The 49,505-nt window shown below is 39.2% G+C and carries 38 protein-coding genes; 13 read left to right on the forward strand and 25 right to left on the reverse strand.

The window, feature by feature from the left end; all coding sequences use genetic code 11:
- Positions 1 to 83 precede the first annotated feature (83 nt).
- The 4 genes from KCG35_RS15090 to KCG35_RS15105 form a co-directional block, all read right to left on the reverse strand.
- Positions 84 to 812 carry an archaeosortase/exosortase family protein gene (locus tag KCG35_RS15090; protein ID WP_215820619.1) on the reverse strand — a complete coding sequence of 243 codons (729 nt, stop codon included), beginning with the start codon at positions 810 to 812 and terminating at the stop codon, positions 84 to 86.
- An 80-nt stretch (positions 813 to 892) separates the two neighbouring features.
- A complete protein-coding gene (locus KCG35_RS15095; RefSeq protein ID WP_215820620.1) occupies positions 893 to 2,512 on the reverse strand; it encodes a sensor histidine kinase in 1,620 nt (539 codons plus the stop codon).
- Positions 2,503 to 3,228 carry a response regulator transcription factor gene (locus tag KCG35_RS15100; RefSeq protein WP_215820621.1) on the reverse strand — a complete coding sequence of 242 codons (726 nt, stop codon included), beginning with the start codon at positions 3,226 to 3,228 and terminating at the stop codon, positions 2,503 to 2,505. Before KCG35_RS15100 ends, KCG35_RS15095 begins: the two co-directional genes overlap by 10 nt.
- A gap of 98 nt (positions 3,229 to 3,326) precedes the next feature.
- Positions 3,327 to 4,082, reverse strand: coding sequence for a TIGR02117 family protein (locus KCG35_RS15105; RefSeq protein WP_215820622.1), 756 nt, complete (start codon positions 4,080 to 4,082; stop codon positions 3,327 to 3,329).
- A gap of 397 nt (positions 4,083 to 4,479) precedes the next feature.
- On the opposite strand from KCG35_RS15105, the gene KCG35_RS15110 reads away from it, so the two are divergent.
- Positions 4,480 to 4,869 (forward strand): hypothetical protein, encoded by a 390-nt coding sequence (locus KCG35_RS15110; RefSeq protein ID WP_215820623.1) that lies wholly within the window; start codon positions 4,480 to 4,482, stop codon positions 4,867 to 4,869.
- Between the two features lie 123 nt (positions 4,870 to 4,992).
- Here the strand turns inward: KCG35_RS15110 and KCG35_RS15115 are convergent, their stop codons facing one another.
- From KCG35_RS15115 to KCG35_RS15135, 5 genes are all read right to left on the reverse strand, one after another.
- A complete protein-coding gene (locus KCG35_RS15115; RefSeq protein ID WP_215820624.1) occupies positions 4,993 to 5,244 on the reverse strand; it encodes a FeoC-like transcriptional regulator in 252 nt (83 codons plus the stop codon).
- A gap of 23 nt (positions 5,245 to 5,267) precedes the next feature.
- On the reverse strand, positions 5,268 to 7,628 hold the full coding sequence (feoB, locus tag KCG35_RS15120) for a Fe(2+) transporter permease subunit FeoB (protein WP_215820625.1): 2,361 nt from the start codon (positions 7,626 to 7,628) through the stop codon (positions 5,268 to 5,270).
- Positions 7,625 to 7,864: a FeoA family protein gene (locus KCG35_RS15125; RefSeq protein WP_215820626.1), complete on the reverse strand. Its 240-nt coding sequence runs from the start codon at positions 7,862 to 7,864 to the stop codon at positions 7,625 to 7,627. Before KCG35_RS15125 ends, feoB begins: the two co-directional genes overlap by 4 nt.
- 368 nt (positions 7,865 to 8,232) lie before the next feature.
- Positions 8,233 to 9,159, reverse strand: a complete 927-nt coding sequence (locus tag KCG35_RS15130; RefSeq protein ID WP_215820627.1) for a hypothetical protein — start codon at positions 9,157 to 9,159, stop codon at positions 8,233 to 8,235.
- 190 nt (positions 9,160 to 9,349) lie between these two features.
- Complete coding sequence (locus tag KCG35_RS15135; protein WP_215820628.1) at positions 9,350 to 10,267, reverse strand: PEP-CTERM sorting domain-containing protein; 918 nt, start codon at positions 10,265 to 10,267, stop codon at positions 9,350 to 9,352.
- 364 nt (positions 10,268 to 10,631) lie between these two features.
- Here KCG35_RS15135 and KCG35_RS15140 point away from each other — a divergent pair, with 364 nt between their 5' ends.
- From KCG35_RS15140 to KCG35_RS15150, 3 genes are read left to right on the forward strand one after another with little or no spacing between them, the layout of a single operon-like run.
- Positions 10,632 to 12,074 carry a GMC family oxidoreductase N-terminal domain-containing protein gene (locus KCG35_RS15140; protein ID WP_215820629.1) on the forward strand — a complete coding sequence of 481 codons (1,443 nt, stop codon included), beginning with the start codon at positions 10,632 to 10,634 and terminating at the stop codon, positions 12,072 to 12,074.
- Complete coding sequence (locus tag KCG35_RS15145; RefSeq protein ID WP_215820630.1) at positions 12,031 to 12,483, forward strand: hypothetical protein; 453 nt, start codon at positions 12,031 to 12,033, stop codon at positions 12,481 to 12,483. The genes KCG35_RS15140 and KCG35_RS15145 overlap by 44 nt, the downstream gene beginning before the upstream one ends.
- Before the next feature lie 38 nt (positions 12,484 to 12,521).
- Positions 12,522 to 14,048: an aldehyde dehydrogenase family protein gene (locus tag KCG35_RS15150; RefSeq protein ID WP_215820631.1), complete on the forward strand. Its 1,527-nt coding sequence runs from the start codon at positions 12,522 to 12,524 to the stop codon at positions 14,046 to 14,048.
- Positions 14,049 to 14,133: 85 nt separating this feature from the next.
- Here KCG35_RS15150 and KCG35_RS15155 read toward each other — a convergent pair whose 3' ends face one another.
- The 4 genes from KCG35_RS15155 to upp form a co-directional block, all read right to left on the reverse strand.
- Positions 14,134 to 14,799: a nitroreductase family protein gene (locus KCG35_RS15155; protein WP_230409198.1), complete on the reverse strand. Its 666-nt coding sequence runs from the start codon at positions 14,797 to 14,799 to the stop codon at positions 14,134 to 14,136.
- Positions 14,800 to 15,400: 601 nt separating this feature from the next.
- The gene (aptA, locus tag KCG35_RS15160; protein WP_215820632.1) at positions 15,401 to 16,723 is read right to left on the reverse strand and encodes an omega-aminotransferase AptA; all 1,323 of its coding nucleotides are present in this window, start codon (positions 16,721 to 16,723) and stop codon (positions 15,401 to 15,403) included.
- Between the two features lie 246 nt (positions 16,724 to 16,969).
- Positions 16,970 to 17,344 carry a SecDF P1 head subdomain-containing protein gene (locus KCG35_RS15165; RefSeq protein WP_215820633.1) on the reverse strand — a complete coding sequence of 125 codons (375 nt, stop codon included), beginning with the start codon at positions 17,342 to 17,344 and terminating at the stop codon, positions 16,970 to 16,972.
- Positions 17,345 to 17,551: 207 nt separating this feature from the next.
- The gene (gene upp / locus KCG35_RS15170) at positions 17,552 to 18,178 is read right to left on the reverse strand and encodes a uracil phosphoribosyltransferase (RefSeq protein WP_215820634.1); all 627 of its coding nucleotides are present in this window, start codon (positions 18,176 to 18,178) and stop codon (positions 17,552 to 17,554) included.
- A 674-nt stretch (positions 18,179 to 18,852) separates the two neighbouring features.
- On the opposite strand from upp, the gene KCG35_RS15175 reads away from it, so the two are divergent.
- Both KCG35_RS15175 and KCG35_RS15180 read left to right on the forward strand, forming a co-directional pair.
- Positions 18,853 to 19,407: a hypoxanthine-guanine phosphoribosyltransferase gene (locus KCG35_RS15175; protein ID WP_215820635.1), complete on the forward strand. Its 555-nt coding sequence runs from the start codon at positions 18,853 to 18,855 to the stop codon at positions 19,405 to 19,407.
- Positions 19,408 to 19,648: 241 nt separating this feature from the next.
- Entirely contained in the window at positions 19,649 to 20,227 is a 579-nt protein-coding gene (locus tag KCG35_RS15180) for a thymidine kinase (protein WP_215820636.1), read from the forward strand.
- 136 nt (positions 20,228 to 20,363) lie between these two features.
- Here the strand turns inward: KCG35_RS15180 and KCG35_RS15185 are convergent, their stop codons facing one another.
- Both KCG35_RS15185 and KCG35_RS15190 read right to left on the reverse strand, forming a co-directional pair.
- Positions 20,364 to 21,458, reverse strand: a complete 1,095-nt coding sequence (locus KCG35_RS15185; protein ID WP_215820637.1) for a DUF3541 domain-containing protein — start codon at positions 21,456 to 21,458, stop codon at positions 20,364 to 20,366.
- Positions 21,459 to 21,462: 4 nt separating this feature from the next.
- Positions 21,463 to 22,617, reverse strand: coding sequence for a DUF3541 domain-containing protein (locus KCG35_RS15190; RefSeq protein ID WP_215820638.1), 1,155 nt, complete (start codon positions 22,615 to 22,617; stop codon positions 21,463 to 21,465).
- A 351-nt stretch (positions 22,618 to 22,968) separates the two neighbouring features.
- Here KCG35_RS15190 and KCG35_RS15195 point away from each other — a divergent pair, with 351 nt between their 5' ends.
- From KCG35_RS15195 to KCG35_RS15205, 3 genes are all read left to right on the forward strand, one after another.
- Positions 22,969 to 23,580 carry an ABC transporter ATP-binding protein gene (locus KCG35_RS15195; RefSeq protein WP_255561979.1) on the forward strand — a complete coding sequence of 204 codons (612 nt, stop codon included), beginning with the start codon at positions 22,969 to 22,971 and terminating at the stop codon, positions 23,578 to 23,580.
- The gene (locus KCG35_RS15200) at positions 23,573 to 24,370 is read left to right on the forward strand and encodes an ABC transporter permease (RefSeq protein ID WP_230409200.1); all 798 of its coding nucleotides are present in this window, start codon (positions 23,573 to 23,575) and stop codon (positions 24,368 to 24,370) included. Before KCG35_RS15195 ends, KCG35_RS15200 begins: the two co-directional genes overlap by 8 nt.
- 141 nt (positions 24,371 to 24,511) lie before the next feature.
- Complete coding sequence (locus tag KCG35_RS15205) at positions 24,512 to 25,390, forward strand: alpha/beta fold hydrolase (protein ID WP_215820641.1); 879 nt, start codon at positions 24,512 to 24,514, stop codon at positions 25,388 to 25,390.
- An 81-nt stretch (positions 25,391 to 25,471) separates the two neighbouring features.
- Here the strand turns inward: KCG35_RS15205 and KCG35_RS15210 are convergent, their stop codons facing one another.
- From KCG35_RS15210 to KCG35_RS15220, 3 genes are all read right to left on the reverse strand, one after another.
- On the reverse strand, positions 25,472 to 26,698 hold the full coding sequence (locus KCG35_RS15210) for an aminotransferase class I/II-fold pyridoxal phosphate-dependent enzyme (protein WP_215820642.1): 1,227 nt from the start codon (positions 26,696 to 26,698) through the stop codon (positions 25,472 to 25,474).
- A gap of 189 nt (positions 26,699 to 26,887) precedes the next feature.
- Positions 26,888 to 27,310, reverse strand: a complete 423-nt coding sequence (locus KCG35_RS15215; RefSeq protein WP_215820643.1) for a hypothetical protein — start codon at positions 27,308 to 27,310, stop codon at positions 26,888 to 26,890.
- A gap of 345 nt (positions 27,311 to 27,655) precedes the next feature.
- Complete coding sequence (locus tag KCG35_RS15220) at positions 27,656 to 28,546, reverse strand: transporter substrate-binding domain-containing protein (protein ID WP_215820644.1); 891 nt, start codon at positions 28,544 to 28,546, stop codon at positions 27,656 to 27,658.
- 603 nt (positions 28,547 to 29,149) lie between these two features.
- On the opposite strand from KCG35_RS15220, the gene KCG35_RS15225 reads away from it, so the two are divergent.
- From KCG35_RS15225 to KCG35_RS15240, 4 genes are all read left to right on the forward strand, one after another.
- Positions 29,150 to 31,141, forward strand: coding sequence for a glycoside hydrolase family 18 protein (locus KCG35_RS15225; protein WP_215820645.1), 1,992 nt, complete (start codon positions 29,150 to 29,152; stop codon positions 31,139 to 31,141).
- A 224-nt stretch (positions 31,142 to 31,365) separates the two neighbouring features.
- A complete protein-coding gene (locus tag KCG35_RS15230; RefSeq protein WP_215820646.1) occupies positions 31,366 to 32,235 on the forward strand; it encodes a hypothetical protein in 870 nt (289 codons plus the stop codon).
- Positions 32,236 to 32,408: 173 nt separating this feature from the next.
- Positions 32,409 to 33,074, forward strand: coding sequence for a hypothetical protein (locus tag KCG35_RS15235; protein WP_215820647.1), 666 nt, complete (start codon positions 32,409 to 32,411; stop codon positions 33,072 to 33,074).
- A gap of 732 nt (positions 33,075 to 33,806) precedes the next feature.
- The gene (locus KCG35_RS15240) at positions 33,807 to 40,490 is read left to right on the forward strand and encodes a calcium-binding protein (RefSeq protein ID WP_215820648.1); all 6,684 of its coding nucleotides are present in this window, start codon (positions 33,807 to 33,809) and stop codon (positions 40,488 to 40,490) included.
- Positions 40,491 to 40,591: 101 nt separating this feature from the next.
- On the opposite strand, the gene KCG35_RS15245 is transcribed toward KCG35_RS15240, so the two are convergent.
- The 7 genes from KCG35_RS15245 to KCG35_RS15275 all read right to left on the reverse strand — a co-directional run bounded on the left by KCG35_RS15245 (position 40,592) and on the right by KCG35_RS15275 (position 49,452).
- Positions 40,592 to 41,239 (reverse strand): PEP-CTERM sorting domain-containing protein, encoded by a 648-nt coding sequence (locus KCG35_RS15245; protein ID WP_215820649.1) that lies wholly within the window; start codon positions 41,237 to 41,239, stop codon positions 40,592 to 40,594.
- Positions 41,240 to 41,553: 314 nt separating this feature from the next.
- Positions 41,554 to 41,745: a hypothetical protein gene (locus KCG35_RS15250; RefSeq protein ID WP_215820650.1), complete on the reverse strand. Its 192-nt coding sequence runs from the start codon at positions 41,743 to 41,745 to the stop codon at positions 41,554 to 41,556.
- A gap of 215 nt (positions 41,746 to 41,960) precedes the next feature.
- A complete protein-coding gene (locus KCG35_RS15255; protein ID WP_215820651.1) occupies positions 41,961 to 42,995 on the reverse strand; it encodes a hypothetical protein in 1,035 nt (344 codons plus the stop codon).
- A 419-nt stretch (positions 42,996 to 43,414) separates the two neighbouring features.
- Entirely contained in the window at positions 43,415 to 44,449 is a 1,035-nt protein-coding gene (locus KCG35_RS15260) for a hypothetical protein (protein ID WP_215820652.1), read from the reverse strand.
- Positions 44,446 to 44,700, reverse strand: coding sequence for a hypothetical protein (locus KCG35_RS15265; protein WP_215820653.1), 255 nt, complete (start codon positions 44,698 to 44,700; stop codon positions 44,446 to 44,448). The genes KCG35_RS15260 and KCG35_RS15265 overlap by 4 nt, the downstream gene beginning before the upstream one ends.
- Positions 44,701 to 44,941: 241 nt before the next feature.
- Entirely contained in the window at positions 44,942 to 45,970 is a 1,029-nt protein-coding gene (locus KCG35_RS15270) for a hypothetical protein (protein WP_215820654.1), read from the reverse strand.
- Positions 45,967 to 49,452, reverse strand: a complete 3,486-nt coding sequence (locus tag KCG35_RS15275; protein WP_215820655.1) for a toxin VasX — start codon at positions 49,450 to 49,452, stop codon at positions 45,967 to 45,969. Before KCG35_RS15275 ends, KCG35_RS15270 begins: the two co-directional genes overlap by 4 nt.
- Between the last annotated feature and the right edge of the window lie 53 nt (positions 49,453 to 49,505).

Here is a 49,505-nt window from a genome sequence, read left to right on the forward strand (position 1 = left end):
CTAACAAAGTATGAACTTGAGTAGCAATAATCGGTTTATTAAGTACTGAATCTAAAACAACCAAACATAATATTCGTAGCGTATTAAATGAATAAAAAAATCACTAACAAGATAAACCAACGCCAGGTTATGGCTTTATTGTCTATCCAGGTTAATAATACATAAAAAATGGTTCCCGCCCACAAACCTTTCAGGCCACTACAACTTAGATCCACAAGTGAATATTTATTTTCTACCATCATAACCGCTTTATCAGCAGCAACGTCAATACCTACCCCTGACATCAAGCTTTCCACCCATTCAACAGATAATAAACGTAGTGGAAAACCTAAATAAATATCCAAATAACCTTCAAATGGTAGTAATAAAATCAATAATACAAGCGGCAATAACACTTTTGTCCATACAGCAGGTTGAATATAAAAACCTAGCAACCCATAGGCTGCGATCATTACCCATACCGCTGAAAAAATATTGATACTGATAAAGTGCTCATTAATCAAATAGCCTAAACAGCCAACGGATAGAACAAATAAAGGGCGCTTTCTAAAAAAAAATAGGCTACTTAGTTTAATTTTGTTGTCTATAACTGATTTAACAACGATTAAACATAAAATAAGACTGATAATAATATGAAATACATTGTGTGCCGATAATAATTGTTTGCCTATCCAAACAAATGTACTACTAAAAAGTGTTATTACTAAAGTGATTAAAATAATGCTATAGCAATAGTTAACAAACAATGGTTTGGATACAAGCTGATCCTTGGATAACGTTGTGCCAATGCTGTGGTTGTGCTCAATACTCATGTTTCTCGCTACCCATACTTATTATAGATAGCGTTATACAGGACTCATGTGCACAAGCCGCTAGGAAACAATGGAGGTTTTCAGGAAAGAGTGTGCAGATTTTGTGCAGAAGATACTTTTTTTACCGTTAATTCAAAGCAGGCTCCTTGTGAACAAGGCTTTACACAAATCGTACCACCATAGGCTTCAATAAGTGACTTTACAATACTCAGCCCTAATCCTGTACCATTATGCTCTCTTCTGGTGGTAAAAAACGGTGTAAAGACCTTGTCTTGGTTTCCTGGAGAGATGCCAGCCCCATTGTCAGTGACTGTTAGTGTCATCATATTGAGTTGTTCTTTAATATTGATTACAACCCGTGTGGCATCATGCTGTCGAGCATTTTCAATCAAGTTGATAAAAATCGTTTCCAAATTTTCCTTCGCAATCTTGATACCTAAAGTATCCGCTGTAGGTACAACAACCTGTATTCCTTCTTGCTGATATCTGTCAGCCAACTTATCAAGCACTGATTGCAGCAATGTTGCTTCATGAGTAATCGCCACATTATCAGCTCTGGCTAAGTCAAGTAGCCTTGATACAAGCTGTTTAAGCCGGTTTGTGTCTTGCAGAATATTGGCTAAAAATTGAGAACGTGTCTGCTGATCCATCTCATCCATATGATCAATAATCAACTCTACTGCACCCTGAATACTGGTAAGCGGTGTTTTTAACTCATGAGAAACATGTGCAGCAAACTCACGAATATAAGCAGAACGTTCGTGTAATGAAGTTGCCATCTTATTAAAACTATCCGCCAATAACGCGATTTCATGAGTGACAGGAAACGCTAATGGTGCCATCACCTGGTCTTGTCCTGTGGATACCTTTTCCACATTATTTATTAACCGATAAATGGGTTGCGTGACGGTATAGGAAGTAAATAAGGTAATGATGAGCGCTAATCCTAGAATTGTTGCGCCCGCAACAGCCACTTTGTCTTTTTCAGCATAAAGATGTTTAAGTATGTTCTTAGGTGTCCTTGATAAATAAACCACTCCCCATAAATGCTCATTTTGAATAATAGGTAAAGCCACAAATATTCTTATACCCGTTCCACGGCTTATTGAAACCAGTGCAGGTGGAGCCTCATCAGAAATTCGTTGTCGTATAGCCGTACTGTATTTTCCTTGCAGCGCTGCTTGTACTTCAGGTAAATGAGCAAAAGACAACCCCACTTCCTTTCTGCCGGTAATAACAGTTCCTTTAAAGTCCAATATTTTCATACCAGCCAAGGTATTTTTTTGACTTTCCAGCAACACAGGTAGCATCCATGTGCCCGCTTCTGTTGCCACAACATCAGGAACCTGGTTAGGCTTTATACCATCTGGTCGACGCGGTAACACATCATGTGAAGCCAAATCAAGCTGTGGGCGAATAGGATTATAATAATGATCAACGAGTGCCTTTTGTGGCAGCGATAATGCTTTTCCATAACCTTGATTGGAGCTAATAATATTACTTACTTTTGCTTTGTAGGTAGCAGATAATACGGCCGCTTGCGAGATTAATGATAATTCTGTTTGATGTACTAGATCATTTTCATAAATGCGGAAAAAAACAATGCTTCCTAATGGCAGGCATAAAATAACTAAGCCAACAATAAAAAAAACCGTGCGTAAACGCAGTATCGCTTTATAACGCCAATCGCCTAATTGCATGAACCCAGCTTATATCCAACACTATGCACAGTTTCAATAATCATGGCACACCCTAGCTGTTGGAACTTATGTCTTATATGCCTGATATGACTGTCGATGGTCCGACCACTTACATGTATATTATTTGAATAAGCCTGATTCATAATATTGTCGCGGTCAAACACCTTCTCTGGATAGCGTATCAATGTGTGCATAATAGCAAATTCTGTTGCAGTCAATTTCACCTGAGACTCACCCCAAAACACAAGATGCTTTTCCACATTCAAACAGAGCTTACCAACACTGAGTGTATCCTCAGTTCGAGCTTGATCATCTTTCGCACTCTCTTGTATTACGCGTTTCACCTCAGCTGAGTGCACGCGCTTTAGAATAACATTAACCCTTGCCACGAGCTCTCTTGGACTGAAAGGCTTCGTCACATAATCATCCCCCCCAATCTCTAAGCCAACAACACGATCAACTTCATCATCCCGCGAAGATAAAAACAAAATTGGCACTTCTGATACCTTACGAATAGCCTTACAGACCTCCAGTCCATCGTACTCAGGCATATTAATATCCAGAATTATCAGGTCGGGTTGCGTTTGCGTAAATACATCAAGTGCCATCTGACCATCTGCAGCTTCTACAGCCTGCATTCCAGCTTTTTTTAACGCAAATAGAATCACTTGCCGAATATGAGAATCATCATCTACGACGAGTATTGTACGCTCCATAGGATTACACCAGTCACACTTATTAAAACCTATCCATTTCTAAGTATATTCTTTTTTCAAGTGATTTATACCTCGTTATCCCCTAAGTGTAATGAAGACTATGGTGAACTGCATGCGCCTATTGACTCCATGGTATTCACATCTAAACCAACATTACGCTCGTCGTGCTCTGGCCTTGACGGGTTGTTATAATCTTTAACCGTATTCATCACACTATCAGCTGTTAGTTTGAATGTTAGAAAAATATCAAAACCGGCACTTTTAAGTCCTTTAGCCGTCCATTTATTACAGGTATTCATCATATAATAATCACCAACCCCTTCGTAAAACTGGCTGTTACCATAAATACCATGCTTAATTGAAATCACATCATTCTGCTTAGTACGCGCAAAACTATTACGAATAAACTGAATTAGCGACTGATAACCCTGTTCATTTAAGCAAACTTTTTCAATATGACTACCTGAAAAATAACCTTTTATATCATCAGGCACAGCAACAACATGAACCACCGATCCAGAAGGCCAAAATATAGCTTTTAAGGTAATGCTCGTTGTGATTTCTTTAGCTTGGTAAAACCCTTTATCTCCCCAACCAATTTCTAAATAAGGGGATTCTCCAAAACGTTCATATAACGCAGGAATTTTTGACTGAAGTGATTTGGCAGAAATAACAAATCCTGTATGCCAACTATTACTCACCACATAAATGACATAAGGCTGGTCTGATGGTGACTGAGAAACGTTTGTTCTTTCCTCATGTTGATAAGTGGTCTGTTTAGGATCAACCACATATGGCTTCGATGAACATGCACTGATTAACAATAAAATACAAAACAATACACCATATTTCATGTTGCTACCGCATACAACCATGCTATGCCCACTATTAACGAGAAAAAATTTTCAACCCCATGTTACACCCACAGCAGATTTCATCGTATATGCAAATAAAAGACATTTATCACAGTATTTTTTACTCGTCTTAACGTCTTTAGAGGTGCCCTTTACTTAACTTCCCCAAAACCATGCTGCATGAGTTAAAACCACAGCATAGGTTTTAACAGTGTTTCCGCGTTTTTCCATAAACTATTTTTGAAGTAGATATTCGTGACAGATATCAATTATTAAATATGCTTACCAACAATCTTTGTCATTTTTTTTTAAACTCTTCATTAGAATCAGTGATCACAAGTACTAACAGGCATGCTGATTTTAGCGAAGTATGTAATGAAGTATAAAAGGAGAAGCAATGAAAACCTTAAAGACATGTTTAACCATTATCTCTGTTATTTTTCTGATTTCTTGTACATCTGCACGTGTTCACAATATTGAAGGTGGTGCGCTACCTACCACCATGCAAGGTTATCCTTATCAATTACACAAAGTAAGAAGCGCTATCATTCGTGCGTGTCAAACTCGAGGTTGGAATCCATCTATACAACGCGATGGAAGTATCATCGCCAGTATCAACGTCAGAAGCCATTTCGCAAAAGTACGCATTACTTACAATAGACGCTCTGTCAATATTCGATACATGGATAGCCGTAACCTTAAGCACGCAAATGGCAAAATTCACCGAAATTACAACCGTTGGATAGATAAACTATACCACACAATCAATGATGAATTAGCCAGATAATAAAGAGTTATGTTGAAAATATACCCACGAAAGAAGGTATAAATTGAAAGGAAGATTGAACCCTGGCACTTATCTCTTTATGGGTATGTACCCCTTATATAGATAAGCGCCAGACTTAAAACATCATTCGATATGACAGCAGGCTATTTTATTCGTGTCTTTTCCTTGCCAGTGGTAGATTTCCACTTGTGCAGGGTCACAACCACAACAACCTTGCTGACAACCTGCATTATCTGTTTTCTGAATAACACCCTTCCGTAACCAATGTTGTAACATGCCACGTAAGGCATCAGCAGGTGTCGAAAAATGCTGACTTAATTCCAGCAAAGAAACTGTTCCACGCTGTTTAATGTAGTTTCTTAAATTAAGTAACACCGTTTAACCCCAAGTAACATGGTTTAATCCACTACCGATTCAGCCCGATAACTTGAAACGTCTTTCTGACTTTGTGCGTAGTAACGCATGCCAAATAAAGTAACCAGAAAAGCGATGACCAAACCTAATGACCACATCAGAGAACTTTCCGGGTGGCCCGCAAAAGTACTCATTTGATAGTAAACACCGGCAATAGTGTAAGCCATTAAAAGGGTCCATAGACTGACAAATAATGACCACCGGCCACTGGTTTCTCGATAAATAGCACCAATCGCGGCAACACAAGGTGTGTAAAGCAGAATAAATAGTAGATAAGCAAATGCCGCTGCTGAACTGCCAAAGAGTGTTTGCATTACTGAATAGGTAGAAGTACTAACTTCCTGCTCTTCTGCAGCAGCCGTTTTATCATGGGTATCACCAATGTTTAAACCGAGTGGGTCCAACCAAGTATCTAGCGCATCAGACAAGTTTGCAGGTACCGTAGCAAAAGCTTCCTGAATTCCTGCTATCAGATCGTATTCGGCACCTTCTTCTCCAGCCTCATTTGAACCCATTTGGGTATACATGGCGTCTAACGTACCCACTACAGCTTCTTTAGCAAAGATCCCGGTAAAAATACCGACAGTTGCAGGCCAGTTTTCTTCAGTAAGACCAATAGGTTTAAATAAAGGTGTTATTTGTTGTCCAATTTGACTCAGCAAAGAACGCTCAGTGTTTTCATTACCAAAAGTGCCATCTGTGCCAAGTGAGTTCAACATACTTAACACCATTACCACCATCACAATCATTTTACCGGCCTTGGTAATAAAAGAACGTAGCCGATCCCAGGTTCGAATACATACTGAGGTAAACGAAGGCATGTGGTAATCGGGCAACTCCATAATAAAGTGAACACTCTCACCCGGTAGCAGCGTTCTTTTCATCAACAGTCCTGTCGCGACTGCCGTTATAATACCAATGAGGTATAATGCAAAGACAATGTTCTGACCATTATCCGGAAAAAATGCAACAGCAAACAATGCATAGACTGGCAGCCTGGCACCACAGGACATAAAAGGCGCCATTATAATGGTTAAAAAACGATCCCGCTCATTTTCCAAGGTACGTGCGGCCATTACCGATGGCACATTACAACCAAAGCCAATCAGCATAGGCACAAATGACTTGCCTGGCAGACCTAAATATCGCATCAACCGGTCCATGACAAAGGCTGCACGCGCCATGTAACCAGAGTCTTCCAGTATGGATAAAAATAAAAACAAGCAACCAATAATAGGAATAAACGTTGCGACGGTTTGGATACCACCACCAACGCCTTGTGCCAACAGAGTATTTAACCAGTCTGGCGCACTGACAGATGACAGCAGATAACCAGTACCATCAACGAATAACGTACCCGCCAAAATATCAAACAAGTCAATGAACGCACTGCCAATGTTGATGGTAAACATAAACATGACATACATGACCAGCAAAAAGATGGGGAACCCTAGCCAGCGATTTAAAACCGCTTGATCGATAAACTCTGATACCCGCGCCGAAGCTGGCCGTGTTGTGGTAATGGTTTGTTCTGCCAGTCTGGCAATATGCTGGTAACGGTCATTGGCAATTAAGATATCAAGGTCTTCTTGCTGACTCTCAGTTATTTCTGCACGATATCGTAGCAGCAAGTCATGTGTTGTATGATCTAAGCGAACGGGTAATGCCAGCTCCCCTTCTAATAATTTTAGTGTCAACCAACGACGAGAAATAGATCCAGATAATTCTGCAGATACTTCAGCTAACTTTGGCTCAAGCGCCTCAATTGCTTGTTCAATGGGCTGACAAAACGAAAATGTCGTGGCAAAAGATTTAGGGCTGGCAAGGTAATCATTGATCGCCTGTTTCAGCTCTATTATGCCTTTTTTTCGGCTAGCAACCACAGGAATAACAGGACAACCCAGCAGCTCAGCCAGTTTGGCACAATCAATCTGTTTACCATCACGGCTAAGCATATCCATCATATTTAACACTACTAGCACGGGTTTCCCCATTTCCAACAGTTGTAATGTTAAATATAAATTACGTTGAAAATTAGCCGCATCAATAATATTTACAATCAGGTCAGCTTCGTTAGAAATTACATAATCCCGGGCGATCTTTTCATCCAAAGACACAGTTTCATCAATAACGTCCAGAGAATATGTCCCAGGTAAGTCAACCAGATCAATTGTCTGCTGATTAAAAGAGTACTGTCCTGTTTTCTTTTCGACAGTAACACCTGCCCAATTACCAACCTTTTGTCTAGCACCGGTCAGCGCATTAAATAGAGAGGTTTTACCGCAGTTTGGGTTACCAACGACACATACAGTAGCTTTAGCTTGTGAACGATCAGCTACGGTCATGAATTCACCTCCACCTTAATAGCCTTTGCCTCTGCCCGGCGTAAGCTCAATTTAAAGCCACGTACTTCCAGCTCCATGGGGTCTCCCAATGGGGCAACACGAACAAGCATTAATGAGGTACCCGGAATCAACCCCATGGCTAATAGCTGTCGTCGGTAAGCAGGATTGTCATTGCTGATCGCCAATACTGTAGCACGCTGTCCTACAGAAAGGTCTTGAAGGGTTGCTGTGTCCATGCTGTGCTGAACTCTTTACTAATACTAAAAAATACTACGCGGAATCAATAAATAAGAATCAAGGAGCTAATGAGAATCACACTCACCAAAAGACCCAAAAAATCTGCTCAACCGAGAGCAGATATAAAACTTATGATGTTGTCACTCTAACAAAGCCTTAAAAAGCCTTAAATAGCCATATTGATACGCATCAATCAAATGCTATTCATTATCATTTCGGTAGTATAAAGGATACTATGCAGCAAATCACTTACTTTTTATGGTGATTTGGGCTCTCGAAAAAAAAACACATCCTTGTGGCCTGGAGGGCTTAATGGCAGCTCAATTGCTAATTGAGCTGGTAGCATGAGAATTACTGTAAAAGGTTGTTAACGCTTACGAATATAACGTGACAGTCTATAGCTCGCTAACAGTACTAATAAAAACCCAATCAATAATACGGCACTAGGTTCAGGGACAGCTAAAGGACTTAATCGAGCAAAGGTGTATAACGTTGTACTGGCATTTTCTGCTGTAAAATAATTTGGCCCTGGTTCAGCTGAAGCACCTGTTTCATCGAATGATGAATAAATCAGTAACTCATGAGGGAGTCCATCAATTAATAACTCAATAAAAACAGGAAACCCTCCTTCAGTGGTAAGTAAAAAAAAGTCATCACAGAAAGAACCTCTTGGATTGCCAAAAATACAAAACCCAGGGTTATTCAATGTCTCATTAAAAGCCAGATTAAAAAGGCTAATTAACGTAGTGCCTTCCTCACCAACAGGAACCAAATCATCTGCTACATCAGGGCTAGCAAGCAGAGCCAAGGTTAGATCAGTTAATGGAAGCAGTCCTAAAGTATTATGGTTGACAAACACATCTGTCACAGGGCCGTCAGTACTTGATAAACCTAATGCACCTAAAATTTGAGCCGACAATAATGTTGCCGCAGCAGGATTAAGTACATTATTGTTGTGGACTAACTGGGAAATTTTCTCAGGTGCTCCATCTGCATTCAATGAAATGTCATGATAACTTGTTAGCACCAATGAGCTTTGCAACAAATCAGGATTAAGACCAGATTCATCAGATGGCTCTCCCCACACCAATGAACTCATTGTCGCTGTACCACCTTCCGCTATGGGATCAGTCACAATGACAGCAGGGGGACCAGGATCAGGGGTTAAAGCAGGATTTTGAAAAATACCACTACTCGGTATCAGGTCCAGCTTCAGCATCGTGGCCTGTGCAGCCACTGATAACATAACTGTCGTGCTGCATATTAGCATCCCGACATACGTCATTAGTCTCATGGAATTTCCCCATTTCAGTAAGCAATAGAAACAGAAAAATCATGAGCATAAAAAATGCCATAAAATAAAAAACAAACTGAAACAAAACCTTAATTTTTTAACTTAAACTCACTCTTTTAATAATTGCAAAAAAAACAAACAGACAAAAAAGGAGGAGATAACCTCCTCCACATGAAAAAACAGATATGACTTAATGTTTTTTACGGCGTCTTGCTACTAAGCTTCCCATAACTCCAAATAAACCTGTTAACATCATTCCTATACTTGTTGGTTCAGGAATAAGTGTTAAAATCCCAAATGTGTATAAATCAGTTGCAGCAACCTCAGGGGTATAATACAACGGACCTGATTCAATAGTTGATCCATCAGCATCAAATGATGAGTAAATAAATAGATCATGTAATTTATCATCTATATACACATCAAAGTGCAGTGGAAAGCCACCATCAGTCATCAAACTAAAGAAATCATCACAGGTTGATCCGAATGGATTAGGTGGATCACAAGGAATAAAATTGGGTGTTTCAGTAAAACCAATATCAAATAAACTGATAATTGTTGTGGGATACTCAGCTGGAGGTACAATATCACCTGGTACATCAGGATCTAATACCAAACCACCACTCAATAAACTCAAAGGAACATCACCACCTTCAGTTTTCAAGAAAATATCACCTAATACACCCATACTGCTGCTAACAGATAGAGCCCCTAAAATTTGCGCAGTTCCCAAGGTTGCAGCTGTTACACTGACGACATTATTATTATGTGTTAAAACCGACAGTTCATAAGGAACACCAAGCGCATCAATTGAAATAGTCTTGTGACTTACTAAATCCAGATTACTCTGCTCTAAACCAGGGTTAAGCCCACTCAAGTTAGAAGGTTCCCCCCAAAACAATGTACTACGTGTATCCAAACCACCATTATAAGCAAAATCATTAACAATAGTTGCTGGTGGAATACCTGGTGCTGTTACCACAGGATTTTGAAAAATACCGGTATCATCTACCAAATCAAAATCCAAAAAACCAGCCACTGCAGATTGCCCTGCAATTGCAGAGAAACCTATGGCAGAAGATAATGCCAGTGCCTTAAACGTTTTCATCAAACCCTCCCATCAACACAAAAAAAATATCCAAAAGCAATTCTCACTGGCTAAGAACGCATGGATAATGCCAATTTATTTTTCTCTTTTTTTTTCATACAGATAGTAAAAACAAAAAACAAAAAACCAGGTAGTCACGCTATTTGTGATAAGCACTCAAAACACATTTTTTATCAAAAACACAAAAAAACAACCGATAAACCAAAAAAACACGACCCCCACTTAATAAAAATTAAATATATTTTAACTATTATCTTCACAATCACTTTATTATTCTTTATTGATTCAACTTATTAATTTAATAAAGCTGTAGTAATATCCTCCAATGTCCTCAACCAAGAATAAAAATAAGGACATTAGCCTCATGAATGAGATATTTGATTTTGTAATCGTAGGTTCTGGCGCTGCTGGAAGTGTGCTTTCGTTTTATCTTACGCAAGCTGGCGCAAGCGTCTGTTTAATTGAAGCAGGCAAGTCTTTTTTTCCTGGTGAATACCCTACTGATGAACTTACCGCTAACAGCCAACTTATGTGGCATGGTGGTGCTGACCTCAATACGCAAGCTAACCTGATTTTATTACGTGGGAAAACGGTTGGTGGAGGTACAGTCATAAACCAATGTTTGCTAGATCGTTTTGATACCTTTGCCTGGAATCTGTTCAAACAAAGCAGTGACGTTACCTGGTTCACTAATGAAGTAATGCATTCGCATTACTCGGCAATAGAACAACAACTTTCTATACAAACGATTACCGAATCGCATTGGAATCACAATGCAAAACTCTATGCGAATGGTTTTGAAAAACTAAAGCTTGATTATGCTCCACTACAACGCGGACAATCTCATTGTAATAATATGGACTGTATTGTTTGTCTGGGTGGATGTAACAGAAACTCAAAGCAAAGTATGCCGACCACCTTTCTTAAACTGGCTTTAAGACAAAAACTCAAGCTAATAAGCCAGTATTATGTAACCAATATTATTCCAGGGAAAAACATGATTTCTATTTATGGAAATCATATAACAGGTCCCAGAGTTATTAACGCACGTCATTGTATATTAGCGGCAGGAGCACTAGGTACTACTGAAGTGCTTTTACGAACGGGCTTTGCCAAAAAACTACCTGCGCTTGGTAAAGGATTTTACTGTCATCCTCAGTTTATGTATTTAGCCCAGTGCAAAGAGCCTGTAGATGCGCATTTAGGAAACTTTCAGGGCATTAAATCAACCGATACCCGCTTTCGTAAATTGGGTTTTAAGCTTGAAAATGTTTTTGCACGCCCTATTGGCATTGCACTACTAAAATCGGGTTATGGTCTTGATCACCAAGCCTTTATGCAAAAGTTTCGGCATTTAGCCTGTATAGAAGTAGCTATTCGTGATGAGTTTCCAGGCCTTATTACGTTAGAAAATAATCGACTTGCTATCAACAAAACATTAAATGATAGCGATAAACAAAAAGCTAATAGCGGAAAAGAAGTCGTTTTTGAAATATTCGATCAAATTAATGCTGTACTCAAAGAGCAACCAACCTACCCTATTGGACTACACTTAATGGGCGGTTGTGCTATGGGTCATCATATTCAATCATCAGTGGTAAATGAACAATTTGGCGTATGGGGTGAGCAACGCCTTTCTATTGTTGATGGCTCTATTTTTCCTGTTGCCCCAGGCATTAACCCATCACTAACCATTATGGCGCTTGCTCACCGAGCAAGTCAGTTCCTGCTGAGTCAGCATACTACTATACAGAAGACGACTAATGACATCCAAGTACCTACAGCAACATCAACTGAATACGCTTAAAAAAATGGGTGACATTTTAATTCCTGGCGATAATAGTCTACCTAGCTTTTCGTCAACGGGTTGCTTATACCAAATTGATACTGTTTTACAAGCAACACACCCTGATGATGTCAATGCGTTACGTAAATTATTAACTGTCTTTAGTATAATCCCTAAACAATTATTAAATTTATTGCTCCCCGGAATTTTAAAACTAGCCAAACTTCCTGGTGTATTAGGAACCCCTTTTCGACAATTTGAATTTGCCACAAAAGGACTACTTATGTCCTTATACTACTCAGGCTTATCGACAGAGTTCAATGAATACAGTAGTGTCCATAGCAAAATAGGTTATCAGGTCACACCACCCAGACCTGTTGAAGAGCCACCGAAAACTAATAATCAAGAGGACATTACCCTTCATCAATAGGACTAAACCTATCTATAGCCATAACGAAGGATTGCTCAATGCTTAAATACTCTTCATCTACAACCGCTCAAGATGGAACAACGCTATCACCTGATCAAGTTATACAACAAGCTCGTCAATCTTTTCAACATAATCAAATTTACTCCATCAAACAACGTATTGCAGAAGTTAAACGTGTCATTGAGTATATTCGCTTAAACCGAGAAAGTATCACTGATGAATTAACCCAGGCAACAGGTAAAACACGTACTGATGCGCTCGTATCTGAAATTTTAGGTGTTCTTGATAATTTACACTGGAATTGTAGTAACGCAAAACGCATTTTCGCTGAAAAAAAAGTACATACGCCTATTACACTGCTTGGTAAATCATCACACATCCGACACGAACCCTATGGAGTAATTCTATTAATAGTCCCCTGGAATTACCCATTACATATCAGTTTAACATTTGCCATTGGGGCTTTTTTAGCTGGGAATAGCGTAATCATAAAACCCTCGGAACATACACCGATGCCAGGTTTACTTGAACGTATTTTTTCCACTGCACCTTTATTAGCGTCCTGCATACACGTTATTTATGGTGATGGCGCGATTGGTCAACAATTGATTGATGCTAGACCAGATAAAATTTTCTTTACGGGTAGTACAGTGACCGGCAAAAAAATTCTGCGTCATGCCAGTGAACTGGTAGTTCCGGTAGATGTTGAGTTGGGAGGCAAAGACCCAATGATTGTGTTTGAAGATGTTAACCTTCAACGCACAGTAGCAGGTGCGCTTTGGGGAGCCATGACCAATGCGGGCCAATCCTGTACATCAGTAGAATTACTGTATATACAACGTTCTATTTTTACCCCCTTTATCACCCAATTTAAGCAAGCAATGGAGCAATTGGTTATTAATACGGGTGACCAGGGAAATGCAGATGTAGGCGCTATCACAACGAATTTTCAAGCGGAAATTATTCAAGAACATTTAGACGACGCAAAACGTAAAGGTGCAACGTTATTTAGTGTTGGGCAAGCAATTTCTGCATCCAGCCGACTGATCCCCCCTACCCTCATCACGGATGTCAACGAAGATATGTTAATTGTGCAAGAGGAAACATTTGGTCCTGTGGTTTGTGCCATCCCTTTCGATAGTGAAGATGAAATTATTCGGCTAGTGAATCAAAGTCCTTATGGACTAAGTGCCAGTGTATGGAGCAAAGACCTTAAACGCGCTAAACGTGTCAGCCATGCGCTACAAACAGGTGCCGTATCGATTAACAATGTCATGCTAACAGAAGGTAACCCTGCTTTACCCTTTGGTGGTGTTAAGGAAAGTGGTTTTGGCCGAGGAAAAGGCGAAGAAGGCTTATTGGCGTTTACTCGCAGTAAAGCCATTATTATTGATAAGCAAAGTGGAAAAAAAGAACCTAACTGGTATCCGTATACATTGAAAAAATACCAATTATTTGGTGAGTTAATTGATGCTTTATTTCGTCAGGATTGGTTAAAATACATTAAGCTGGCATTGGTTGGTGGTAAGCTAGAAAAAACGTCACAACAGAATAGAGGTGATTAACAATAATAAAACAAATCCGCTTGGCGTAAAAAATCACCCTTTCTGCAAAACATGAGAGGGTGATTATTGAGAGAGGTGATAAGCATTAAATATAGTCACACACTTCAGATAAAGAATATTTTTGAATATTGGGCACTTCAGCCTGTTCTGAAGGGTATCCAGTTACCAGCAAAAGAAAGGGGCGCTCATCTGCTGGTCGCTGCAAAATGGTATTAAGAAACTTCATGGGGCTCGGTGTGTGTGTCAGCGTAGCCAGACCAGAAAAGTGCAAGGCTGTTATAAGCATTCCGCATGCAATACCAACAGACTCCGCCGTGTAATAATTTTTCTTTTTTTGCGCTTCATGATAAGTAAACTTCTTAAGAAACACTGCAATCAAGTAAGGGGCAGTTTCCAAAAACGGTTTATGTTCATCTGTACCTAAAGGCGCTAAAGCTTCCAGCCACTCTTCAGATGCCCGATGTTGATAAAAGGCTTCCTCTTCAGCCTCAGCCCCCTGACGAATTTCCTTTTTGAGTTCATCACTGCTTACAACAACAAAGTGCCAGGGTTGTTTATTGGCACCACTGGGAGCAGAGCTGGCAGATAAAACTGCATTATCAATAATCTCTCGAGCGACAGGTCTTGATGAAAAATCCCTGACGGTACGACGTTGCTTAATCATTTGGTAAAACTCACGAGAACGCAAAAGCATGTCTTCTGGTGAGTACTCAGTGAAGGTCAAAGGGATAAATGGTACTGGTTTCATCATCCAATTCCTTTTGGGTTTCTTATGTCCTATCAGATCACTATGTACAGTTTCAGAGTTAGTATAGAGAGTTCTAAAGGAAAAAACTAATCAAACCACTGAATACACATTTCAGCAGTTTATTTCGCAAGAAAGAGTAATAGACAACGTCTATTCAATTGACAAAATAGGTTGAAGAGCTAAACCTCATAAAAACGAAGGCCAGAATAAAACTTCAGTTACTTAGTGTTAACTGACCATATTTATTTTACAAAAATCAACATCACTATGATGGCCTACCCAATGGCCAAAAATCGGAAGCAAAGGCGAGCAAACAAAGCCTCTTTCACGTAACTTTTTCTTGGAAACTTGACTTGCTTTATTATCAGCATCAAACAAAATACTTTCACTTTCCTCGCAGACAGGAAGCAATAATGATATTGGTATAATTATAAATAATATTGTGCCACACCATACACTGCCTCTAGTTTTATAAACCCATACTTCACCCAAATTACTTTTGTTTTTTCAAATAGTTCTCCTTTTTTAGCGAGATAGTCTTTCTTTAATAAAAGATCATTATAAAACTAATAGAATGTATTCATTATTACAACATACTTTAAGTCTACTTTAGCTTACTTAATACTTGCTTTAACATACTGATTATATGCTCAATTTCTGATCGAGAAACAATCAATGGAGGAGACAACGCAATAATATCACCTGTCGTACGAATCAAAACGCCTTGTTCAAAAGCATCAAGGTAAGCTTTAAAAGCACGTTCAGTTGGTTTATTTTTTTTTGGTTCTAATTCAATAGCCCCTACCAAGCCAAGATTTCGTATATCAATCACATAGGGTGAGTTAACCAGACTATGCAAACCTTCCTGCCAATAATCTGCAAGTTCTGCAGCTCTATGTAATAAGTTTTCGTCGTGATAGGTTTCTAATGTTGCTAAAGCAGCCGCACAGGCTAATGGATGCGCAGAATATGTATAACCATGATAAATGTTTATAGCCGTGGCATCATCTTGATAAAAGGCATTATAAATTTTATCTCTGACAAACACAGCTCCCATAGGCACTGAACCATTCGTTAAACCTTTGGCTGTCACCATTATGTCAGGGGTAACACCGAAGTAGTTAGCCGCAAAAGGCTCACCTAATCGTCCAAATCCCGTAATTACCTCATCAAAAATTAAAAGCACACCATACTGATCACATATTTCACGTATTCGTTGTAAATAGTTTATTGGTGGGACTAATACCCCTGTTGAGCCTGCTACAGGTTCTATTATTACAGCAGCAACGGTTGATGGATCATGTAAAAGGAGTAATTGCTCAAGCTGGTCCGCTTTTTCAACCCCATAAACAGGTTGACCCAAGCTAAATTGGTTTCGAGCTAAATCATGGGTATGAGGTAAATGATCAACTTGCGCTAATAAATTAGGAAACAGTTTCCGATTAACCGAAATTCCCCCCACAGACATTCCACCAAAGTTCACTCCATGATAAGCTCGTTCACGACCAATTAAGCGGGTTCTTCTCCCCTCACCCGTTATCTGATGGTAAGCTAACGCAATTTTTAGTGAAGTATCAACGGACTCTGAACCCGAATTGGTAAAAAATACATGGTTTAAATCTTCAGGGGTTATCGCTATAAGTTTTTCAGCAAGTTCAAATGCTTTCGGGTGTCCCATTTGAAAAGCCGGAGCATAATCCAGTGTAGCCACTTGTTGTTGTACAGCCGCAACAATTTTTTCACGATTATGTCCTGCATTTACACACCAAAGCCCTGCAGTAGCATCAAGAATCTGTCTTCCTTCTGGGGTCCAATAATACATCCCTTTAGCTTTTTCCAGGAGACGAGGATGTGCTTTGAAATGTTGATTTGCGGTATAACCCATCCAGTAAGCTTCTAGCTTGCTATGTTTATTTTTTTCTTCCATGGCATTATTGCCTTTTATTTTTTATACACAAAGTGAAGGGAATTTATTGTTATTGAACAACTTCATATTGCACTATAAACAAAAATTGGAAGCATAACATCTATCTAGCGCTAGGAAGAACCAGGGAAGGATTCACGACGTGTTCGAAGGGCACTATTAATGGCAAATGACTTAACACTTACATTAAGGGTTAGCGCCCAATGACAATTAACTATTAATAGCTGTTCTGTTAATTATCAATACCCATTAACTTTCTGAAGCCGTAAGCAGTGATTGCACAATACGAGATGCTTCCTGCTCAGACAAACCTGTTACAGTGAGTTTCTGTCCTATTTTTTCTCTAATCTTAGTACCCGCACTTACCAGCGTGCCATCAATACTGATCGACATCCGTTGCCCTAAGTGTTTCCTTGTGAAGTGAGCTAACTTTTGCCCAAACTCGTCTGATAATTCTATATCAATGACAGGACCATTAAAATTATCCTTATTTAGTTCAGCAAAAAGAACGTCATCATTGTTAGCAACGAGGTCTTCACCGTTTACGCGAAACGCAATGTCAGCCTGAACAACTGATGACAAGCACCAAAGCAATCCAATATATAACAGCCCAAACTTTTGCATATCAACACCCTCCATGGCAAATCAATAGATTGTCTAATCGATCCTAAAGTATAGCGCCAGCTGTTAAATTCGACGATAAAGCCTTCATGAAAACGCTTTAAGTACTTAACCCTTCGGATCAGGCCAACCCTGCTCAACATAATTCGCTCAGGCTTTAGTCGCTATTCCGTTAGCCCCTCAAAAAAAAGAAGCCTACTGGCTTCTTTTTTATTTGGTTCCAAAAATTTTATCACCTGCATCCCCCAATCCTGGAAGAATGTAACCTTTTTCATTCAAGCGTGTATCTACAGATGCCGTATAAATAGTCACATCGGGATGAAGCTTGATAACACGCTCAATACCTTCTGGAGCCGCAACCAATACAAGTACGCGTATTTCCTTACAGCCCTTTTCTTTCAGCATGTCAATTGTCGCAATCATTGAACCGCCTGTTGCCAGCATAGGATCAATAACCAACGCCATACGCTCATCAAGATCACTCACCAGTTTTTCAAAGTAAGGGACAGGTTCAAGGGTTTCCTCATTACGATACAGGCCTACAACACTGACCCGAGCACTTGGAATCAACTCCATTACGCCATCAAGCATGCCTAGGCCCGCTCTCAGAATGGGCACAACGGTTATCTTTTTCCCTTTAATCTGTTTTACATTAACGGGTCCTGCCCAGCCTTCTGTTTCGTAGTCTTCTAGAGGAAGATCTTTTGTCGCTTCATAAGTCAGTAGACATCCTACTTCACTTGCCAGTGTGCGAAACCCTTTAGTACTTATGTTCTTATTTCGCATAATCCCCAGCTTGTGTTGTACAAGAGGATGTTTTATTTCAAAGACGCTCATGGATAACCTCAAATCAACATCAACGAAACAGCATCGCCAGATTAAGGTACATACAGCAAACATAAGGTGTTAAAACGACGCGTTTTAGCATATGCTGCTGTTAGTAGCCCCCCTAGCAGACACAGTGTGGTCATATATTTATACTCTTCGCGATAGGTATAACTGACATATGACAAAATTACTTCATTTGCTACAGGCAAATTGGCCGTATTCTACCTTGTAACGAAACATCTGCCTAATCCTTTACAATCAGCCACCGCTTTTTTGTTTTCCTTTTATAATGACCCATTATTTTTTGCCTATTGTTTTACAAAAAAGACAAGGCAGATGACTCCTATATAAGGGTCTGTTAACACTCTAGATGAGTACTAGCCAAAAACCTGTATCTTTAGCCACGACGTATGTGTCTGCTAAGTGTAGTCTGAATAAGGAGTGCATCAATAGGCATTTGGGGCTTGCTCTCAGACGTGAGTCACTGTATTGTTCCCGCCCTTAATGGTAGCAAAATTGATGGTCACCTGAAGTTCAGTAAACAAATAGCCTCTCATCAGCCATTTGCTTGCTCGTATGAAGTAATCGTGCAAACAGCTTCATATACACTCTACATCACCAGGTGCTAAACCAAAGCGAATCATCTTAGGTTTCATCAAACATAAATACGAGGTTCCCAATTCATGTCTGCAGATCTTGAGCATATTAAACAGGTTTATGCCGAAGCCGACTGTTTATACACTGAAGCTGAAGTGGAAGCAGCGATTGAGCGCATGGGACAAGCCATTACCGCTGAACTCGCAAACAGTAACCCATTAGTCTATTGCATCATGAATGGTGGCCTGGTTGTCAGTGGCAAACTGCTCACTAAACTGAATTTTCCACTTGAAGTTGACTATATCCATGCAACGCGTTACCGCCAAGAAACTACTGGTGGAGCGTTAGATTGGAAAGTTCGCCCAAATACATCAATGCAAGACCGTACTGTGCTCATTCTGGACGATATTCTTGATGAAGGTCATACCCTGGCAGCAATCGTTGACTTTTGCAAAGCCCAAGGCGCTAAAGATGTACAAACTGCTGTACTGGTTGAGAAAAAGCATGACCGTAAAGGCGTTGATTTAAATAGTGACTATATTGGTCTACAAATAGAAGACCGCTATATCTTTGGCTATGGAATGGACTACAAAAGCTACTGGCGTAACGCACCAGGGATTTTTGCTTTAAAAGGCCATTAATTGATTACCGTATCTGTTTAACGTTACGGTCTACTTTAATATGCAATGTCTGTCAGACTTATTATGTTCAGACATTGCATAGTTCTAATGTATTACCACAATGTACTGTCACAATGTACTACCACATTGAATAACGGTACTTGTAACATAGTACATTAAGTCATGTCTAAGCAACGTGTGTCCATTTGTCATCGTGGCTATACGCTGTATGGGCTCTGCACACCTGATAGCAAAAAATAAAATGGCACAACTCTACTTTTACTATTCAGCAATGAATGCGGGCAAGTCAACGGCTCTGCTACAGTCAGCACATAACTATAAAGAACGAGGCATGGAACCTCTTCTATTTACAGCTGCCATCGATGATCGCTTCGGCAAGGGAAAAATCAGCTCTCGTATTGGCCTATCAGCAAATGCTCATTTATTTCAGGGCCAAGATAACTTTTTTGTTACCATACAACAGGCAAGCCAACAACAAAACATTCACTGCGTTCTGATCGATGAAGCTCAGTTTCTCACTAAGCTACATGTTGCAGAACTGTCAGAAGTCGTTGATCAACTGGATATTCCTGTGCTTTGTTATGGACTTCGTACCGATTTTAAAGGCGAGTTATTTGAGGGTAGCCATTACTTACTTGCCTGGGCAGATAAAATCAGCGAATTAAAAACGGTCTGCCACTGTGGTCGTAAGGCAATAATGGTTGCACGGCTCGATGAGCATGGCAAAGCCATTAAAGAGGGCTCTCAAATTGAAATTGGTGGAGAAGAGCGCTATGTATCTTTGTGCCGGAAACACTTCAAAGCAGCGCTTATCAGTTAAACTCTTGGCATATAGCGGGAGATCATTTTAGCTATTTCATCAAGAGCTAAAATGATCTCCTCGAAAACGATACAACTGACGTCCTTACTTATTTTCATGAAACTGACAGCCAAATCCCCCCGCTTTTATTGCTGTTTTAATCCAGAGATAAACGATAAGGCAACTGTCTACGCCAGGTTGATGTTTGCGTTAGATCTGGTCCAGGTGTTAACTGGTTCGGCCAATTAAAAAAAGCATAGGTAAGCACATTACGATGCTCTCCAGAGCTTAATGAAACATTACCTTCAGTTCCGGGGATAATGTGGTGTTTCTTATCAATCATTGCCAACAACTGACGTTTCAACCGATGTAAAACCACTTGATCAGAAAAGCCAACTAACTTTAAGCATATACCAATTTCAGCCAAAACATCCGCTTTAGCCCGCTTTTCAATGGTATCTAATGTACTCACAAAGTACTTTGTTATCCATGCAAACCGCTCATCAGAAACAGGCTTCTGATAGTAACGACTTGCAGACAAAATAATATGAGTTAAACCATATAGCTTATTCTGATATTCCAACTGTGACAGTTCAGTATCCTTTGTTATTGGGTAAATCGCTTGAAATTTAGCTATAAACTTTTCTGATAACTTAGCAATACCCAGTTCCTCTAACCAAAAAACATAGTTTGCAGCTTGCGCTGCGTAAACACGAATAAAGGCTTCATCTAAGAGTAGATTAGCGATTGATTGCTTTTGTAAATGATTTAATAAATTAGAAAAATGTGTTGGTTTAATGCCTAATTGATTTAGTTGCGCCAGTAGATAAATACTATGTAACTCAAAACGCAATGCTCTATACTTAGTTTGCTGCCAAAAAAGCCTCCGCTTAAGCCCACGACTTTTCTGGCCAAATGCTGATGTTAAATCATCGACTATCTGCAGCCTAAACTTTTCATTGCTTATATGAGCATCATACCAACTGACACGAGACACTAAACGATATACATGATTAATAATTTCACCAACATACTTTTCCTGTCCCGTCAGACGGTACATTCGCAAAGCATAATGTGCTTTACGTTTAGGTGTTAAGTGAAGTTGATTTGAATCATAAACCTCTTGAATTTTAAGTGCCGCCTTGTTTGCAGCTTGCTGCTCGGCATTTGTTGCTATGGCTGCTTGTACTCCATTACTTAACAGCCACGATAAAATAAGTAAACTCGCTTTATACCTACTGAATAGCTTCATACATTCATCGCTGTATAGATTTAATAACTACATTTTTGGGTAAATACGAACGAAACTTGTCATCATTAGCCAAATAAGGTCCAGGATGCAATGGCCTCGGTAAATAGAACAGCATAAATGCGAGTACATTACGATGCTCCCCTCGCGCCAAATCCCACTCCCCATCTACAGAAGGAATCATTTTATGCTCTTTATCTATCGCTTGCAGAATAGACTGACGACACTGCTTGACCACAGGATGATAAGCGTCACCCGCGAGTAAAAAACTTACGCCCACCTCCGCGATCACATCAGGCTTAGTTTCTCTTAAAATACGTGCTATATTTTTTTCAAAATAATCATAAATCCAGGCAAATTCTTTTTTATCTACTGATTGCTGGTAGTAACGACTTGCAGCAAAAATAAAATGCGTTAACCCATAAATTTTGTTGGTGTAAGCATCACCTTTTAATCCCAAGTCATCCTCAAATGTTTTTATAAAAGCTTCTTTATAGGACTTTCTTAAATCAACAATATCTAATTGATGCAGCCAATAAACCCAATTAGCGGACTGTGCTGCCCATGCCCGTATGACTTCAGGTTTTAAAAGCGTTGACCTAAAATCATACTTCTTAAGTGCTGCATATAATTGTGCATTGTGAACTGACTTTAAACCTAATTCATCTAATCGATTCATAAAAGGCAAAATAGCCGAACTATAAAATATAAACTCACCGTTCCTGGCTAGCACCTGACGCCTTAAGTTTCCTTTATAATGATCTGGCTGTTTTCTTCGATAATGGTTTACATATTTTTTAATATAGTTTTCATCATCTAAATGATTGGCAATAAAGTCCAAACGATCAGCGACAACATAAATATCGTATAAACTTGTGGCTAAATATTTTTTACTGCCTGTTAACCGGTATAAACGGATTCCAAAGTGTCCTTGTTTTCGGGGAGGTAATGTAAAAAGTGCTGATTCTAGCGTTTCACGAAGCACACTTGAGGCTTGCTGATTGAGCTTAAGGGATTCATGATGACTGACATTTGATGCCCAGGAAGACGGACCAAAAAATACAGTTAGGGTTACAGAAAGGATAAGAAAAAGCTTAAGGCTAAGACCAAAATGCATTTTATTTTTTTTAGCATATACCGGTTTATTTTTGATTAACTTCATAATTTACTTCCAGTTTTCTGTTTTTATAATGTAATAAACCTAATGTTCTTACATCTCCTTCTAGCCAGTTATCATTTTGTTTACTAAGAGCACCTCTAAAAATAGTGTTTTTTTTTGTGAGAGCAAGCTTTAGAGGTGCCCTTAAACCAGACTCAAGTTATGATTACCTAGAATGCCCTGTTGGCTATACTTAAGTAAATGATTAATACAACTCTGCTTGGCACACAGCGACTTGCTTCCTGATTAAAATGTGACAAACATCCACAAAACTTCTAAGTCTTAGTACACCTACTGCAAATGGTTTATATTCGTAAAAACCAAATTAACTGCTGTGTAAATCACAAACTAAGCATGAATAATTTTACTCCCTTACTGCAGGTCAAGCATTTATCTGTACACACAATACAACAGATCAGCTTCAACCTTTTCGCCCAGGTATGTATGTGTATTCAAGGTGCTTCAGGAACGGGCAAAAGCCTGCTTTTAAAAGCACTGGCAGACTTAATCCCCGCACAAGGAGAAGTATTATTACAGAATCAAAAACAAACTGACATTGAGCCATCGCAATGGCGTCGCTATGTCACATTAGTACCCGCTATGCCAAGCTGGTGGCATCCAACGGCTGGAGAGCACTTCTCCTGCAATATTGATAACTATCTCACACAACTGGGATTACCTCATTCAATCGTACAGCAACCTATACATACGCTTTCTACAGGTGAAAAACAACGATTAGCAATTTTAAGAGCACTGCAACATAATCCCTACGTCTTATTGCTGGACGAACCCACGGCTAACCTCGATCCTGTTAGTCAATCACGCCTGGAACAGTTTTTATTTGACAACTTTTTACAACAAACAGATCGCAGTATCATCTGGGTTGCCCATCATCCATCACCTTGGCTGGTTGATCGAGCACAAAACTTCACTTTACATGGAGGTTGCTTAAGTGGAGATGATTGAACTCAGTTACGCTGATTTAGCACTTTGTATCCTACTACTGAGCATGCTTGCTTTATTTCAGCGAAATCTTGCCCCTGGCCTTACACGACAGCTATTCATCAGTATGGTACGGATGTTACTACAACTGAGCATCATTGGCCTGGTTTTAACATGGTTGTTCAGCCATGTTCAACTCAGCTGGATACTAGGGATTGCACTACTGATGATACTCGCTGCAGGGCGTGAAGCTAATGCAAGACAAACCTACTCTTGGGTAACACGTTGGAATATCTGGATTAGTACTGTTGCATTATTTATTGCAACAACGAGCATGTTGTTGCTGATGCTTTTGGCCTTTATCCAAGCAACCCCTTGGTATCACCCACAGTACTTTATTCCATTGCTAGGTATGCTTCTTGGTAACAGTCTTAATGGCGTATCATTAGCAAGAGAGTATATGACAGTCACAGCACATGATGCTCAGGAACGTATTGAAGGACAGTTAATGCAAGGCGCTAATTGGTTACAAGCAACTGTTTTCCTTCGTCGACAAGCTCAACACAATGCCATGATCCCCGCCATTAATTCGATGGCTGCAGCCGGTATCATCAGTTTACCCGGTATGATGACTGGGCAAATTCTTGCGGGCACTGATCCATCACAGGCAATACGTTACCAAATTGTCATTTTAATCTTAATTGCCATAGCTACTGGGCTGGGAAGCCTTATTACAACATTTTTTACAGCACGACAACTGTTTGATAAACGACAACGATTACGTCTTGATCGATTAAAGCCAGCCCGTCATTAAGCTTATTTAAAATGAAAACGTTCTTTCTAAGAGGTATCCCTATTCCAAGCAGAATATCCAGTTTTTAACTTTCATTCCCAAGCTTGTTATACTACTCGCAAAAGGCATAAATCGCCGTACAATTACAGGAAGTAACATACTATGCAACACACCCTACACTGGTGGACAGTTAATCCCAAACAACACAAGCAATCTATTTTATTTGTGCATGGTGGGCCAGGAAGCCACTCTCACTACTTTAAACACTGGGTGAGCCAACATCAGCATTTCTCGCAACACTTTGGCTGGATATCCTATGACCAACGAGGTTGTGGACTATCCAAGCCACATGATGAATACATTCATGACGCTAATATTGATGACTTTTTATTAATGCTGGAAACGTTTGCAGATAGTGGTATTAATATATCCGCTATTGCCGCCCATAGTTATGGTGCAAAGCTTGTGTATGATGCCTTAGTAAATAACCCCAAAATTAACACAAAAATAATTTTGTTAGGACGTTCATTACGAGCCGATATTCCAGCCAAAAGAAACTTTATGATGGATATGATCCTCATGAAACTTTTTCAAAAAGAGGATTATAAAGCTATTATGGCATCTACACAGTTTGACGTAAACGATCCTACAAGTTTATGGGAGGTCAAGCTAAAGTTTAAAGATACACTTAAAAACAGAAGCATCCGCAGCTTATTTAATTGGTCAAATTTTGATGCTATGGAAGCATTTGAAGCGATAAAAGCACAGTGCACGCTAACCGACAATGATGATATCTTTAAAGCGGTCGTCAACAGCATTCATCAGGATAGTAGCAGTACCCCATACTATGATATTGCCAAATTAAAACAGCAGGTATTACATATTATGGGCAGCAACGACTTTCTTATGGCAGGCGATCTATTTCAATCTGAGCATCACGACAATTACACTGCCTGTGTCTTTTCCAAATCTGGTCATTACCCCCACTTTGAAGAACCCATAAAATTTATTGAAACGGTTAATGACTTCATAAAATCCTAATGATCACTTATTGCAAGCTAATTAGCTGTCACCTTACAGGTGGCAGCTAAATAAAAACAGAGGACTGGACTGCCTGATAGGTTAAATCATTTGACAGGCAGCCAATGCTGTTTTTAGTTGATTCCAACGCTGAGTTAAGCTTCCCGTATACCCCATTGAAAATCGTACTAAACCTGATGAAATATTAGCAAATTGTTTATCTTCCTCAGTCATTTCACTCGAAGTTGAACTACCAGAACATGACATAAGTGTATCACTGTAGCCCAAGCTAACAGCCATCAAGCCAAAATGCTGTTCATTTTGCAAAATATTCATTAATGCATTTGCTTTTTTTTCTGAACCAAGGTCCAATGTAAACAACCCACCAAAACCATATTCATCTACATTTCCACTGTTTTTTAATAGCTGGTGATCTGGATGGTTAGACAAACCAGGATACGTCACGGGTAACCCCATTTCATGCAGTTTCTCTGCAATATCCATTGCTCTTTGACTGTGAGCCTGAATACGTAATGGTAAGTGTGGTAGGCGCGCACTAATACGAAAAGCAACATCTGGATCCATGGTGGGTCCAAGCAACATTAAAGACCCTGTGTGTAAATCCATTAACTGGCTGACAAAGTCAGTCGATGCGCAAACAACCCCCGCTACTGTATCAGAAGCCCCATTAATAAACTTAGTTAAACTATGTATAACAATATCAGCTCCCAGGGCAATCGGCTCAATAATTAAAGGAGAAAAGGTATTATCAACTACAAGTGTTAATCGGTGCTTTTTAGCGAGCGTGGCTAATGATCGAATATCAGCAACACGAAGTGTAGGATTCGCTATTGACTCAACATAAATAACCTTGGTTTTTTCAGTAATTTTTTGTTCAATTAACGAGCGCTGATGAATATCGACAAAATGTGTATGTATATTATTCTTTAAAGGAAAGTAATCATGTAAAAGTGCGTAAGTCCCTCCATATATTGTATGAGAAGCAATAATCTCATCACCAGGATTCAAAAGCTGGAGTAACGTACTGGATATAGCGGCCATGCCACTAGCCGTACAATATGCAGACTCACTACCTTCTATACACGCCAGTTGCTGCGCTAGATTATAGACTGTTGGGTTAAAATGACGCCCATACAAATAACAGCCCCCTTGTTGAGGTCCCTTTTGTCCTTGAAAGATTTCAGGCAGTGTATTAGCTTCCATCACAGTAAATGTAGAACTGGCTTCAATTGACATGTTAACGCCGCCATGTTCACCAAATTCATGTTTAGCATTAGCAAGTCGTTCTACAGCATTCTTATTATCCATTTTTATATCCCTATTTTTTTATATGCAAACAAAGCAATAAAAAGTAAAATCAATAATATTTTTATTATTACTTAGAGTAATCTTTGGAGAATATAGGAAGACGCTCTAGGAGTGAAGGGTTAGCTCAATAAGCCCACATACTTTATCGGAAACTTTTTATAACAGCCACACGGGCATATTGTCATACTCTTAAGTTTCAGTAGTGGTATTATCCCAATGAAATACCAAGTGATCAGTGCGTGCATGAGTAGCAGACTCAGTAGTTAAACGAACATTACTGTGGTGTTTTAACCTCATGATGGTCTGCTTAACTGACTGCTCGTTTCCCTCCAGTCCAGATAGAAAGTCAACCAACTGATAGTTAGTTACCTGCTTTTCCTTTTCGATATAGTCTAGTGCTCGCTTTAAAAGAGGTGTCTCACGGCTAGCGGTCTTACTATGGGTTGATGTTGGTACTGTATTGTGTAACTCACTTTCACAAGTAGTTGTAGTCTTGTTCTGTCTGTTACAAAAATCAAGTAGTTCAGATGCCATATTAAGCAAGTCTTCATCACATGTTATTGTCAAATCAATTGGCGTATTACCAACAGAACCCTTGATTCGCATAGCCATCAGTTCATACCTAATCAAGCATTATTAATAAGTCACCATTATTCTTAAAAATTCAACCACTGCAAATCAACTTTTTGCATTATGCAGGCTTTGGACAAAGGTGCTTTAGAAAATGGCTTTTGTATACCCATAACGAAGGGTTTTTAGGGCCGGCCGTCAAATGACTGGGGTGAAGAACGCGGACAACAAAGCCTAAAAATGATTCGTGAAGGGTATATGTTAATTGTATGAGATGAAAAACCAGCTAATCACCTCCGAAGCATTCTCCACAGAAAACCTTAGGATAAGGCTTACAGGTGAGCTCGGTGGTGATTAGAAATATTACTAGATAGCGTTAAAAACAAATTAAAGCATATTAGTTAAAATATCACCTGGTTCAAACCATAATGACCGATTAGATAGTGGTGTTTTAGCAGGCAACTCTGGGTTATCCAGCCTAATCAAGCGGCGTTTATTAAGATTAGCACGTAAAATTTTATCACGATGATACTTATAAAATATTCTATCAAAGGTTCCATTCGCGATTAATTTATTAAGCCCTATTTCAACCCGGTTGGCCAACTTGGCATTTTTCTTCGACATAAAAAAGTAGTAAGGCCATGGATAATACAATACCAGGTCTTGTTCAACAGACAAATTGGGATACTTGTCTTTTCGACGCGCCAGAATACCATGAGCTTCATTTACGCCCAGAGGTAATAAATCAAACCGTTTCTTTGCTAACTGAGTAAAGAGCAACTCAAATTTAAATACTTTATAAGGATCAATACCATTAGCCTGGTAAACTTTCACATCCCCCCAGTCCTGACCTTGGCCAATTTTTAACTGCTGCAAATCTGCTAATGTTTGCACCTGCTGAGCTTTTAACTGCCCTTCAGGGTTTGCTAAGCTCAACCTATAACCAAGTAATCCTTTGCGAAGGGGTATGCGAATGGGGTATAACTGTTCTTCTCTCTGTTGACTGGTTGAACTCCAGGTGATGTTAATAAGACGGTCCTTCTCAATTTCAACCAGCATTCTTTCTTCAGTTAACCTCGCTCGAGTACTACTAACCTCATAATCACCATGGCTTTCTTTTGTTATTTCCAGAGCTTGTGTCAACAACTCTTTAACATCTTCCAGACGAGCAGGCACTATAGGAAGTACGTACGAATCAACTGCGTTAGCAGAAAAGGAGGTAACCAGTAATGTCAGCGCACTTATTGTACAACTAAACCAGCGTTTTACTACGTGCATAGCATTGGTCTCTTTATTATTGGGAATGTATGACTACTTACAGCGTCCGTATTCCATCTCCAGCAAAATATCCATGATGCCAAAGGCTGATTGCCGGCCAGACACTGTATACATTCAGCCCTGGTGAATCATATTACCCTGAATTCTTGGTAAATTGTAACCATTGCACTTTTGTTAAGCAATTGGTTATAAACTAAAACTTCTGTACAAAAGAAAATGCACTTGATTCTTATTTTATTTCCAAAACTAACGAGTGCCTATATAAACAGCAAAATAGCGGTTAGCTTGATTTAAATGTTAAAAACTATTAATAGCATTAACAGTATACGTATACTTTCGCCTGACTATATTCTCTTGGTATTCTGTCTTCATTCCTTCAACCAAGGACTTGCTCCCCCTAAATTCTCTCAGAAAGTCCTTTTATTTTTACAATTTTACATAATTTATTCCTGAAAGGAGGTGTTCCTATTCCAAAAAATCATAATAAAAAAATAGCGAGTCAGTTTATTCACACTTAAATTTATTTTTTGAAAGTGTATCTATTAATTTCGCATCAAAAAGAAAGTATTCATTTTAGTGTCATCAAACTGAATGGAGTCGGTCATGACATCATTAATAAGCGCTATTTTTACAGGTAAACGTATAACCTCAGTCAGTACGGTATTGATGAGTCTTTGTATATTACCTATTACCAAGATCTATGCAGTCGAAATTTCACAGCAGGAATCAGGTAATATATCTTCCCAACAAATATCTGCCCCTTGGAATCTTATTTCCAGTAAATATACTGGCGAACGTGTTCACCTCAAATTATTTTATGACTGGGTTTGGGATAATAATGATCCTGATCGAAATTTTGCAGGGTTTAGGCCATCTGATTACAATATTTACGTTGCTAAACGTACAGGGGTTGATTGGAAAAATGAAATTCAATATCAAAAACAACATAAAGCAACTGACAGTGATACTAATTGGGAAGCCAATAAAGAATACCACCGCCCTTTTAATGTAACATCCAGCGGTAAAATTGTTGGCTTATACATGGGCGAATGGGGTGTTTGGGAACGCGCCTTTCCTGCAGAACTCATCGCAGCAAATAATATAACGCATTTATTTTACTCGTTTGCTGCAATTTGCGACTACGATCGTCCTAACGCCACGAAAAATGATGGATTAAATCGAGAGTTTAGTCCCGATGGTGGCGTAAGCCGTAGTTGGAAAGTCATGCGAGCCAGCTGTGGCAAAGGATTAGCACCAGACGTCAACAATAACGAACGAGGAGACTTGGTTAAGCTTGGTGTCGTCGAACGCAATAATGACTTTGAAGTTTCAGAATACGACTATATTGCCGTTCCACACTCAGTCGCAGCAATAAAAAAAATAAAACAGCGCTATCCTCACTTAAAAGCCATGTTATCCATTGGCGGCTGGACGCTCAGTGATCCTTTTTACGATATGGTCAGTAAATCAGAATGGCGACAAACATTTGTAGACTCAGTTGTAGCTTTTATAGCACGCCATGATAATGTTTTTGATGGTGTAGATATTGATTGGGAGTTTCCAGGGGGAAGTGGACTCAGTCCCAACTTAACCAAAGGCTATGTTCAAGACCGAGAAAACTTAACCACTTTAATTAAATTACTAAGAGCACGATTAACAGCTGAATTCGGGGCCAAGTTTGAATTGTCAGCGGCACTATCAGCCTCTCCAGCCAAACTTGCTGCCGTTGACTTAAATGCATTACGGGATGAATTCACTTTCATCAACCTGATGACTTACGACTTATACGGCGCCTGGGCTAAAGACCCAAGCCATCATGCTGCAGTCAATGCCAAACCCGTCATGGGTACTTACAATAGTTTATCAGGTATCGCTACTGATGAACTAGGCAACCCTATTCTGTTCAATGGAAAAACCCGAACCAATAGTGAAGTTGCTCGTGGCTTCAGTACCCGTGGCGCTATCGAAACAGTTCAATCTTTATATCCAGATTTCCCTACGAACAAACTGGTTATTGGGGTGGCCAGTTACAGTCGTGGCTGGGAATATTTAAAAAACCGTAAATCATTCGGCAAGTTTTTCTGGCATGGACAAGCGCAGCATTGGCGCAACAGTCGTGGTTCTGGCTTGGGGGCTGCAGGTACTTTTCAGTTTGGCGTGAGCGACTTTAGGGATATTTATGACCACTTTATGAAAAGCAACGCCAGTCAATTATATTATGATACTCAAGCTGAATCAGCATACATCTGGAAACCACATAATTTAAATGATGCTACTTATCAATTCGCAAAAGTTGAAACATTCGACTCTCCTAGAAGTGTCATTGCTAAAGGTGAACTTGTTAAAGAATACAATTTGGCGGGTTTATTTATGTGGGAAGCACAAACAGATAATGGCTTAATTTTAAATGCTATGAATGCAGCCGTTTGCAATAGACTAAAAACAGGGGGCTACTATCAATTTACTCAGCAATATGCTGGCGAAAGTAATACAGTTGTTACACAATGGGATAAAAACGGTATTCCCTCGGCTGTAGAAGAATCCATGTCAGGGCCATCCACTTATGCCTTTAACGGCACTGAGTTTTGTAAATAATACAGGTGAAACCAAAATGAAGGAGGCACTCTCACCTCCTTCTCTAAGACGCCAGAAAACGGCCTCGCAAACAACTTCTAACACTGCATTTTAAGCCAATGACACCTTCATTGTAATTATCGCTGTTAGACTGTCCTGCTAAAAAAATTGTTAATATCACCAGTTTTTTCTGATAACATAAATTTAAATTAAAGGAGTGATTTAAACAGATAATAGTGAACCTCATGGATAACTTGTTTACGCAGTTGGCTGAAGATATAGGCCCAATTGATAATTGCCAGTCACTTAGCCATAAAGTTTCTCTAATAAGTACTGGAAATCAGCAATTAATTGTTAAGAAAACGTCTCAGGTTGAGCTGTTTTGTTACATAAGTCTGCCACACCACATTCAGTCCTTTCAAATTAACTTTCCCCGTCTAATACACAGCCTAAAATTAAATAATAAAACTATAATTGTTTTAGAGTTTATCAAAAACGCCCACCAAGATATTAATCAACATGAACTCTTTCAACGTTTAGTCGAATTTCATCAAACAAACCTTACGAATCTCAATATTGGCTCATTGGCTAACCACTACTGGCAACCTGAGGATAATTATTTACTTTTACAGCTTGCACCATCGTCCGAACAGCGCTGCTTACGTAGTGTTTTGGATAACTTTTATTATGAATTTCAACATCTCTTTGCGCCTGGCTGGCTGATTACAGGCGACAACTGCCTTGATAACTGGTGCTGTAGTACTGCTGGTGAGGTATATCGGATGGACTTGGAACACGTTAGTCTAGGTAGTCCAGCCATAGATTTAGCCTGCTTACAACCCAACTGGCCTTCTTTTAACCAATGCCTACAAACTGCGGACAATTACTTACGCTACAATCAACAGTTTAAACGAAACCGCTTCCAGTTAGCGGCTGACATTGTTGCTGCAACATTATGGCTCTTTGCTAAACGATGTAACACATTACTTAACCCTGAAGATAATCAGCCTACCCACCCTATTATTTCTGAAGCTAGAGTGCGCCTGATAACATGGCTAAGAGGGATTTTTCAACAGGTATATCAACACCCAGACTTCTATCAATTTTCATTATAAATATCTTTTACCTCCCAGGCGTCTTCTCAGTCGATACTCGTTTCACTTTTGAGGCAAAATCAATTCTTTATGCATTGATCATTGCCTCAAAAGAACAAGATTAGGGTTACCTTTTTTTACTTTATTAGCTATTGTTAAGATACACACATGATATAGACACAAGCTAAATTATTATGGATATAAAGCAATACGCTGATACGCCTTTATCTAAAACGCGTTTTATAAATAAATACTTACTCATACTGACTGGGTACGTCATGCTTCTGACCGGTTGCTCAGGTTCTATCCCCTACTTACAACCAGCCGTGTCTGAGCAGGATTTACTGGCCGCCGACTCCTCTATTAACCAATGCTTTATTAGCAGTGGTATTGCCTATGAGCTCATTAATAAAATCAACCAATATCAATTAGCAAAGATCGATGCAGAAGACGAATTAATTGCAAGTCAGGGTAATAATTTATCTGACTATTACTTGATGAAAGAAATGCTCAATGAGTACTACAATGTTAGCCCTGAAAAAGAAGAACACTCACGTTTCATCGCCTCTTATTACTCTCGATGCCTTAAAAAGGCCCAAGTAAACCCAGAGTTAATACCACAAGATACCCTAGCTCAATGTTTAGAGCGTAACAACCAACTTCATACGCTCTATCAACAAAGTAAATTTAAGCAATGGAGCGAAATAGCAAGCCTTGCTCAACAATACAATATAGAGACTGACGAGGCCAAACAGGCTTTTCAATTCGGTACTGAGTATAACCAGCGCTATATCGCTTTGCTGATGAAAAAGTTTCGCCAATGTACAGATACTGAATTAGCATCAGGCACATCTAATTAAGTAGATCCTTTGCAAGGGGGTTACAGAGCAAACCTACATTAACTGTGCTTTTATAAAAAGCATTTTATAAAGTTCTTTTGCTTAAACGCTGTATTACCCCCTTTTAACACGCCGTGAATCCATCCCTGGAGGCTCAACTGCCGCGTCCTTGCGGGGTTATACTACTCGTCATTACTTGAGAAACCTGTACTTTATAACCGCTGAATTTTAAATAATGCACTTTTTTCATACTTTTTAATAAATCATTCATTATTCTTCCCTTTCCTCCATATATGTACTAATACGTAAAAAGAGATTGACAAAGATCTCTTTTTATAAGAAGTTATATTTTGCTCTCACATAGCGGGCAGATCCCCATATGTGTATAAAAATAAATTGTCGTACATAATTTTAAATAAATGGCAGTACCTGTGATGTTTACAACAAAGCATCACCAAACGCAGTACCCCTTGCGTTAAAAATAAAAATACTTTTTAAGATGATGCCCATTAACAGGTTTCTCAAGGGTAAGCTATTGGCTACATTAATTTATAATTCACTTATAAATAAGTAAAAAGCCGCCCCTAAAACCTCTTCGTTATGGGTATATATTTAATATTAATTATAAACATCGTACTTGCTGTAACTTGTAATATATCCACTATTACGGCCAGCCAATATTAGTACGATTATTTAAGTTTCTTATTTACTTATTTTAAAGTCCATCTATTATAATTTTTTGTGGTGTATTTCATGGAGCCATCAGCAGTAAATAGTAACTCGCCATCGAACCCACGTTCAGTTTTATCATTAAGCTCCATGGAAGGAAAGCCAATTACCGGCGAAACATTAATGGTTATTAACAAGCTGGCCCACCAGCTTATTTCGCTTAGGGAAACGGCGCTAAGCCAACATAATAAAAAAAATGCCAAAAAGATATCACAAGCAATTTCTCTTCTAGAAAATGTTCAACTAAAGTTAAATTCACTCATTACAATAGAGGGTGAACAGAGTTCGCTTTCAACAAAGGATACCGCTTTTCTATCATCCCAACTGGAAAAGACCAGCCAATTACTTAAGAAATCCGGAACAAAAACACTCACAGCATTACTAGGCCAGTATTTTTTTGCTAGCTGGTTAAACCAAGCACGTAATGATATAAAAACAGATGTTTTCAATAAACTAAAAGGCATTGGTAATCCAGGAGCAGCTAACTCAACCACTCTAAAAATTGAAGTGAAAGGTGGTGGTAATATCGTTGCTACTAATCTTTGCGGCAGTATGGGCTATAGTCATACAGATACATTAGATTCAGATGATGAAGGATTATTTTTCCGTTCAAAAACCCGAGCTGCTAGCCTGGGGTTAACTGCTGGTTTTAAGGTTATAGCCGCAAAACTTGGTGGAAACTTAACAGGCAGCCATGCCTATACCACGTTTAAAGAATACAATAATGTTAAGACCTATGTGGACATGGAGGTTAGCAATTTAGCCTCATTAAATCGTGATGATACCTCACTTACAAAAACATCCAAGCAACTTGCCTGGCAAATTATCAGCAAGGTTTTTGCAGGGCCTCAACATCGTGCAATAGGTTCAGAATTAAAGCAGTACCATCAACAACTACAAGCTGCCGTCAATAATCAACATAAACTCAATACATTATTATCAGAACAGCTTGGTATTGACAGTAAAGTCAATGTGGCCTTACCCGTTATTCCAGAAACACTCAGTGGCTACGTTAACAGTACCTCAGCCAGCGCAACAGGCTCTGCTAGCACTGGAATTAAAGGTACTGAATTACCGCTTGCCGCTTCAGCAGGCATTAATGTCACCCTACGTCGAACTGAAATCTATGAGTTTGTACCTGCTTATTTTTGGACTGTTATTGCTGAAAATGCTAAACGCTTAAAAGAGTTGCCCATAGCGTTAACGGCTTATGCAAAAACATTGTTAAATCAAGACAGTGCCAACAAATCGATCGTTGACCGGTCTACCTTGGCACTAGAGACGCTTAATAACGATTTTGATCGTTACATGACCGTTGTGCAAAAATATGATGCGGGTGATCAATCTGCTCGTGTAGAAAAACACGCCATTGAATCACGCTGGGGCATTCAAGGTCGGCATGAGTTTCTTCAAGCAATACACGCTTCCTACACACTACTGGCTGACCGTATTTGGAATGCAAATACAACACCTGAACAATTTCAGCAAGCGACAGCACTATTAGATACAATAAGCAAAAATATCACACAACCCACTATTACATATTCTAAAAGTAAACTAGAAAATATCGCTTCTTTTAAACAGCTGATTAGACTGAGTATCACAGATAAAAGCCTTAGTTTAAGTGGTTCTGTTGGTAATTTTGGGCTTGAAGCAACCGTTTTACATAGAAACCGAGTACACCCCAGCCGTTTACGCCACGGTGACTATATTGATATTTACCTTAGCTTTAAGGCAGGTATCACCAGTGGTGATGTCACAGGCTTTATTGATAACATGGTGTCAAAAATTAAAGGACAATATGATGCCACCGTTGATTCTGAGCAAATAAAAAATACCCTCTCCGACTTTATTAATAATCATATAGATGCCTCTGCATCAGGTAAATTTACCTTACAGTTACGCTACTTTAAAGCAGGCTATCAACATGATTATGGCGATAATCACTATCATAAACAGTTTTCTCGTTATTTATTTACCCACTCAGCCAACTTAGGTGTCAATGGTGAAGTACCCGTTGGTGGTGGTGCCAGCGTGGGTGGAAAAGTTGGTATCGCTCACAGCAATACTGAGGTTTTGAAAGAATCACCTACAGCCGATACCCTCAGTTACGTACTTACTCGATATAATCGCTGGTTTCGTAACAAAGAAACTGAAGGTGAGTGGCAAGACTACTTTAATGATCATAAAATCGAATTTAGCCAGCTATTTAAACAGTTAGGTAACACAGACGCTACTGCCTATCAGGAAGCTCAGCATTGGTTACAAGAGCTGATTACAACAGCAGATGCAGATAAACAAGCCTATTTCCAGACGCTAATGGAAGAGTTCAATACGGCAATGAATGCCTATCGAGAAGATAGCTCAGAACATACATTTACTACAGCAAAACAAGTTTTTAATAAGTTTATGAGTGAGCAGATAACACCTTGGTGGAATGCTCACCGTAGTCATTGGCAAGATCTTCCTTTTCAACCCAAACGTAGCTTTTTAGAAAAGCTAACAAAACGTTTATCGAGTTTTCCTGACCAAGTAAAAGACTCTTTCAATCAGCTGTTAAAGAGTAATGCTGTACTACCACTGCAAAATTTGACTGATACAAGAGCTTTAACCAAAGCATTAACACTTGATGATCAACACTTATTAGACAGCTTCTTGCTGGTTTATAAACAGAAAGGTATCAGCGCTGCAACCAGCTATACCCGAAATATTTTAGCCTTGGGTTATCAACAATGGCTGCAACCCGATCAGGAGAATGTTCAAGCAAGTGGATTGACTGAACGCGTTAAACAGTTACCTTCCCTTTATTTTAAGGGCGTAAATAGCGGGCAAGGTGCCAAACGTTTACGAAAAGCGCTCGAACCCTTCGCGAAGTCAGGTGTATTAAAGCTTCGGGTTGATGGTAATGACTTAGCTTTATTAATAAAAAATAAAACAGTCACCTTATTTAACTCAACCACCAGTGAAATCGTAACCACAAATACTATTCGCAAAGCCGTTGACTATATTTCATCTCAATATGACTTAAAACAACAAACATGGTCACTTGCACACACCACATTAGACCAAACTTTAAGTAATGATCTTATTACCCAGATTAGCCGCCCTTATGTCACCGACCTGGACTTATTAGCACAAGCCGACAAAAATTTAGGCTTGTTATCCATGGGTGAACAACACATCAGTCGTATAGAACTCTGGCTAGCAGGAGCCAAGCTCAACAATACAACGTTAACCACTGAAGATTTAATTTCACTGACAACGATAGATGGTTCACTGACGCTCAATGCGGAGCAAACTCAACGTTGGATGAAACAGCTAGATGGTAACGAGCGTTATACGGCTTTAGCGCGACTGAATCAGTGGCTAACAGCCTCACCTCATTTGTTACCCGAGAATTCAAACTCTGTTGAAATCATTAAATTACGCAAACAAGCTGAAGCCATTAACTGGTTAGATCACCAATTACCACTACTATCATCATTAGATGAAAAACTAAATCGCTCTTTAGCCTCTGTATCTGAATTACATGATCGTCAACAACGTCTATTTGGCTCAACACCTGTACCGAATCAAAAACTCAATAGGCTGGCCAGTAAAATTAATGGCGTAAATACCGCCATGAGCGTTATACGGTTACCAGGTAATCTTTACCAAATCGTTGACGCATTTGCCCAAGGCGATACCTATCATGCTGTACAGTCACTAGCAGATACACTGACTGATAATCTTGATATTACACTAGATGTGTTAGCGAACAGCACCAAAGTTCAGGCTGTATCTACACGTCTTGCCAGTGTGGCAACCAAGCTGGGGGCTATCACTAACTTTGCAGGAGCAGGTTTAGGTATTTGGTCTGCCGTAGATAATTTTAGTGCGGCTGCCAATACGACAAATACGGATGAGCGTATTGATTATATTGTTAATGGCTCGCTAGCAGTGGCTGGTGTCATTGTTTCTATTGCTACTGGTATTGCCTCATTAATTACGGCTGCCGCAGGGCCTATAGGCGCAGCGATTGGTTTAGCCATTGGTATTGCTGCCAGTATCTATAACACTGTTCGGGTCAGGCAACAGCTTGCAGAAGCGGGTATTACTGGTTCTGATCTTGACCTAGCTGGTGCCGCTGTCTTTTTTGGTTTTCCTGTGCCTGAGCATATTGCCAATAAAGCAGCAACGAATATTGGCGAACGCCAATGGAATGAAATGCAACAAAAACGCTTGGAGATGTATGCCCAACTTGGTGTAGATAAACTGGTTTATAGTACACCTAAGGTATTTACTGCCTACGGAAAACTGACCAATATTAGTGAAGGTTATGATTACTATAATTTATCATCCGCTGAATTGAGAGAATATCATCGAAATAATCCAGGTGAAGTCGATTCTGGCTGGGTATTTCGGCAAGAAGCTAAAGAGGCTCAAGTAAAAAAACTCGAAAATTATGATGAAGATAATGGTGTCACGCTTATCCAATTAGGCAAAGGGTTTGACTGGGCAAATGGTGATTTAAATCGTCGAAATATTTTTCTGATTGATCACAACCGTAGTGCCTTTCAACGGCGATACAAAGGGGGCAATAAAGCGGATACTTTTGAAATTCGCTCTCCTAATGCACTTCAGCGTTTTACCAGTTCAGAGTATTCAATTGTAGATGGTGGTGCGGGCATTGATACTATATCTTTCCGCTCAATGTATGCATTTACTGGGAAGAAAAAAGGCGTAGAAATTAGTCTTGATCCCCATAGCCACTTTGGCAATAAAGGAACTGTACAAATTCGTGATGGCCGAAAGGACTTTTTCCTTATTGAAAATATTGAAAATGTTATCGGCTCTGAAGGTAATGATAAAATCACTGGCAACCGTTTAAGTAATTTTTTACAAGGTTCAGAAGGTGATGATGTCATTAGCGGCTTATATGGTGATGATCATTTAGTAGGAGGAAAAGGCAGCGATTATTTAAGTGGTGGTGAAGGCACTGACACGTATACAATTACGGCTGATGATTGGGAAACAGACGCTGATCATGACACCATTGATAATAAAGTAGAGGCAGGAGAACAGTTTTACCGAGTAAAACTGGATTATCTAGCCGAACATCCCGATGTGTCAAATGAAGAAGCAAAGTTATATGCTTATCAACATACGCCAAAATCTCTAGCAACGGATCAGTTAATTACAAACTTTGGTGATTTAAGCGGCTATAAAGAAAATGAAGACCTTAAACTCACTGTAAGTCAAGGTTGGTTAAACGCTCTTCGCTTAGCGAAAAAGCTATTTTCACGTCACCAAGCGGGCAATGATATACTACAGCTCACGGATGATTTTCCTCTCACAAAGAACGATCTTGAGCGTATAAAAACAGACCTTGCAACCACAAAAGATCATTGGGAATTATTAACATCAGAAAGCTTTAAATCTGTAATAGATCATTATCAACAAAATGCGCCAACACGTATTAATGTCATTACCCTAACGAGTTATTTTAAAGGTAAACAGTACCAGCATATTCAATTCCGAGATTTAGCGGGTCATTTATATATTCCCTCTCTTCAAACTGATGGCCAGGTTATTTTTGATACCTTGGTAACCCGTGCTGCAGATGAGGGACATTATAAAGTTAACTTGAATAAAGGTTATACTCACTTGTTCAATGGCGATGTACAACAACGCTTTAGTGTACTTTCTACAAACATTACCAATATCATTGGCTCTAAAGAAGATGACATCCTTAGCGGTAATAACCTTGATAACTTGATTGATGGTGGTGCTGGCTTTGATCAGCTTTTTGGTGAAGATGGTAACGATATTCTTGTATCAGGTGCAGATGGTGCACAACTAAGTGGTGGTAATGGTCATGATACATATATGATTGGCGCCAATCAGAATATGGTTGTTATTACCAGTGATGACACAGATAATCAACGCGATACCATCAGTTTCCAAAATGGTTTTAACGGTTTTTCTCACCGTTATAGTGAAGAAGAAAGTCGTTATTATCTCAATTATCAAGGCACAGAAATTATCCTAGGGAATCGCTACCAGAAAAATATCAATAAAAAACTCACCTTTGCTTTCCAGTCAACAACACAACCAGGCCAAGGTATCTTGTACGGTACATTTAATCAAAACCATGAGTTCCAACTTTCAGAGTTAGATTTAACGACTCAAACTAATAGTGACTACACCATTAATTTGAGTAAACAGCTATATCAATCTTCTACAGCAAGATTCGAGCTTTCATCCCCATTAATGTCGTTGTTTAAACTATGGACTGGCAATGGAGATAATACGCTTTATACGGGTAACCATGATGGTGTACTCATTGCCAACCTTGGCTCAGGGAATAACACTGTTAATATAAACAAGAATTCCAGTATTATTTACTTAGAACAATCATCACATACTACACTAACCGTACAATGGGAAAATCTCGACTGGAATGATTTTAAAGTATTATACAAAGAGGGTGATTTATCATTAATTAATAAAGAAAATTCTGATCAAGCGCTTATTTTAAATAAAACGGGAGACTCATCAGAATTATCCGTAAACATTATTGACAAAAATGATACAAGTCATTCAGTCGATATTAATTTACTCATTCAAATGGCGAGCCAAATGAGTGAAACAGACATTGAAGGAACCACTACTCATGACGCACCACAGCTTAATAGTGCATTAACGTCGTTGGTGCATACAATATAGTTCTACTTAAATATTAACCAATAAAAAGATCAGTTACTTTTACGATTGCCATAAGAAGTAACTGATCTTTATGCTTTACTAATAATTACAAAAGTATAAGTCTAGTATGTTTTTCGTCTGAGTAAAACCCCTGCCAGTAGCGCAAATAGCCCCAATGTGCCAGGCTCTGGAATAGGGTCTGGCTCTGGAGTCGTACCTGCATTATTAAACTGTAAATCATCAATATAATGATATAACCCCACATCACTGCCAGTACCATACCGTAAAGTAACTTTAGTGACAGCTTCGTCACTAATAAAACCAATAAACTGATCTGCAAAGTCATTCATATTGGCTACAACACCAATTGTTCCAATCAGCCCACCAACATCAAAGATATCAAGAAAGGCTGTAAAGGTACTACTACAACACGTGTCGTCATTACCAAAATACATTCCGACAGAGGAGGCAGGTGTAGCAAAGGCAACCATAATAGGATCTGGAAAAGTACCAGTTGATAAACCACTTGTACCTGAAGGTGTTCCCCCACTCGCATAAGTGCCAGCACTGACTGTTGAAACTCCAGACGAAGCAGAAGCAGTGAACCCAGATACAAAACTAGCATCCTCAAAATCTTCTAACGCATAAGGACCTTGACTCATTCCAGCCGTTGAACCCACTTGAGTAATAACTGCATGTGTGGAAAAGCTTGTGGCTAGTATTGTCGTAAGAAATAAATACTTAAATGACTGAACCCATCTACTATTCATAAAATCATCTCCATGTGTGAATTTATGTAAAAGCTTCTTCAAGGTACATGCCAATCTTTTATACTATCTGCTACATCTGAGGTAAAATCACAAATATAACATCAGTAACCTCATAGCAGAAAAGCAATAAAACCATACCATGTAAATAAATTAGACAAAAAGCGTATGAGTCATAATTTTTAATGACTTCAACCCTGACTTTTTTTTGATATATGGCTAATATAAACACTCTATAAACCAGCCCGTATTCTCACCTACAATCTTACATTCAGCAGCAACAATAATTTTTTAGTAGTTTAATTAAACCTTCATTATTAATAATAATGCAATGGAAAATTTTTGAACGCATTTAAGGTGCCCACTTGTTGGATATTCGCACTGCTAAACGGAATAAACCCTTCTTCACTATTCAGCGGTTTATACCCTTCGCGAATCAATTTTAGGGTTTGTTGTCTGCGCTCTTCACCACAGTCACTTATAAACATAAGCTCCCGCGGCTTCATCACTTGACGGCCGCCTCTAAAACACCTTCGCTGTGGGTATGCCAAAATATACTTTACTTTTTGCACGATACGTTACCCACCATTGCGAAAAGTGTTAGTACAAAGGTGATGGATTGTTTGTGCAACAGGCGCCGGGAGCGCCGTACCCATTGCAGGCCAGGGATCGGACTTGTGATGGGTGTGGAACAAATAATGTCCAACTGCCTATACAACACGTGTCATTCATCCTTGGGCTTATTCTCCGGTGAGTTAAATATTACTTTTTTACGCGGATCATACACTGGCATATTTTTATCCCCCAAACGACCTCCGTCCATGTAAAAGCCCAAGGCCCTAAAGTTGGCTTCCAAAAATTCATGTGAAGGCTGTTGCCATTGATCTTCGGGCAGGGGTTCTGACCAACGTTTAATATTTTCTGGGACGGTATCATATTGAATTCTTGCTTCGATGACATCGTTTAACCAATGAGAGAAATACGAATAATGCAGCCAATCAATCAGTTTGCGTTTTATCCAGGCCCAAAGGCTCAACTCCTTCCACTGTCGTTTACAGGTGGCTTTGTACTCTGCCAGGGTGTTCGCTTTACTGGGGTCAGGACAGGCGTCTGGCCCATCGTCCATAAAGGCTCGAATACATTCCCATTGCATAATACAATTGATTTCTTCACCGCCAGCAACTTCATAACGGCCCTTAAAATCTGTCGCATCAGTAGGGCTCGCCATGGTGATGGTTAGGGTTGATAAGGGAATTGCCGTTGACTCCATTATCACTATGGTAGTGCCCGCCCAAGCATAGAGTTTTTCCCAGGGGATAATGACAAATTCCTGATTATCCGTAAAAGGTAACGCCACCTCCCGGCGCTGGCGATTAAAACGAATAAATTTATATTTTTTTAAATCCCGAAAGCTTTCGTACATATTATAAAAATAAAAGGCATGGGTGCCGGTTAAAATCGAAAGCAGAAAATATAAAGAGTAAGAATCGTCACCATTATAAAATACCAAAAAATGTGATGATAAAATCGCCACTATTGAAAATACATTAAAAATATTAATGACCAATGCCAAGTTTTCTGCCCCTTCACGTACACTTTTATGCCCAATATCCAGATACACATCGGTTTTCGCTTTAATGATATGGGCACCATCATGAGGGGTATGTTGGGTCTCAATAGGCAGGGGCGATAACACCAGAATCCGGTTTAATTTATCTTTAAAGACTTTACCCGCCATCATTTGCTGGCGGCTGATCATGGTGTGTTACCTGTGGTATCAATATGTTCCAAGCGTAAAGCCTTCAGCAGTTGTTGATTTAGCATCCCATAAATTCATACATTTTTTGTACTTTTTATTAGCGTAGTAGATTATCCCGTTGCCAGACGGCCATAAGGGGTATACAGACGACTTAATCCAGTGAATCCTTCCCTGGAAGCTCAACTGCCGCTTCCTTGCGGCAGATGGTTCTGCGCAGATCAATTCGTCTTTACCCTTCAGCGTATATACCATACCCGTTTAAAGGCTGATTTTTAGGTTTGAAAATTGCACAAGGTGAATGGGGGCGTTGAGGATTGTTTGTGCAACAGACGCCGGGAGCGCCGTACCCATTGCAGGCCAGGGATCGGACTTGTGATGGGTGTGGAACAAATAATGTCCAACTGCCTATACAACACATGTCATTCATCCTTGGGCTTATTCTCCGGTGAGTTAAATATTACTTTTTTACGCGGATCATACACTGGCATATTTTTATCCCCGAAACGACCTCCGTCCATGTAAAAGTCCAAGGCCCTAAAGTTGGCTTCCAAAAATTCATGTGAAGGCTGTTGCCATTGATCTTCGGGCAGGGGTTCTGACCAACGTTTAATATTTTCTGGAATGGTTACCTCGGGTAGTTTTTTTTCATGCCAGTCACTCAACCAGTGCGCAAAATAGGAATAATGCAGCCAATCAATGAGTTTGCGTTTTATCCAGGCCCAAAGGCTCAACTCCTTCCACTGTCGTTTACAGGTGGCTCTGTATTCTGCCAGGGTATTGTCTTTACTGGGATCAGGACAAGCGTCTGGCCCATCGTCCATAAAGCTACGAATACATTCCCATTGCATAATACAATTGATTTCTTCACCACCAGCAACTTCATAAAGTCCTTTAAAGTCCATGGGATTGGTTGGACTGCCCATGGTGATGGTTAACGTCGATAAAGGAATCGCGGTTGACTCCATTATCACTATGGTAGTGCCCGCCCAGGCATAGAGTTTTTCCCAGGGAACAATGATAAACTCACCGTTTTCACCAAAGGGTAACGCGACCTCCCGGCGCTGGCGATTAAAGCGAATGAATTTAAATTGTTTTAATCTAAAATAGCCCCTGGCGATGATATGGAAATAAAAAAAGTGAGTGCCAGCTAAAATCGAAAGCAGAAAATATATAAGAAAATAACTATCAGTACTGCTATTAAACATCCAATAGGGGGATGAACAAATCACTATTGAAATTAAATTAAAAATATTAATGATCAACGCTAAATTTTCTGCCCCTTCCCGCACACTCTTATGGCCAATATCTAAATAAACATCAGTTTTGGCTTTAATAATACGTGCACTATCATGCGCGGTATGTCGGGTTTTTATGGGCAAAGGGGATAACACCAGAATCCGGTTTAATTTATCTTTAAAGACTTTACCCGCCATCATTTGCTGGCGGCTGATCATGGTGTGTTACCTGTGGTATCAATATGTTCCAAGCGTAAAGCCTTTAGGGGCTGTCGATCGGCACTGAGGAGTACATCGGAGGTTTTAAGAGCCTTTAAGTTACCAACCTGTTGGATATTAGCACTGCTAAACGGAATAAACCCTTCTTCACTATTCAGCGGTTTATACCCTTCGCGAATCAATTTTAGGGTTTGTTGTCTGCGCTCTTCACCACGGTCACTTATTAATATAAGCTCCCGCAGCTTCATCACTTGACAGCCGCCCCTAAAACACCTTCGCTGTGGGTATGCCAAAATATACTTTACCTTTTGCACTATACGTTACCCACCATTGCCAAAAGTGTTAGTACAAGGATGGATGAGGCCGTTGAGGGTTGTTTGTGAAACAAGCGCCGGGAGCGCCGTACCCATTGCAGGCCATGATGGGTGTGGAGCAAATAACGCTTAACAGCTAACAGTACTAACACTAATCACATACTTTCTCAGCATTCACTTATTCTTTTATCTGATCTCTCCTGACCTTTTTTCTAGGGTCATACACTGGCATATTTTCATCACCCAATTTACCTCCCTGCTCATAATGAGCCATAGCTAGTGCATTGGCTTTCTCTAATTCTGGTGAGGGTTTACGCCACTGACTTTCGGGGATTGGTTCAGACCAACGTTTAAGCTCATCTGATAATGTGACTTTTGGAATTCTTTTTTCATGCCAGTCACTCAGCCAGTATGCAAAGTATGAATAATGCATCCAGTCCCAAATTTTTTGTTTGTATATTTGCCAACCAACTAAAATACCATTTTCTTTCCAACGACGCCGACTATCTTTATATTCTTCTAAAGTATCAAGATTACTAGGTGAAGGGCAAGCATCTGGCCCCTCTTCCATAAATGCACGAATACATTCCCATTGCATAATACAGTTTATTTCAGCTCCACACGCAACTTCATAACGTCCTCTAAAATTAGTTACATCTGTAGGACTGGCCATCGTAACGGTTAATGTGGATAAGGGTATAGCAGTGGTATCTGATAACATCAGTGTAGTGCCAGCCCATGCGTATATTTTTTCCCAAGGAATAATTATAAACTGGCCTTTTTCACCAAACGGTAAAGCGACCTGTCTACGCTGGCGATTAAAGCGGATAAAACGCTGTTTTTTTAATGCAAAGTAACCTCTTGCTATAATATGAAAATAAAATAAATGTAACCCCAAAAACACCATTAAAAAAACATTAAGATGAGTCTGATATCCAGATCTAAATTGAGGCATAAATATAAAAAATAATAGTTGAACTCCTCCCAACACGACATAAACCAAGCAACAAAGAAGAGCTAGATTTTGCGCCCCTACCCTCACACTTTTATGACCAATATCTAAATAGACATCATTTTTTGCTTTTATAACTCCTTGCCCATCCATACAAGGGTTATTCGTAACAATAGGTAATGGGGATAATACCAGAATACGGTTTAACTTATCTTCAAAGGTTTTCCCCGCCATCATTTTTTGACGATTGATCATGTATTATCCCCTGTCATCTCAATGTGTTCTGCTCGTAAATCAATGAGAGGTAGGAAATGGGCATAGCCCAATCGATCTGAGGATTCAAGTTGCGTCATTGCCCCTACTCGCTGTATGTTCAAACTACCGAATCGTATATATCCTTCCTCACTATTAAGTGGCTTATACGCTAGATCAGGTATTACTGATAATACCCATTCTATTTTACCTTTTGAAGTCATTAAATAATCTGGTAGCTCAAACTCAATGATTAGCCCTTGCTCTAATAAAGTGTACCTGCTCCCCAAAATTACATCATTGGTAATATCTTGCCAGTCAAACTCATTAACTTTCCACCCGGAAGCTTTCTCTAGTTTTACAGCAACCGCTAATGCGATAGGTGAAGGCTCATTATCCTTTAGGTAAAGCAGACGCACTGGAGAAAATCCCATAATATTGATGATATACTTTACATTAGTTACTATATTTTCTGTACCATATCCTGATGTTTTGATTTGTTTTTTTAATCTTACAGACTGAACTATTATTTGAGGCGCAGAAATAGCTTCTGCTAATAATTGTTTCGACTCTAACTCTGTGTGCTGTCTATTTCCAACACCCCAAAGTGACTCTTTTACCCATTTAAATATTTTTTTTGGATTATAGTATTCATAAATAAGCGAACCAATTATAACAATGAGTGACCCTACCAATAACCATAGATTAACCCTAGCTAGAATAGTAGCCCGACTGGCTAAAGCTCCACTCCAACTTTCAGTTTGCTTAAACAATACAGTATAAACTATATCGCCATATACGTAAGTTTGACGTCCATAACTTACTAAGTTAGTAAAATGACCAATCTGTTTGGTAACTATTGCTACTTTGGCTCCAGTATTACCATCTTTGGTTGCTTTCTCAAAATTATCAAACTCATAAAACATATAACTGAGTGTAGAAAGAAATCCTAAAATTGAGCTAACCCCTCCACTAAGCACAGTCACTTTTGCCAACTTATCGGCCAAAAAAGGATTTTTGGTATTTTCTAAAGCATCTTGTAAACCCTTACGCCACATATCAGAAATAAAGGTATTAACTGCAGCGAGCGTGCCAAATAATGAACCGTAAAAAAGCTTATAGTCTTTGAAACTTTGTTCTGTCTTACTATAAACCTCTTCATTCACTTGTACAAAATTTACAATATTTGCAACCAAAATACTTATAGCTAAGTTACCTGGTTTTAATAGTTTTTTTGCTGCTTCACCTGTATCTTTAGTATTATACCCTTTCCAAATACCTTGCTTTAGATTTTTATAATTCACTCTAAGTTCATCTAACTCTGGATGAGTTAGTGATACTGAAATAACACCTTTACCAGAGGAGTTAAGTGGGTCTGTCATATCAGCAATACTTTGTAAAATATTACCTTGCTGACGCTTTATTTCTTTTATTTTTAATGATAGCTTTTTATACTCACCGATAATTTCTTTACGCAAGGGTTGATTTGTTGTAGATTTCCATTGTTGTTTTAATTGATTCCCAGCCTGAATATGGTTTTTTAAAACAACTTGTGTTTTATTAAGCTGTTGCACTAATTTTTCAAAATAATCAACATCTACTTGCGAAGCAAGTTTTATCCCAACTCCACTACCATTCGTAAGTCCTTCAAAAAATAAACTATGCATTCCAGGACCAGCTTTCTCCATAACTCTGATGAATTTATTAGATACTTCACTCACTCTAGCTTGATTTAAATCACGAAAGCTCTTCAATTCTGACCTAAATATTTTTTCTAATTCATAACGATAAGCAGGCTCCAAAATATTACGAACCTTCTGACCTGATGACGTTATTCGCTTTAAACGTTTTGTAAGTGCAGTATCAACTCCTTCCATTAATAATAATTTCGATAATTCTTTAGCATCTTCAAACCCTTTTTTATATGATTTTATCCTTTTTATAAGCGAAACGGCTCTACGTGCATGCGAGCTAATACTTAGCCAGTCAGTATCATCTGTTGGCATCGCATCAAGAATGTTTTGGATACCACTTTGTGCAATAAAATAATCATTCGCGAACTCTATACCAACTTTAGTATCACAAATATAATTTACACAACCAAATAATACCTCTCCGTAATGCTTATGTTGCTCTTTATCTTCTGTATCAAAATACCAAGCAGCTTTATAAAATTTTGGAATACATTTAGCTCTATCTTGTACAACAGTTTCTCTTAGTTTGTCATGACGTTGTAACCATTGTCTTTGCTCAGCAAGATAGCTTGTCATTTCTTTCAAGCGTGTTAAAGCTTTTACTCTTGGGGCTAACCCACCACAATCGGATTTCATTGCGTCTTTGGCATCACCATACTCATCAAAGGCATCAATAGTGGCTTCATAATCAGAGCCTATCTCGCGTTCTAGTTGGTGTTCAATATCTTTAATTTCCTTCTCAAGCTGAGCTTTTTCAATTTCTCTTTCTAACGTCTCTGCTGAGCCCCCCCCAAAAGAACTTCTTTCTAATGTCAATAATTCCTGAATCTCCTCTTTTTTCGTTCGCAGTGCGCGCATTTTCTTTAACAGCTCATTCTGTTGTTCTGAAATCTGCACCTTTTGCTGGGTTTCGTTAGCAATCTTTTGCTTAGCTTCATCAAATTTATAGGTATACAACCCTTCAATAAAATCAGCAGTAAAAAACTTATGCTGCTCTTCTTTTCGCCAATATTCCTCCCACTCAGCCAAATAGCCTTGATAGTTTGTTAAGTCTTTGAGTACCCCTAAAACATCAAACATTAATATAAATGCTGATTGATCTGGCGGCGTTTTATCAAAAAGATTTAAGTGATGGCCTCCTGGTGAATCAACTTGATTAAGAGACCAGTAAAAACCTTTTTTTTCAAACTTAATAAGAGAATTATTTTGTATATTTTGTGATTTCTGCTGAGTTTTGTTCGATGTTTGTTTAGCTAATGGATCACTAAGCATTAACGGTTTACACTCTGCAATTCGCTGAGAACCTTCAGACCATGGCATTAAATGGTCAGAACCATCACATGCAGAAAAACCACTTAAAAAAACTTTTTGCATCAGTTTATCGCGCATTCCCTGTTCATTAGTGACAATCATTGTCTCCTTTTTCTCAGTCCACTTTATTTCCGAAAAATAAAACCATAACATACCCTGCTTAGGAAATTTAATTGGACTTTCTCCAGCAAATGCCCCCTTACTGGTAATAATCTTTAAACGTAGCTTATCTGGTTTATTTGAGTGTATATAATAAAAGTAACCTTTTCTTGCTAAACGCAGCCCCATTGGTTTGATTTTAGTATTTATTCCAGGCTGAAACGCAGGATGAATGTCAATTGTTTCTTCCACTAAGGCATAACGTAATGGATAAATAAAAATATGGTCATAGGTATACGGACAAGCTTGGCCACTTTGTTTTGGCGACTGGGTAGATGCCTGATATGCTGCAGTATTAGGATCTTTAATTGCTTTAGCCATTACTAACCTTGCTGTTTACCGTTTGCTGTGCTTTTATCGAAGCTTCCTTGATA

The organism is Zooshikella harenae, from assembly GCF_018837975.1.
GTDB classification, from domain to species: domain Bacteria; phylum Pseudomonadota; class Gammaproteobacteria; order Pseudomonadales; family Zooshikellaceae; genus Zooshikella; species Zooshikella harenae.

Excerpts from the sequence above, each read along its gene's own strand:
- KCG35_RS15090 (WP_215820619.1), bottom strand. The coding sequence starts at position 812 with ATGAGTATTGAGCACAACCACAGCATTGGCACAACGTTATCCAAGGAT.
- KCG35_RS15095 (WP_215820620.1), bottom strand. The coding sequence starts at position 2,512 with ATGCAATTAGGCGATTGGCGTTATAAAGCGATACTGCGTTTACGCACG.
- KCG35_RS15100 (WP_215820621.1), bottom strand. The coding sequence starts at position 3,228 with ATGGAGCGTACAATACTCGTCGTAGATGATGATTCTCATATTCGGCAA.
- KCG35_RS15105 (WP_215820622.1), bottom strand. The coding sequence starts at position 4,082 with ATGAAATATGGTGTATTGTTTTGTATTTTATTGTTAATCAGTGCATGT.
- KCG35_RS15110 (WP_215820623.1), top strand. The coding sequence starts at position 4,480 with ATGAAAACCTTAAAGACATGTTTAACCATTATCTCTGTTATTTTTCTG.
- feoB (WP_215820625.1), bottom strand. The coding sequence starts at position 7,628 with ATGACCGTAGCTGATCGTTCACAAGCTAAAGCTACTGTATGTGTCGTT.
- KCG35_RS15125 (WP_215820626.1), bottom strand. The coding sequence starts at position 7,864 with ATGGACACAGCAACCCTTCAAGACCTTTCTGTAGGACAGCGTGCTACA.
- KCG35_RS15130 (WP_215820627.1), bottom strand. The coding sequence starts at position 9,159 with ATGAGACTAATGACGTATGTCGGGATGCTAATATGCAGCACGACAGTT.
- KCG35_RS15135 (WP_215820628.1), bottom strand. The coding sequence starts at position 10,267 with ATGAAAACGTTTAAGGCACTGGCATTATCTTCTGCCATAGGTTTCTCT.
- KCG35_RS15140 (WP_215820629.1), top strand. The coding sequence starts at position 10,632 with ATGAATGAGATATTTGATTTTGTAATCGTAGGTTCTGGCGCTGCTGGA.
- KCG35_RS15145 (WP_215820630.1), top strand. The coding sequence starts at position 12,031 with ATGACATCCAAGTACCTACAGCAACATCAACTGAATACGCTTAAAAAA.
- KCG35_RS15150 (WP_215820631.1), top strand. The coding sequence starts at position 12,522 with ATGCTTAAATACTCTTCATCTACAACCGCTCAAGATGGAACAACGCTA.
- KCG35_RS15155 (WP_230409198.1), bottom strand. The coding sequence starts at position 14,799 with ATGATGAAACCAGTACCATTTATCCCTTTGACCTTCACTGAGTACTCA.
- aptA (WP_215820632.1), bottom strand. The coding sequence starts at position 16,723 with ATGGAAGAAAAAAATAAACATAGCAAGCTAGAAGCTTACTGGATGGGT.
- KCG35_RS15165 (WP_215820633.1), bottom strand. The coding sequence starts at position 17,344 with ATGCAAAAGTTTGGGCTGTTATATATTGGATTGCTTTGGTGCTTGTCA.
- upp (WP_215820634.1), bottom strand. The coding sequence starts at position 18,178 with ATGAGCGTCTTTGAAATAAAACATCCTCTTGTACAACACAAGCTGGGG.
- KCG35_RS15175 (WP_215820635.1), top strand. The coding sequence starts at position 18,853 with ATGTCTGCAGATCTTGAGCATATTAAACAGGTTTATGCCGAAGCCGAC.
- KCG35_RS15180 (WP_215820636.1), top strand. The coding sequence starts at position 19,649 with ATGGCACAACTCTACTTTTACTATTCAGCAATGAATGCGGGCAAGTCA.
- KCG35_RS15185 (WP_215820637.1), bottom strand. The coding sequence starts at position 21,458 with ATGAAGCTATTCAGTAGGTATAAAGCGAGTTTACTTATTTTATCGTGG.
- KCG35_RS15190 (WP_215820638.1), bottom strand. The coding sequence starts at position 22,617 with ATGAAGTTAATCAAAAATAAACCGGTATATGCTAAAAAAAATAAAATG.
- KCG35_RS15195 (WP_255561979.1), top strand. The coding sequence starts at position 22,969 with ATGAATAATTTTACTCCCTTACTGCAGGTCAAGCATTTATCTGTACAC.
- KCG35_RS15200 (WP_230409200.1), top strand. The coding sequence starts at position 23,573 with ATGATTGAACTCAGTTACGCTGATTTAGCACTTTGTATCCTACTACTG.
- KCG35_RS15205 (WP_215820641.1), top strand. The coding sequence starts at position 24,512 with ATGCAACACACCCTACACTGGTGGACAGTTAATCCCAAACAACACAAG.
- KCG35_RS15210 (WP_215820642.1), bottom strand. The coding sequence starts at position 26,698 with ATGGATAATAAGAATGCTGTAGAACGACTTGCTAATGCTAAACATGAA.
- KCG35_RS15215 (WP_215820643.1), bottom strand. The coding sequence starts at position 27,310 with ATGGCTATGCGAATCAAGGGTTCTGTTGGTAATACGCCAATTGATTTG.
- KCG35_RS15220 (WP_215820644.1), bottom strand. The coding sequence starts at position 28,546 with ATGCACGTAGTAAAACGCTGGTTTAGTTGTACAATAAGTGCGCTGACA.
- KCG35_RS15225 (WP_215820645.1), top strand. The coding sequence starts at position 29,150 with ATGACATCATTAATAAGCGCTATTTTTACAGGTAAACGTATAACCTCA.
- KCG35_RS15230 (WP_215820646.1), top strand. The coding sequence starts at position 31,366 with ATGGATAACTTGTTTACGCAGTTGGCTGAAGATATAGGCCCAATTGAT.
- KCG35_RS15235 (WP_215820647.1), top strand. The coding sequence starts at position 32,409 with ATGGATATAAAGCAATACGCTGATACGCCTTTATCTAAAACGCGTTTT.
- KCG35_RS15240 (WP_215820648.1), top strand. The coding sequence starts at position 33,807 with ATGGAGCCATCAGCAGTAAATAGTAACTCGCCATCGAACCCACGTTCA.
- KCG35_RS15245 (WP_215820649.1), bottom strand. The coding sequence starts at position 41,239 with ATGAATAGTAGATGGGTTCAGTCATTTAAGTATTTATTTCTTACGACA.
- KCG35_RS15255 (WP_215820651.1), bottom strand. The coding sequence starts at position 42,995 with ATGATCAGCCGCCAGCAAATGATGGCGGGTAAAGTCTTTAAAGATAAA.
- KCG35_RS15260 (WP_215820652.1), bottom strand. The coding sequence starts at position 44,449 with ATGATCAGCCGCCAGCAAATGATGGCGGGTAAAGTCTTTAAAGATAAA.
- KCG35_RS15270 (WP_215820654.1), bottom strand. The coding sequence starts at position 45,970 with ATGATCAATCGTCAAAAAATGATGGCGGGGAAAACCTTTGAAGATAAG.
- KCG35_RS15275 (WP_215820655.1), bottom strand. The coding sequence starts at position 49,452 with ATGGCTAAAGCAATTAAAGATCCTAATACTGCAGCATATCAGGCATCT.